Origin of the sequence: Pseudomonas sp. GM25 (assembly GCF_000282255.1) — a bacterium.
Lineage (GTDB): Bacteria > Pseudomonadota > Gammaproteobacteria > Pseudomonadales > Pseudomonadaceae > Aquipseudomonas > Aquipseudomonas aphyarum.
Map to the genome: position 1 here is coordinate 115,344 of NZ_AKJQ01000047.1, position 51,674 is coordinate 167,017.

44 protein-coding genes, 1 other RNA gene and 1 riboswitch (1 of these 46 only partly in view) are annotated in these 51,674 nt (G+C 60.9%); of the genes, 12 read left to right on the forward strand and 33 right to left on the reverse strand.

Annotated features, from left to right (window positions below; genetic code table 11):
• The 13 genes from murC to rsmI form a co-directional block, all read right to left on the reverse strand.
• Positions 1 to 967 carry the 5' portion of a UDP-N-acetylmuramate--L-alanine ligase gene (murC, locus tag PMI24_RS19250; RefSeq protein WP_007956760.1) on the reverse strand. 494 nt of this gene lie to the left of the window's left edge, so the window shows 967 of its 1,461 coding nt (coding positions 1-967); the start codon lies at positions 965 to 967; the stop codon falls past the left edge of the window.
• A complete protein-coding gene (gene murG, locus PMI24_RS19255; RefSeq protein WP_007956763.1) occupies positions 960 to 2,030 on the reverse strand; it encodes an undecaprenyldiphospho-muramoylpentapeptide beta-N-acetylglucosaminyltransferase in 1,071 nt (356 codons plus the stop codon). The genes murC and murG overlap by 8 nt, the downstream gene beginning before the upstream one ends.
• The gene (ftsW, locus tag PMI24_RS19260) at positions 2,020 to 3,237 is read right to left on the reverse strand and encodes a putative lipid II flippase FtsW (protein ID WP_007956765.1); all 1,218 of its coding nucleotides are present in this window, start codon (positions 3,235 to 3,237) and stop codon (positions 2,020 to 2,022) included. Before ftsW ends, murG begins: the two co-directional genes overlap by 11 nt.
• Positions 3,234 to 4,580 carry a UDP-N-acetylmuramoyl-L-alanine--D-glutamate ligase gene (gene murD, locus PMI24_RS19265; protein WP_007956766.1) on the reverse strand — a complete coding sequence of 449 codons (1,347 nt, stop codon included), beginning with the start codon at positions 4,578 to 4,580 and terminating at the stop codon, positions 3,234 to 3,236. The genes ftsW and murD overlap by 4 nt, the downstream gene beginning before the upstream one ends.
• Positions 4,581 to 4,585: 5 nt before the next feature.
• Positions 4,586 to 5,668: a phospho-N-acetylmuramoyl-pentapeptide-transferase gene (gene mraY, locus PMI24_RS19270; protein ID WP_007956769.1), complete on the reverse strand. Its 1,083-nt coding sequence runs from the start codon at positions 5,666 to 5,668 to the stop codon at positions 4,586 to 4,588.
• Positions 5,668 to 7,035 carry a UDP-N-acetylmuramoyl-tripeptide--D-alanyl-D-alanine ligase gene (locus PMI24_RS19275; protein ID WP_007956771.1) on the reverse strand — a complete coding sequence of 456 codons (1,368 nt, stop codon included), beginning with the start codon at positions 7,033 to 7,035 and terminating at the stop codon, positions 5,668 to 5,670. The genes mraY and PMI24_RS19275 overlap by 1 nt, the downstream gene beginning before the upstream one ends.
• Positions 7,028 to 8,491, reverse strand: coding sequence for a UDP-N-acetylmuramoyl-L-alanyl-D-glutamate--2,6-diaminopimelate ligase (locus tag PMI24_RS19280; RefSeq protein ID WP_007956774.1), 1,464 nt, complete (start codon positions 8,489 to 8,491; stop codon positions 7,028 to 7,030). Before PMI24_RS19280 ends, PMI24_RS19275 begins: the two co-directional genes overlap by 8 nt.
• Positions 8,491 to 10,230, reverse strand: coding sequence for a peptidoglycan D,D-transpeptidase FtsI family protein (locus PMI24_RS19285; protein ID WP_170929382.1), 1,740 nt, complete (start codon positions 10,228 to 10,230; stop codon positions 8,491 to 8,493). The genes PMI24_RS19280 and PMI24_RS19285 overlap by 1 nt, the downstream gene beginning before the upstream one ends.
• Entirely contained in the window at positions 10,230 to 10,523 is a 294-nt protein-coding gene (ftsL, locus tag PMI24_RS19290; RefSeq protein WP_007956777.1) for a cell division protein FtsL, read from the reverse strand. The genes PMI24_RS19285 and ftsL overlap by 1 nt, the downstream gene beginning before the upstream one ends.
• Entirely contained in the window at positions 10,520 to 11,467 is a 948-nt protein-coding gene (rsmH, locus tag PMI24_RS19295) for a 16S rRNA (cytosine(1402)-N(4))-methyltransferase RsmH (protein WP_007956779.1), read from the reverse strand. The genes ftsL and rsmH overlap by 4 nt, the downstream gene beginning before the upstream one ends.
• Entirely contained in the window at positions 11,464 to 11,919 is a 456-nt protein-coding gene (mraZ, locus tag PMI24_RS19300) for a division/cell wall cluster transcriptional repressor MraZ (protein WP_007917012.1), read from the reverse strand. The genes rsmH and mraZ overlap by 4 nt, the downstream gene beginning before the upstream one ends.
• A 403-nt stretch (positions 11,920 to 12,322) precedes the next feature.
• Positions 12,323 to 12,676: RNase P RNA component class A (gene rnpB, locus PMI24_RS28590), an RNA gene on the reverse strand.
• Positions 12,677 to 12,749: 73 nt separating this feature from the next.
• A complete protein-coding gene (rsmI, locus tag PMI24_RS19305; protein ID WP_081493576.1) occupies positions 12,750 to 13,655 on the reverse strand; it encodes a 16S rRNA (cytidine(1402)-2'-O)-methyltransferase in 906 nt (301 codons plus the stop codon).
• Positions 13,656 to 13,832: 177 nt separating this feature from the next.
• Here rsmI and PMI24_RS19310 point away from each other — a divergent pair, with 177 nt between their 5' ends.
• The 4 genes from PMI24_RS19310 to PMI24_RS19325 all read left to right on the forward strand — a co-directional run bounded on the left by PMI24_RS19310 (position 13,833) and on the right by PMI24_RS19325 (position 17,277).
• Entirely contained in the window at positions 13,833 to 15,644 is a 1,812-nt protein-coding gene (locus PMI24_RS19310; protein WP_007956781.1) for a penicillin-binding protein activator, read from the forward strand.
• Complete coding sequence (locus PMI24_RS19315; protein ID WP_007956783.1) at positions 15,644 to 16,006, forward strand: YraN family protein; 363 nt, start codon at positions 15,644 to 15,646, stop codon at positions 16,004 to 16,006. Before PMI24_RS19310 ends, PMI24_RS19315 begins: the two co-directional genes overlap by 1 nt.
• 102 nt (positions 16,007 to 16,108) lie before the next feature.
• Positions 16,109 to 16,702, forward strand: coding sequence for a phosphoheptose isomerase (locus tag PMI24_RS19320; protein ID WP_007928463.1), 594 nt, complete (start codon positions 16,109 to 16,111; stop codon positions 16,700 to 16,702).
• Positions 16,699 to 17,277: a BON domain-containing protein gene (locus PMI24_RS19325; RefSeq protein ID WP_007956785.1), complete on the forward strand. Its 579-nt coding sequence runs from the start codon at positions 16,699 to 16,701 to the stop codon at positions 17,275 to 17,277. The genes PMI24_RS19320 and PMI24_RS19325 overlap by 4 nt, the downstream gene beginning before the upstream one ends.
• 51 nt (positions 17,278 to 17,328) lie before the next feature.
• Here PMI24_RS19325 and PMI24_RS19330 read toward each other — a convergent pair whose 3' ends face one another.
• From PMI24_RS19330 to rplM, 7 genes are all read right to left on the reverse strand, one after another.
• Positions 17,329 to 17,742 (reverse strand): ClpXP protease specificity-enhancing factor, encoded by a 414-nt coding sequence (locus PMI24_RS19330; protein WP_007956787.1) that lies wholly within the window; start codon positions 17,740 to 17,742, stop codon positions 17,329 to 17,331.
• A gap of 16 nt (positions 17,743 to 17,758) precedes the next feature.
• Complete coding sequence (locus PMI24_RS19335) at positions 17,759 to 18,376, reverse strand: glutathione S-transferase N-terminal domain-containing protein (protein WP_007956788.1); 618 nt, start codon at positions 18,374 to 18,376, stop codon at positions 17,759 to 17,761.
• A 148-nt stretch (positions 18,377 to 18,524) separates the two neighbouring features.
• Complete coding sequence (locus PMI24_RS19340) at positions 18,525 to 19,307, reverse strand: cytochrome c1 (RefSeq protein ID WP_007956790.1); 783 nt, start codon at positions 19,305 to 19,307, stop codon at positions 18,525 to 18,527.
• Positions 19,307 to 20,518: a cytochrome b gene (locus tag PMI24_RS19345; protein WP_007956792.1), complete on the reverse strand. Its 1,212-nt coding sequence runs from the start codon at positions 20,516 to 20,518 to the stop codon at positions 19,307 to 19,309. The genes PMI24_RS19340 and PMI24_RS19345 overlap by 1 nt, the downstream gene beginning before the upstream one ends.
• Entirely contained in the window at positions 20,518 to 21,111 is a 594-nt protein-coding gene (petA, locus tag PMI24_RS19350) for a ubiquinol-cytochrome c reductase iron-sulfur subunit (protein ID WP_007917031.1), read from the reverse strand. The genes PMI24_RS19345 and petA overlap by 1 nt, the downstream gene beginning before the upstream one ends.
• 268 nt (positions 21,112 to 21,379) lie before the next feature.
• Positions 21,380 to 21,772, reverse strand: a complete 393-nt coding sequence (gene rpsI / locus PMI24_RS19355; RefSeq protein ID WP_007956794.1) for a 30S ribosomal protein S9 — start codon at positions 21,770 to 21,772, stop codon at positions 21,380 to 21,382.
• Positions 21,773 to 21,786: 14 nt separating this feature from the next.
• Entirely contained in the window at positions 21,787 to 22,215 is a 429-nt protein-coding gene (rplM, locus tag PMI24_RS19360; RefSeq protein WP_003228062.1) for a 50S ribosomal protein L13, read from the reverse strand.
• A 244-nt stretch (positions 22,216 to 22,459) separates the two neighbouring features.
• Between rplM and PMI24_RS19365 the strand changes: the two genes are divergently transcribed.
• The gene (locus PMI24_RS19365; RefSeq protein ID WP_007956796.1) at positions 22,460 to 23,500 is read left to right on the forward strand and encodes an NADP(H)-dependent aldo-keto reductase; all 1,041 of its coding nucleotides are present in this window, start codon (positions 22,460 to 22,462) and stop codon (positions 23,498 to 23,500) included.
• Positions 23,501 to 23,604: 104 nt separating this feature from the next.
• Here the strand turns inward: PMI24_RS19365 and PMI24_RS19370 are convergent, their stop codons facing one another.
• Complete coding sequence (locus PMI24_RS19370; protein ID WP_007956797.1) at positions 23,605 to 24,741, reverse strand: acyl-CoA dehydrogenase family protein; 1,137 nt, start codon at positions 24,739 to 24,741, stop codon at positions 23,605 to 23,607.
• A gap of 246 nt (positions 24,742 to 24,987) precedes the next feature.
• On the opposite strand from PMI24_RS19370, the gene PMI24_RS19375 reads away from it, so the two are divergent.
• Entirely contained in the window at positions 24,988 to 25,884 is an 897-nt protein-coding gene (locus PMI24_RS19375; protein WP_170929381.1) for a GlxA family transcriptional regulator, read from the forward strand.
• 62 nt (positions 25,885 to 25,946) lie between these two features.
• Here PMI24_RS19375 and zapE read toward each other — a convergent pair whose 3' ends face one another.
• The 3 genes from zapE to PMI24_RS19390 all read right to left on the reverse strand — a co-directional run bounded on the left by zapE (position 25,947) and on the right by PMI24_RS19390 (position 29,141).
• Positions 25,947 to 27,041 (reverse strand): cell division protein ZapE, encoded by a 1,095-nt coding sequence (zapE, locus tag PMI24_RS19380; RefSeq protein WP_045121816.1) that lies wholly within the window; start codon positions 27,039 to 27,041, stop codon positions 25,947 to 25,949.
• A 90-nt stretch (positions 27,042 to 27,131) separates the two neighbouring features.
• Positions 27,132 to 28,487, reverse strand: coding sequence for a tryptophan--tRNA ligase (locus PMI24_RS19385; protein WP_007956800.1), 1,356 nt, complete (start codon positions 28,485 to 28,487; stop codon positions 27,132 to 27,134).
• 24 nt (positions 28,488 to 28,511) lie between these two features.
• Positions 28,512 to 29,141, reverse strand: a complete 630-nt coding sequence (locus PMI24_RS19390; RefSeq protein WP_045121822.1) for an alpha/beta hydrolase — start codon at positions 29,139 to 29,141, stop codon at positions 28,512 to 28,514.
• Positions 29,142 to 29,285: 144 nt separating this feature from the next.
• Between PMI24_RS19390 and PMI24_RS19395 the strand changes: the two genes are divergently transcribed.
• Entirely contained in the window at positions 29,286 to 29,720 is a 435-nt protein-coding gene (locus PMI24_RS19395) for a YhcB family protein (protein WP_007956803.1), read from the forward strand.
• Between the two features lie 67 nt (positions 29,721 to 29,787).
• Here the strand turns inward: PMI24_RS19395 and PMI24_RS19400 are convergent, their stop codons facing one another.
• Both PMI24_RS19400 and PMI24_RS19405 read right to left on the reverse strand, forming a co-directional pair.
• Complete coding sequence (locus tag PMI24_RS19400; protein WP_007956806.1) at positions 29,788 to 30,519, reverse strand: OmpA family lipoprotein; 732 nt, start codon at positions 30,517 to 30,519, stop codon at positions 29,788 to 29,790.
• Between the two features lie 114 nt (positions 30,520 to 30,633).
• Positions 30,634 to 31,278 (reverse strand): MBL fold metallo-hydrolase, encoded by a 645-nt coding sequence (locus tag PMI24_RS19405; protein ID WP_007956808.1) that lies wholly within the window; start codon positions 31,276 to 31,278, stop codon positions 30,634 to 30,636.
• 213 nt (positions 31,279 to 31,491) lie between these two features.
• On the opposite strand from PMI24_RS19405, the gene PMI24_RS19410 reads away from it, so the two are divergent.
• Positions 31,492 to 36,474, forward strand: a complete 4,983-nt coding sequence (locus tag PMI24_RS19410) for a M10 family metallopeptidase (RefSeq protein ID WP_007956810.1) — start codon at positions 31,492 to 31,494, stop codon at positions 36,472 to 36,474.
• A gap of 105 nt (positions 36,475 to 36,579) precedes the next feature.
• On the opposite strand, the gene PMI24_RS19415 is transcribed toward PMI24_RS19410, so the two are convergent.
• The 5 genes from PMI24_RS19415 to PMI24_RS19435 form a co-directional block, all read right to left on the reverse strand.
• Positions 36,580 to 39,315, reverse strand: coding sequence for a LuxR C-terminal-related transcriptional regulator (locus PMI24_RS19415; RefSeq protein ID WP_007956812.1), 2,736 nt, complete (start codon positions 39,313 to 39,315; stop codon positions 36,580 to 36,582).
• Between the two features lie 187 nt (positions 39,316 to 39,502).
• A complete protein-coding gene (locus tag PMI24_RS19420; protein WP_007956814.1) occupies positions 39,503 to 40,867 on the reverse strand; it encodes a DUF1329 domain-containing protein in 1,365 nt (454 codons plus the stop codon).
• 28 nt (positions 40,868 to 40,895) lie between these two features.
• The gene (locus tag PMI24_RS19425; protein WP_007956816.1) at positions 40,896 to 42,785 is read right to left on the reverse strand and encodes a DUF1302 domain-containing protein; all 1,890 of its coding nucleotides are present in this window, start codon (positions 42,783 to 42,785) and stop codon (positions 40,896 to 40,898) included.
• A 336-nt stretch (positions 42,786 to 43,121) separates the two neighbouring features.
• On the reverse strand, positions 43,122 to 44,804 hold the full coding sequence (locus tag PMI24_RS19430; RefSeq protein ID WP_007956819.1) for a fatty acid--CoA ligase: 1,683 nt from the start codon (positions 44,802 to 44,804) through the stop codon (positions 43,122 to 43,124).
• A gap of 147 nt (positions 44,805 to 44,951) precedes the next feature.
• Entirely contained in the window at positions 44,952 to 46,136 is a 1,185-nt protein-coding gene (locus PMI24_RS19435) for an MFS transporter (RefSeq protein ID WP_045121823.1), read from the reverse strand.
• An 84-nt stretch (positions 46,137 to 46,220) separates the two neighbouring features.
• On the opposite strand from PMI24_RS19435, the gene PMI24_RS19440 reads away from it, so the two are divergent.
• Positions 46,221 to 46,994, forward strand: coding sequence for an AraC family transcriptional regulator (locus tag PMI24_RS19440; protein WP_007956829.1), 774 nt, complete (start codon positions 46,221 to 46,223; stop codon positions 46,992 to 46,994).
• On the opposite strand, the gene PMI24_RS19445 is transcribed toward PMI24_RS19440, so the two are convergent.
• Positions 46,978 to 47,607 (reverse strand): LysE family translocator, encoded by a 630-nt coding sequence (locus tag PMI24_RS19445; RefSeq protein WP_007956831.1) that lies wholly within the window; start codon positions 47,605 to 47,607, stop codon positions 46,978 to 46,980. The genes PMI24_RS19440 and PMI24_RS19445 overlap by 17 nt on opposite strands.
• Before the next feature lie 91 nt (positions 47,608 to 47,698).
• On the opposite strand from PMI24_RS19445, the gene PMI24_RS19450 reads away from it, so the two are divergent.
• The 3 genes from PMI24_RS19450 (at position 47,699) to PMI24_RS19460 (ending at position 50,532) form a co-directional block, all read left to right on the forward strand.
• Positions 47,699 to 48,664 (forward strand): 2-hydroxyacid dehydrogenase, encoded by a 966-nt coding sequence (locus PMI24_RS19450; protein ID WP_007956833.1) that lies wholly within the window; start codon positions 47,699 to 47,701, stop codon positions 48,662 to 48,664.
• Between the two features lie 33 nt (positions 48,665 to 48,697).
• On the forward strand, positions 48,698 to 49,696 hold the full coding sequence (locus PMI24_RS19455) for a class I SAM-dependent methyltransferase (protein ID WP_007956835.1): 999 nt from the start codon (positions 48,698 to 48,700) through the stop codon (positions 49,694 to 49,696).
• A 39-nt stretch (positions 49,697 to 49,735) separates the two neighbouring features.
• Positions 49,736 to 49,860, forward strand: a riboswitch (yybP-ykoY riboswitch).
• An 87-nt stretch (positions 49,861 to 49,947) separates the two neighbouring features.
• Entirely contained in the window at positions 49,948 to 50,532 is a 585-nt protein-coding gene (locus PMI24_RS19460; RefSeq protein ID WP_007956837.1) for a TMEM165/GDT1 family protein, read from the forward strand.
• Positions 50,533 to 50,576: 44 nt separating this feature from the next.
• Here the strand turns inward: PMI24_RS19460 and PMI24_RS19465 are convergent, their stop codons facing one another.
• Positions 50,577 to 51,395 carry a M48 family metallopeptidase gene (locus tag PMI24_RS19465; protein ID WP_007956847.1) on the reverse strand — a complete coding sequence of 273 codons (819 nt, stop codon included), beginning with the start codon at positions 51,393 to 51,395 and terminating at the stop codon, positions 50,577 to 50,579.
• Between the last annotated feature and the right edge of the window lie 279 nt (positions 51,396 to 51,674).

Sequence of the window (51,674 nt, forward strand, 5' to 3'; positions counted from 1 at the left end):
GGCCGACACCCTGGAACCCGGACAGGCCCTGGACGATGGCTTCATCGCTGACCCCTTCGTCGGTGGCGATGCAGATGGTGGCCAGCGCGTTGAGCACGTTGTGGTTGCCCGGCATGTTCACGGACACATCCAGCGGCTCGCGATCAGGGCGCAGCACGGTGAAGAAGGTCTGCATGCCTTGCTGGCGAACATTGATCGCACGCACGTCGGCTTCTTCGCTGAAGCCGTAGGTGACGACCGGACGTTTGACTTGCGGCAGGATTTCACGCACTACCGGGTCGTCCAGGCACACCACTGCCAGACCGTAGAACGGCAGGTTGTGCAGGAACTCGACGAAGGTTTTCTTCAGTTTGTTGAAGTCACCGTCGTAGGTCGCCATGTGGTCGGCGTCGATGTTGGTGACCACGGCCACCAGCGGTTGCAGGTGCAGGAAGCTGGCGTCGCTTTCATCGGCTTCGGCAATCAGATAACGGCTGGTGCCGAGCTGGGCATTGGTACCCGCGGCGTTCAGACGGCCACCGATGACGAAGGTCGGATCCAGGCCACCGGCCGCGAACACCGAAGCGATCAGGCTGGTAGTGGTGGTCTTGCCGTGAGTACCGGCGACGGCGATGCCGTGACGGTAGCGCATCAGTTCGGCGAGCATCTCGGCACGCGGCACCACCGGGATGCGGCGTTCAAGGGCAGTCGCCACTTCCGGGTTGGAGGTGTTGACGGCGCTCGACACCACCAGCACATCGGCGGCAGCGGCGTTCTCGGCACGGTGGCCGATGAAGATCTGCGCACCGAAGGATTCCAGGCGCTCGGTCACCGGCGAAGCTTTCAGGTCGGAACCGGACACTTCATAGCCCAGGTTCAGCAGCACTTCGGCAATACCGCACATGCCCACGCCGCCGATCCCGACGAAGTGGATGCGACGGATGCGGCGCATTTCCGGTTGCGGCATGGCTTTCTGATTCTCAACCATGGGCCACCTCCAGACAGGTATCGACCACGCTACGGGTGGCTTCGGGTTTCGCCAGACGGCGGGCCGCTTGGGCCATTTCTTCGAGTCGTTGCGGTTGCATCAAGACCTCTGTCAGGCGCGCGGCAAGGTCCGCGGCGCCAGTCGTTCTTTGCGGCATCAGGAAGGCAGCGCCTTCGCGGGCCAAATAATCGGCGTTGCGGGTCTGGTGATCGTCGATCGCGTGGGGCAAGGGCACCAGCATCGAGGGCAGACCGGCGGCGGCCAGTTCGCTGATGGTCAATGCGCCGGCGCGGCACACCACCAGGTCAGCCCAGCCATAGGCCTGGGCCATGTCTTTGATGAACGGCTGCACCTGCGCATCCACGCCGGCGGCGCGGTAGCGCTCTGCAGTCACTTCATCGTGGTTTCTGCCAGCCTGATGGAACACTTCCGGACGCAAGTCGGCAGCGACTTGTGCCAGGGCTTCAGGCAGCAACTTGTTCAACGGCTCTGCGCCCAGGCTTCCGCCCAGGATCAGCAAACGCGCCTTGCGTCCGGCCAGGGCCGGGCGCGGTGTTTCGAGGAACAGCTCGCTGCGCACCGGGTTACCGGTGGTACGGCGGCTGTCCGACAGGGTAAAGGTGTCGGGGAAGGCTTCACACACCCGGGCGGCGAACGGCACCAGCAACCGATTGGCGGTGCCGGCCACGGCGTTCTGCTCATGAACGATCACCGGCACGCCGGCCAGTTTGGCGGCAAGACCACCGGGGCCGGTCACATAGCCGCCGAATCCGACCACGCACACCGGACGCAAGCGGCGAATGATCGCCCGCGCCTGCCACACCGATTTCAGCAGCATGAACGGCGCCTTGAGCAGCGACAGCTTGCCCTTGCCGCGCAGGCCAGTGGCGTTGATGCGGTGCAATTCAAGACCCGCCGCCGGCACCAGATCGTTCTCGATCCCGCGCGGCGTGCCGAGCCAGTGCACGGTGTAGCCGCGCGCCTGGAATTCGCGGGCACAGGCCAGCGCCGGGAACACGTGGCCACCGGTGCCGCCGGCCATGATCAATACGTTAGCGCCCATGGTTCGGCTCCTCGGCGAAGTCGCTCTCATGGAATTCCATCTCTTCACTGCCCAGGTGGGTCCGGCTCTCCCACTCGATCCTCAGCAACAGGCCAAGGCAGGCGCAGCAGATCACCAGGGAACTGCCGCCATAACTGAGGAACGGCAAGGTCAGGCCCTTGGTCGGCAGCAGGCCGACGTTCACGCCGATGTTGATCAGGAACTGGCCGATCCACAGGAACGACAGACCGTAGGCAACATAAGCGGCAAAAAACTGTTTGGCTTTCTCGGCCCACAGACCGATGTACATCCCGCGAATACACACGAACACGAACAGCGCCACGGTGCACAGCGAGCCCACCGCGCCGAGCTCTTCGGCCAGGACCGAGAACACGAAGTCGGTGTGCGCTTCCGGCAGGTAGAACTGCTTCTGCACGCTGTTGCCCAGGCCAACGCCCAGCCATTCACCGCGACCGAACGCGATCAAGGCTTGCGACAATTGATAACCGGCGCCGAACTGGTCGGCCCACGGGTCGGCGAAGTTGGTCAGACGCGCCATCCGGTACGGCTGCATTTGAATCAGCAACACCACCGCACCGACGGCCAGCACCACCATCAGCGAGAACCGGAACAGCCCGACCCCGCCGAGGAACAGCATCGCCGCCGCAGCGCCCATCATCACGACGGTGGCACCGAAGTCCGGCTCCATCAGCAGCAGGCCCGCCATCGGCAGCAGCACGATGAACGGCTTGAAGAAGCCCATCCAGCTCTCGCGCACTTCTTTCTGGCGACGCACCAGATAACCGGCGAGGTAGATCACCACGAACACCTTGGCGATCTCGGACGGCTGAACGTTGAAGAAGCTGAAACCGATCCAGCGCATCGAACCGTTCACCTCACGGCCGATCCCCGGGATGATCACCATCACCAGCAAGCCGAACGCGCCGATCAGCATCAGCCAGCCCAGCCGCTGCCAGGTGGCGATCGGAATCATCATGGTGACGACGCACGCGCCCAGGCCCAGCACCACGTAGATCAGGTGACGGGTCATGTAATACAGAGCACTGCCCGACTGCGCCGCGCCGACTTCCGTCGATGCAGAAGCGATCATGATCAGGCCCAGACCGAGCAACGCCAGGCAACCGGCGAGCATCGGGAAGTCGAGGTCGATCCCGCGTCCGGTGATCAGCGGCGACGGGTATGGCTTGATGATGTTTCTCAAGCTCATGCCAGATCCTCCACGGCGCGGACGAACTGGTGACCACGGTCTTCGTAGTTCTTGAACATATCGAAACTGGCGCAGGCCGGCGACAGCAGCACCACGTCACCCGGTTGGGCGGCGGCACGGCACTGGACGACCGCATCGACCAGCGTGGTCGCGCGAATCAGCGGCACGGCATCGCCGATCGCTTCGCCGATCTTGTCGGAGTCGCGGCCCATCAGGATCACGGCGCGGCAATGGGCCGCCACCGGATCGCGCAGGTCCTTGAATTCGGCACCCTTGCCGTCGCCACCGGCGATCAGCACGACCTTGCCGTCGATGTCCGCGCCCAGGCCTTCGATGGCGGCTAGCGCAGCGCCGACGTTGGTGGCCTTGGAATCGTTGTAGTAACCGACGCCGTCCAGATCACGCACCCACTGGCAACGGTGTTCGAGACCGGCGAAGGTGCGCAGCGCTGCCAGCATGGCGTCGAACGGCAGCCCGACCGCGTGGCCGAGCGCCAGCGCCGCTAGGGCGTTGGACTGGTTGTGGGCGCCGCGAATCTTCAATTCGCGCACCGGCATCAGGTTCTGGAATTCAAAGGCCAGGTATTTCTCGCCATTCTCTTCGCGCAGGCCAAATGCCTTGAAATCGGGTTTGGTCAAGCCGAAGGTCCAGCACGGCTGGCCCTCGCCCATCAGCGGACGGGTCAGGGCATCCTGACGGTTGACCACGAACTGCTTCGCACCACGGAAGATCCGGTGCTTGGCCAGGTGATAGGCCGGCAGACCGCTGTAACGGTCCATGTGGTCTTCGCTGATGTTGAGCACGGTCGCCACTTCGGCGTTGAGCTGGTCGGTGGTTTCCAGCTGGAAGCTCGACAGCTCCATCACGTACAGCTCGACGTCATCGCTGAGCAGATCCAGCGCCGGCGTACCGAGGTTGCCGCCCACGGCCACGCGTTTGCCGGCCGCAGCCGCCATCTCGCCGACCAGGGTGGTGACGGTGCTTTTCGCGTTGGAACCGCTGATGGCCACGATCGGCGCCTTCGCGTTACGCGCGAACAGCTCGATGTCGCCGGACAGCTTCACGCCACGGGCCGCGGCGGCTTGCAGGGCCGGGGTCGCCAGCGCCAGGCCGGGGCTCACGTAGAGCTCGTCGGCACGGCACAGGAATTCGACGTCCAGCTCGCCACAACGCACTTCCACGTGCGGATAGTCACGCTGGAGCGTGGCCAGTTCCGGTGGATTCTCCCGCGTGTCGGCCACGGCAAACGCCACGCCCCGGTTCGCCAGGAAGCGAACCAGGGACATGCCGCTCTTGCCGAGGCCGACAACGATGCGGAAGTGGTCAGAAGCGATCAGAGACACTCGTTCTACCTCAGCTTCAGGGTGGCAAGGCCGATCAGCACGAGAATCACGGTGATGATCCAGAAACGGACGATCACGCGCGGCTCGGGCCAGCCCTTGAGTTCAAAGTGGTGGTGAATCGGTGCCATGCGGAACACACGGCGACCGGTCAGCTTAAAGGACGCAACCTGAATGACGACTGACAGGGTTTCCATCACGAACACGCCGCCCATGATGAACAGGACGATTTCCTGACGGACGATCACCGCGATGGTGCCCAGGGCCGCGCCCAGCGCCAGTGCGCCGACGTCGCCCATGAAGACTTGCGCAGGGTAGGTGTTGAACCACAGGAAGCCCAGGCCGGCACCGATCAGCGCGCCGCAGAACACAATCAGCTCGCCTGCGCCCGGTACGTAAGGGATCAGCAGATACTCAGCGAATTTCACGTTACCCGACAGGTAGCAGAAAATGCCCAGGCCACCGCCGACCATCACTGTCGGCATGATCGCCAGACCGTCGAGGCCGTCGGTGAGGTTGACCGCGTTGCTCGAACCGACGATCACAAAGTAAGTCAGCACGATGAAGCCTGCGCCCAACGGAATGCTGTAGTCCTTGAGCATCGGCAGGATCAGGGTGGTTTCCACCGGAGTGCTGGCAGTCATATAAAGGAAGATCGCCGCACCGAGGCCGAACACCGATTGCCAGAAATATTTCCAGCGACTCGGCAGACCACGGGAGTTCTTCTCGATCACCTTGCGGTAGTCGTCGACCCAGCCGATGGCGCCGAACAGCAGGGTCACCAGCAACACGACCCACACGTAGCGATTGCTCAGGTCAGCCCACAGCAAAGTGCTGACACCGATCGAAGACAGAATCAGCGCGCCACCCATGGTCGGCGTACCGGATTTGGACAGGTGCGATTGCGGACCGTCATTGCGAACGGACTGGCCGATCTGACGGTTCTGCAGGGTGCGGATCATCCACGGGCCGTAGCACAGCGACAAGACCAGCGCGGTCAGCACACCGAGGATCCCGCGCAGGGTCAGGTACTGGAAGACCGCGAAGCCTTTGTAGAACTGTTGCAGATACTCCGCTAGCAGCAGCAGCATTAATGTTTCTCCAGACTGGACCCGCACAGGGCCGCAACGATGTTTTCCATCGCTGCGCTGCGCGAACCCTTGATCAAAATGGTGGTGTTTGTGTCCTGCTCGGCGCCGAGGGCCTGGATCAGTTCGGCCTGTGTGCCGAAGTGATGCGCCTCGTTACCGAATGCGTTCACGGCGTGGACCATGTTCGGCCCGACGGCGTAAAGCGCCGAAACCTTGCCCCGGGCGTATTCGCCCACGTCGCGGTGCCCCTGCTCCGCCCAGTCGCCCAACTCGCCGATATCCCCGAGCACCAGGACGGTGCGGCCGGAAAAGCCGGCGAGTATATCAACGGCCGCGCACATCGAGGTGGGGTTCGCGTTGTAAGTGTCATCGATCACGCGCATGCCGTTTTTCGCCAGTTGCGCGACGGTGCGACCCTTGACCGGTTGTACCGCGCCAAGCCCGGTGGCAATGCCGAACAGCGACACGCCCAAGGCGTGAGCGGCAGCGGCGGCGGCCATGGCGTTGGCGACGTTGTGGGTGCCGAGCAGGTTCAGTTGAACCCGTTCCACACCTTCAGGACTGTGCAGGTTGAACGCCGGGCAGCCACGGGCATCGGTGGCCAGGTCGCTGGCGTAAAAATCCGCCTGAGTGTTGCTCAGGGCAAACGTCAGCACCTTGCGCGCGCCGGCGCGGGTTTTCCAGATGCCAAACGCCTTGTCATCGAGGTTCAGCACGGCGACGCCGTCGGCCGCCAGCCCCTCGATGATTTCGCCTTTGGCTTCGACGATTTTCTCCGGCCCGCCGAACTCACCGACGTGGGCGGTCCCGGCGTTGTTGAGGATCGCTACGTGCGGCTTGGTCAGCCCTACGGTGTAAGCGATTTCACCCAGGCGCGAGGCACCCAGTTCGATCACTGCCGCGCTGTGTTCCGGGGCGAGTTCGAGCAGAGTCAGCGGTACGCCGAGGTCGTTGTTCAGGTTGCCACGGGTCGCGTGCACCGAACCGCGCGTGCGCAGGATGCTCGCGAGCATTTCCTTGACCGTGGTCTTGCCGCTGGAACCGGTAACGGCCGCGACCGGTTTGGTGAACGCGGCCCGGTTCAACGCACCCAGCTGGCCCAGGGCCTGGCGGGTGTCCTTGACCAGCAATTGCGGCAGCGTACTGTCGGCGACTTCGCGCTCGACCAATGCCGCAACGGCGCCTTTGGCGGCGACTTCATTCAGATAGTCATGACCGTCGAAACGCGGGCCGGTCAGGGCGATAAACAGTTGGCCAGCCTTGATCGCGCGGCTGTCGATGCTCACGCCGTCAAAACTGGCGTCGGCGCTGATCAGACGGGCGTCGAGCGCGTTGGTCAGTTCGCTGAGTTTCAGGGCCTTAAGCATGGGCCACCTCCCACGCGGTCAGGGCGTGATCCGCCTCGACCAGATCGGAAAACGCATGGCGCTCGCCGTTGATTTCCTGATAGTCCTCATGACCTTTGCCGGCCAGGACAATCACGTCGTCGGCCGAAGCGCCGGCAATCAGTTGCGCGATAGCCTGGCCACGGCCGGCCACGAACGTCACCTTGTCCACAGCCGTGAAGCCGGCGCGGATGTCATCGAAAATCACCGCCGGGTCTTCGGTGCGCGGATTGTCATCGGTGACCAGCACGCGGTCGGCCAGACGCTCAACCACTTCGGCCATCAGCGGACGCTTGCCGCGATCGCGATCACCGCCGCAGCCGAACAGGCACAGCAGTTGACCTTTGACGTGCGGACGCAACGCGGTCAGGACTTTTTCCAGCGCGTCCGGGGTGTGGGCGTAATCGACCACCACCAGCGGCTGGGTGCCACCGCCGAGACGCTGCATGCGTCCGGCCGGGCCTTCGAGTTTCGGCAGCACCTTGAGAATTTCGTCGAGCGCGTAGTCGAGACCGAGCAAGGCGCCGACGGCGGCGAGTACGTTGCTCAGGTTGAAACGGCCCAGCAATGTGCTGCGCAGATGGTGCTCGCCCTGTGGCGTGACCAGTGTGGCGCGCACGCCATGGTCGTCGAACTGCGCCTCACGCACATAGAGATAGGCGCTGCTGTCGAGCAGGCTGTAAGTAATCAGCCGCGACTCGCGTTTTTCAGCGGCCAGTTGCCGGCCGAAATCGTCGTCGAGGTTGACCACGCGGCACTTCAGGTCATTCCAGGCGAACAGCCGGGCCTTGGCCTCGGCGTACGCTTCCATGGTGCCGTGGTAATCCAGGTGATCGCGGGACAGGTTGGTCATCACAGCGACGTCGAACGCCAGCGCGGTAACCCGGCCCTGATCCAGACCGTGGGACGAGACTTCCATGGCCACGGCTTTGGCGCCGGCCTTTTTCAGGTCGCCCAGGGTCGCTTGCATGGCGATCGGATTCGGTGTGGTGTGCAAGCCGCTTTGCAGCGAGCCGTGGAAACCGGAGCCGAGGGTGCCGACGATGCCGCAATGCTGACCGAGCAGGTCCAGCGCCTGCGCTACCAGTTGGGTCACGCTGGTCTTGCCGTTGGTGCCGGTCACGCCGACCAGATTCAGGTGATGACTCGGCTCACCGTAAAAACGCCCGGCGATGTCCGACAGCTGCGCCGCCAGGCCCTTGACCGGAATCAGCGGTACTTCGGTGATCGGCAGCACGGTGGCGCCTTCCACTTCATAAGCCACGGCAGCAGCACCGCGCTGCAAGGCGTCGGCGATGTGCGCACGCCCGTCGAACTTGCCGCCCGGCACCGCGAGGAACAGGTCACCCGCGCGTACATTGCGACTATCGAGCGCCAGTTCACGGATCAACAGATCGTGGCCGGCGTGGGGGAAAATCTTGTTCAGACTCAGAGACATCAGCCGCGCCCTCCATTGGCTTTCAGCGGAACGGCCGGGGTGGCGTTGGCCTGTTGTGTGGTCGGCAGGTTGTCCGGGGTGACGTTCATCAGGCGCAGGGTGCCCGACATCACGCGGCTGAACACCGGCGCCGAGACCAGACCACCGAAGTAACCGGCCTTGGTCGGTTCATCGATCACCACGACGATTGCATAACGTGGATCGCTCATCGGGCCGAAGCCGGCGAACAGCGAGCGGTAAGAGTTTTCGGCGTAGCCCTTGGTGCCGACCGACGTTTTACGCGCGGTACCGGACTTGCCGCCCACGTGATACGCCGGCACCTGCGCACGGAACACGCCGCGCGGGGCTTCGATCACTTGTTGCAGCATGCCTTGCATGGTTTTGGCGACAGCTTCCGGCAGCACCTGGGTGGTCTGCGGCGCCTTGTCGGTTTTGATCAGAGTCAGCGGTGCGAGGCGCCCGTTGTTGGCCAGCGCCGAGAACGCGTGCACCAGCTGGATCGCAGTCACCGAAATACCGTAGCCGTACGACAGCGTCGCGGTCTCTGCCTTGCGCCATTCGCGGTAGTTCGGCAGGTTGCCGACACGTTCGCCCGGGAAGCCGAGGCCGGTATCCTGGCCGAGGCCGACTTTCTGTGCGAGGCGGAAAATGGTTTCGCCGCCAATGTCGAACGCGACCTTACTCATGCCGACGTTACTGGAATTGATCAGAATACCGGTCAGGTCGAGTACCGGACCTTCGGTCTTCGATACGTCCTTGATCGTGTATTTGCCGATCTGCAGGGAGCCCGGATACACCTCGACGGTGTCGCTCGGTTTCCAGCGGCCGGTTTCGATCGCGGCGCTCATCGAGATCGCCTTCATGGTCGAACCGGGTTCGAACACGTCGATCATCGCGCGGTTACGCATCATCGCCGGCTGCAGGTTGCGACGGTTGTTCGGGTTGTAGGTCGGCTGGTTGACCATCGCGAGAATCTCGCCGGTCTTCACGTCCATGATCACCAGACTGCCGGCCTTGGCGCCGTTCTCGATGATCGCGTTGCGCAGTTCACGGTTGGCCAGATATTGCAGGCGCAGGTCAATCGACAACGCCAAGGGCTTGCCGGCCTTGGCGTTTTTGGTGACCTGGACATCCTTGATCAGCCGTCCGCGCCGATCCTTGATGACTTGCCGCTTGCCGGGCACGCCGGCCAGCCATTCATCGTAGGCCAGTTCGACGCCTTCACGACCGTGGTCATCGATGTCGGTGAACCCGACCATGTGTGCGGTGACTTCACCGGCCGGGTAGAACCGGCGGAATTCTTCGATGCCGTAGACGCCCGGCACTTTCAGGTCGAGCACGGCCTGGCCCTGCTCGGGGGTCAACCCGCGCACCAGATAAATGAATTCTTTGTTGGCCTGGGCTTCGAGACGTTCGGCCAGGGCTTTCGGATCCTGCCCCAGCGCGGCAGCCAGTGCCGGCCACTTCTCTTTGGCGGTCTGCATTTCCTTGGCGTTCGCCCAGAGCGTGGTCACCGGGGTACTCACGGCCAGCGGCTCGCCGTTACGGTCGGTGATCAGACCCCGGTGAGCCGGAATCGGAATATGCCGAAGGCTGCGCGCGTCGCCCTGACCTTTGAGGAAGTCACGGTCAACCACTTGCAAGTCAATGATGCGCCAGCAGATCGCCGCGACCATCACGCCGAGCAGTGCCACCATCAGACGGAAACGCCACGGGAAGAGAGCCCCCTCGAGTTTCATCATGGCGCCACCATCTTCACGTCAGCCGCGCCAGGGATGTGCATCTTCAGTTGTTCGGTGGCCAGCACTTCGATCCGGCTGTGGGCGGTCCAGGTGCTTTGCTCCAGAATCAGGCGCCCCCACTCGGCCTGCGCCTTGTCGCGCACGCTCAATTCGTTGTACAGGGTGTTGAGCAACTGCCGGTTCCAGTGGGCGCTGTAAGACACGCCGATGGCCGACACGAGCACGCCGATGAACAGCAGCAGCATGAAAAAGCTGCCGCCGGGGAGTGGCTTGGCGAAAAGCTTGCTCACCGCAGCTTCTCCGCGACGCGCATGACGGCGCTACGGGAACGTGGGTTGGCTTTGAGTTCGGCGTCGGAGGCCGTCTGCGCTTTGCCATGGACTTTGATTTTCGGTTCGAACGCAACGTGGCGAACCGGCAGGTTGCGCGGCAGGTTGTCGGCTTCGCCTTTCACCAGCTTGCGCATGAACAGTTTGACGATACGGTCTTCCAGCGAGTGGAAGCTGATCACGACCAGACGGCCGCCCACTTCCAGGCATTCGAGCGCGGCTTCAAGACCCGCTTCCAGATCGCCCAGTTCGTTGTTGACGTGAATCCGCAGGCCCTGGAAAGCGCGGGTTGCAGGGTTCTTGCCCTTTTCCCACGCCGGGTTGGCGACTTTCAGGACTTCGGCCAGATCGGCGGTGCGCTCGAACGGCGTGATGTCACGACGCTCGGTCACGGCACGGGCCATGCGACCGGAGAATCGCTCTTCGCCGTATTCCTTGAAAACACGGGCGATTTCTTCCACCGGCGCGGTATTGACGAACTCGGCTGCGCTGATGCCACGAGACGGATCCATGCGCATGTCCAGCGGGCCGTCGTTGAGAAAACTGAAGCCACGCTCGGCATCATCGAGCTGCGGCGAAGACACGCCCAGATCCAGCAGAATGCCGCTGACCTTGCCGGCCAGACCCTGTTCGGCAACCACCGAACCGAGCTCGGCAAAGCTGCGCTGCACAACGACAAAGCGGCCGTCTTCGGCCGCTAGCGTTTGCCCGGTGGCAATCGCTTGAGGATCCTTGTCGAATCCGATGAGCCGACCATCCGGCCCGAGCTTGCTCAGGATCAACCGGCTGTGCCCGCCGCGCCCGAACGTGCCGTCCAGATAGCAGCCATCAGGACGTACGGCGAGAGCCTCGACGGCTTCGTCAAGCAGTACGGTGATGTGGTTAAAGCCGCTATCAATAGTCACAGGATCAGATCACGCAGTTCGTCAGGCATGGCGCCCGGTTGTTGTATGGCAGCCAGGTCAGCGGCAGAAACCGCGTTCCAGGCATCTTCGTCCCACAGTTGGAACTTGTTCAGTTGGCCTACCAGCATCGCGCGCTTGTCGAGCTTCGCGTATTCGCGCAGGCGCGGCGGCACCAGGAAACGACCACTGCCGTCGAGCTCGAGGTCAACGGCATTACCAATCAATAAACGTTGCAGACGACGGTTCTCTTCGCGAAGCGAAGGAAGCGCGCGCAACTTGGTTTCAATAATTTCCCACTCATCGAGCGGGTAGACACACAAACATGGATCAACGGCATCAATGGTCACGATCAACTGGCCGGAACTGCGCGAATCGAGCTCGTCACGGTACCGGCTCGGCATGGCGAGACGGCCCTTTGCGTCGAGACTGATAGCGTTAGCTCCGCGAAACACGTCTGCGTTTCTCCAATTTTTATCGTTTTGAGCTCAAAAAACCCACTTCATGCCACTTTCCGCCACTTGCGCACACTATAGGAATGCGCCCACCACACCGTCAAGGCGCGGATTAAAGGAAAACCCTTACAGAACGGAGATTTAGGAGCATAAAAGGAGGAGCAACGAGAATCTGGCGGATGCTTTTATCCAATAACTTGAAGCAGCACTGAAAGCTGCGCTCGAAAGTTAAAGTAATTTGTTAAGAGTAAGATTTTTTCGGTATTACAAAAGCGCTTCTGCTGTTGATTGAAGCAAGGTGGGAAATGGCTATTACTGCGTCTGCCGCTACCGGATTTCCAGCGCAGGCCTGCTGATAATAAACAGCCCTGTCGCCTTTAATTCAAGCAGGGAAAAGAAAAAGGTGGAGAGTCGATCTGTAAGCCGGGTTCTGTCTTGAACAGTCATTCGTCTACGATGGCCATCACTGGACATCTTTAGCAACCTACCCGGTCCCAGCGCGGGCCACGCCTTGGGACCCTATTTGGTCTTGCTCCAAGTGGGGTTTACCTAGCCACGAACTGTTGCCAGACGTGCGGTGCGCTCTTACCGCACCTTTTCACCCTTACCGGCGCCGAAGCGCTTAGGCGGTTATTTTCTGTGGCACTTTCCGTAGGCTCACGCCTCCCAGGCATTACCTGGCACTTCGCCCTATGGAGCCCGGACTTTCCTCCCCCCCCTAATTTTCATAGAGGGCAGCGACTGTCCGATCGACTCTCCGCCGCGCAGGTTAACGGCAGAGCGGCCGAAGAACAAGCGCTAATAGCCCGCAAACCGGTCTGCGCGACGGGTTACGCGTCTTTTTGCTGATCCAGCGCCACCTGATACAGCACGTTTTTGCGCTCACCGGTGATTTGCGCTGCCAGAGCCGCCGCGCGCTTGAGCGGCATCTCTTCGAGCAACAGATTGAGGATGCGCATCGCCTCGCTGCTGACGGCGTCTTCGGATTCCGGCGCGGTCCAACCTGCCACCACCACGACGCATTCGCCGCGCTGCTGATTGCTGTCGGCCTCGACGAATGCTCGCAACTCGCTCAACGGCAATCCCTTGAGCGTTTCGAAGGTCTTGGTGATTTCACGAGCGAGCAATGCAGGACGATCAGCACCGAACACCGCCTCCATATCCTGCAGGCATTCCAGAATGCGGTGCGGTGCCTCGTAGAAGATCAGCGTGCGCGGTTCTTCCTTAATGGCTTCCAGGCGTGCCTTGCGCCCCACGGCCTTGGCCGGCAGAAAGCCTTCGAAGATAAAACGGTCGGACGGCAGACCGGCAGCCGACAGCGCCGCGATCAACGCGCACGCACCCGGCACCGGCACCACATTGACCCCGGCGGCACGAGCCTGACGCACGAGGTGATAACCCGGGTCTGAAATCAGCGGCGTACCGGCATCGGAAATCAGTGCGACGTTGTCGCCCGCCAACAGACGGGTAATGAAGCGACTGCCTTCATCCCGCTCGTTGTGTTCGTGACAGGCGGCCAGCGGCGTGGAGATGCCGAAGTGCTGCATCAGGCGCTGGGAGTGGCGCGTATCTTCGGCGGCGATCAGCGCCACCTCGCGCAGGATCTTCAACGCTCGGGCGCTGATGTCATCCAGGTTGCCGATGGGCGTCGCCACCACATAAAGCGAGCCCGCAGCGGAATTCAAAGGACCTGGAGCAGTCAAAGCGCACACCTCATGATCGGTAAAAACCGCCATTGTAGCGCGTCGCGCGCCGGTCGATGCGACCGGGTCGGACACGGTTTGTCGCACCATTGTGAGGCTGCGCACTCTTTGTATCAGCTAAATTGACGGTTTCACGCCAGTAACATCGCGCCCCGGCCAGTGCTTGGGTACAATTCGACGCTAATTTGATCGAGTATCAGGAACACTTACATGATCGCTTGCCTGCGGCTGTTCACTGCCCTCTGCCTCGCTGCCTTGCTGGCGGCTTGCGCCAGCTCCCCTTCCTCCAGCCTTGGCGAACTTCCACGGACCCCGGATGCCACCATCGAGCAACTGCTCGAACAGGCTGCCCAGGCCAAATCGCCGGACAAGGCTGCGCTGCTGCGCCTGAGTGCGGCAGACATGGCGTACCGCCAGGGCAATGCCGGACAGTCCGCGCAAATCCTGCAGCAAGTGCCGATGGAACAACTCCAGCCGGGCCAGCAGGCATTTGCCAGCACCCTGTCTGCTGAACTGGCCATGACCCGCAATCAGCCGAAAGCCGCGCTTACCGCCTTGAGCCATCCAAGCCTGCAACGCCTGAGCGAAATGTCGGTACCGCTGCAAGTTCGCGCCGGCACCGTTCACGCCCGTGCCCTTGAAGCCGACGGCCAGACCCTGGCCGCCGCCCGCGAGCGCATCTTCATCGCGCCGATGCTGGAAGGCGAAGCCGCCAGCAAGAACCATGAAGCGATCTGGACCCTGATTGCATCGCTGCCGGCCGACCAACTGCAAGCAAACACCACCGATGACCTCGGCGGCTGGATGAGCCTGGCCCTGGCAGTGAAAACCGCCGGCACTCTGGAGCAACAGCAAGCCGCCATCGACAACTGGCGCAATCAGCATCCGAAACACCCAGCTGCGATCAATCTGCCGCTGCCCCTGACCAAACTCAAGGAGCTGGCCAGCCAGCCCCTGAGCAAGATCGCCCTGCTGTTGCCACAGGAAGGCCAACTGGCCTCGGTCGGCAAGGCCCTGCGTGACGGCTTCATGGCCGCGCACTATCAGGCTCAGCAAGCCGGTCAGAAACCACCGGCCATCGAGTTCTACGACAGCTCGAAACTGACCAACCTCGACGAGTTCTACCGCAAGGCCCAGGCCGATGGCGTGCAACTGGTCGTCGGCCCGCTGGAGAAGCCACTGGTCAAACAGCTGAGCACTCGCCCGCAATTGCCGATCACCACCCTCGCCCTGAACTACAGCGAAGGCGATCAAGGCCCGGCGCAGCTGTTCCAGTTCGGTCTGGCCGCTGAAGACGAAGCCCGCGAAGTCTCCCGCCGCGCCCGTGCCGACGGCCTGCATCGCGCCGCCATCATGGTGCCGAAAGGCGAATGGGGCGACCGCGTCCTGCGCGCCTTCAGCCAGGACTGGCAAGCCAACGGCGGCAGCATTGTCGCCACCGAGCGCGTCGACCAGCCGGTGCAACTGGCCCAGCAGATCGCCGACATGTTCCAACTGCGTCAGAGCGAAGCTCGCGCCAAGAGCCTGCAGAATGCTGCCGGCACCAACGTTGCCGCCCAGCCGTCGCGTCGCCAGGACATCGAGTTCATCTTCCTCGCCGCCACCCCGCAGCAGGCGCAGCAGATCAAGCCGACCCTGAACTTCCAGTACGCTGGTGACGTGCCGGTCTATGCGACCTCCCACGTGTTCAGCGCCAGCGGCGACGTGAACCAGTACAACGATATGAACGGCGTGCGCTTCTGCGAAACCCCATGGCTGCTGGAAACCAGCGATCCGCTGCGTCAGCAGGTCACCGCGCAATGGCCACAAGCCGCCGGCAGCCTCGGCCGCCTGTACGCGATGGGCGTCGATGCCTACCGCCTGGCGCCACGCCTGGATCAGCTCAAGGCACTGCCGGACAGCCGCATCGAAGGTCAGTCGGGCAGCCTGGGCATGACCCAGTCCCAACGTGTCGTCCGTCAGTTGCCATGGGCGCAGTTCGTCAGCGGTCAGATCCAGCGCCTGCCGGACACTCCACGCTGATGCCCGACAGGTCACACCTGCAAAGCGGCAAGGATGCCGAGCGCCAGGCGCTCGAGCATCTGCAACACCAGGGTCTGCGCCTGCTGGCGCAGAACTGGTTATGCAAACGCGGTGAGCTTGATCTGGTCATGCTTGATGGCGATACAGTAGTATTCGTCGAAGTCCGTTACCGAAAGAACACTCAATGGGGTGGCGCACTCGACAGCATCGATGGGCGCAAACGGCAGAAACTGATTTTCGCCGCACAGTATTTTCTTCAGCGCGAGTCGCGTTGGGCCAATTCCCCCTGCCGCTTCGACGTGGTGGCCATCGACAGCCACCAGGGTCAGCTGAACTGGTTGCAGAATGCGTTCGACAGTTGACCGCCTGCTCCGACCCGGACACTTTCACTCAACACTTTTGCTCTTTGCTTTGCGGGCTGCACATTCACGTGCCGGACAGCCGCGCTAATTAAGGTCACACAGATGGACATGCAATCCCGAATTCGCCAGCTTTTCCAGGCCAGCATCGACACCAAGCAACAGGCGATGGACGTACTTGCACCGCACATCGAGCAAGCCAGCCAGGTGATGGTCAACGCCCTGCTCAACGAGGGCAAAATGCTCTCGTGCGGTAACGGCGGCTCGGCCGGCGATGCCCAGCACTTCTCCTCGGAACTGCTCAACCGTTTCGAGCGTGAGCGCCCTAGCCTGCCGGCGATCGCGCTGACCACCGACAGCTCGACCATCACCTCGATCGCCAACGACTACAGCTACAACGAAGTGTTCTCCAAGCAGATCCGCGCACTCGGCCAGCCGGGTGACGTATTGCTGGCGATTTCGACCAGCGGCAACTCGGCGAACATTATTCAGGCGATCCAGGCCGCACATGATCGCGAAATGATTGTCGTAGCATTGACCGGACGCGATGGCGGCGGCATGGCTTCGCTGCTGCTGCCCGAAGACGTCGAGATTCGCGTACCGGCCAACGTCACCGCACGTATTCAGGAAGTCCACTTGCTGGCGATCCATTGCCTTTGCGATCTGATCGACAGCCAACTGTTCGGGAGTGAAGAATGACCCCTAATCGCCTTGGCCTTCTGGCCTTGACCCTGTGCCTCGGCATCAGCGGCTGCACCTCGGTGGTGAATGCCAGCCGTGAAGCGCCGATCGAAGACGACCGCGGTACCCGCACTTTCGGCAGCAAGATCGATGACTCGCTGATCGAAACCAAAGTCGGCGTTAACGTGGCCAAGGCCGATCCGGCCCTGGACAACGATTCGCACATTGTCGTCACCAGCTTCAACGGCGTCGTACTGCTGGCCGGCCAGACCCCGCGCGCAGACCTCAAGGAGAAGGCCGAACAGGCCGCCGCCAACGTTCAGCGCGTGAAAAAGGTTCACAACGAACTGCAAGTGATCGCACCTTCAGGCTTCGTCGCCCGTCAGAACGACTCCTGGCTGACCACCAAGATCAAGACCCAGATGCTCGCCGATGCCAGCATTCCCGGCTCGCGCATCAAGGTCGTGACCGAGAACGGCATCGTTTACCTGCTGGGCCTGCTGACCAAACAGGAAGCCGCCCAGGCGACCAACCTGGTTCAGGGCGTCTCCGGCGTGCAGAAGATTGTGAAGCTGTTCGAATACATCGACTGACCCGCAAAACGCAGGCACAAAAAAGGCGATCCAACCGGATCGCCTTTTTTATTACTTCACCACTTTCAGGCTTGGCCGGCCGCTTGGGCGCGGCGGCTCGCTGTCCGGTGGCGGAACATCGTCATCCTGCTCGATCTCGTCTTCGTCATCCATCGGCGACTCCAGATCGAACACCATGCCTTGACCGTTCTCCCGGGCATAGATCCCCAGAATTGCAGCAATCGGCACGTACAGACTGTGCGGGACGCCACCGAAGCGACCTTCGAAGGTCACAACGTCGTTGTCCATGTGCAAGTGCCGCACGGCACTTGGCGAAATGTTCAGGACAATCTGCCCGTCACTGGCAAATCCCTGTGGCACCTGCACCGCCGGGTACTCGGAATTGACCAGCATGTGCGGGGTGCAATCGTTATCCACAATCCACTCGTAGAGCGCGCGGACCAGATAAGGTCGACTGGAGTTCATAGCGGCTCCTTAAGCCTTAGCGCATGTCGCGTTCGACACCAGACAGACTCGCCTGGAAAGCCTCACGCGCAAACTGACGCTCCATATAATCAAGCAGCGGCTTGGCCGGCCGCGGCAGTTCTATACCCAGAATCGGCAAACGCCAGAGTATTGGCAATAGGCAGCAATCCACCAGACTTTGTTCCTCACTGAGGAAAAACGGCTTGTCGGCAAACAGCGGCGACACGCCCGTCAGGCTTTCGCGCAATTCCTTGCGCGCCACGACCCGGGCCGCTTCCTTGGTACGCGAATCCAGAATCAGATCCACCAGACCACACCAGTCGCGCTGAATGCGGTGAATCAGCAGACGGCTGTTGGCACGCGCCACCGGGTACACAGGCATCAATGGCGGATGCGGGTAACGCTCATCCAGGTATTCCATCACCACGGTCGACTCCCACAACGCCAGGTCACGATCGACCAGCGTGGGCAGACTGCCGTAAGGGTTCACTTCAATCAGTTTAGGCGGCTGACGACCAGCCTCCACAAAAATGATTTCGGCGCTGACACCCTTCTCTGCAAGCACGATGCGCACTCGGTGGGAATAGTGGTCGGCGGGGTCGGAGTAACAGGCCAACCGATTGGTCACGCCCATGGCGATCCTCCTCGCTTGTTGAAATAGTCGGAGCCGGAAAAACGCGCGCGCCCAGAGGGCGCCTCCCGCAACGGCTGGCGAACCAGGCGTTGCGTTTTCAGAGGCGCCCTTGGGCGCGCGCGATTAACAGCAATTGCTTGAAGCGTTATCAGTGCACGTCTTTCCAGTATTCACGCTTGAGCAGGTAGGCGAACACAAAGAAGAACGCCAGGTACAGCAAGACGTAAGTACCGATGCGCTGATGTTGCAGCTTAACCGGGTTAGCCGAGTAAGCCAGGAAGGTTACCAGATTCTTGACCTTCTCATCGAACTGCTCTTCGTTGAGGGTTCCGGTTTTCGGCACGATGGTCAGCTGATCGCACGCTTCATGAGTCAGCGGCGTACCGGTCAGCGGGTCATATTGCTTCTTGCCGTCTTCGACGATCTGTACCTGTTTGCAACCCACGACCTGACGACCTTGCAGGCCGACCAGCACGTTAGGCATGCCGACGTTCGGGAAAACCTTGTTGTTCACGCCCCATGGACGTGCAGGATCTTCGTAGAACGACTTGAGGTAACCGTAAAGCCAGTCGGTGCCGCGAACACGAGCCACCAGCGTCAGGTCCGGCGGCGCTGCGCCAAACCAGGTCTTGGCGTCGGCCGGCTGCATGCCGATGTTCATGTGATCGCCGATCTTGGCGCCGGTGAACACCAGTTTTTCCAGCATCAGTTCGTGCGGAACGCCGAGGTCATCGGCCACACGCTCGTAACGCTGAAACTTGGCACTGTGGCAACCCATGCAATAGTTGGCGAAAGTACGCGCACCATCCTGCAAGGCAGCCTTGTCGGAAACGTCGATGTCGACCTTTTCCAGTTCCGGACCACCGTGTTCGGCCGCGAAAGACAGCACTGGCAGAGCAGCAAAAATCAGAGCAAAAAATAACTTTTTCATCAGCCAGTCACCCTTTCCGGAACCGGTTTGGTCTTCTCGAGCCTGGTGTAGAACGGCATCAGAATGAAGTAGGCGAAGTACAGGAAGGTGCAGACCTGCGACAGCAGCGTACGGCCTGGCGTCGGGGCCAGAACGCCCAGAATGCCGAGGATCACGAACGAAATGCAGAACACCACCAGCCAGATCTTGCTCATCCAGCCTTTGTAGCGCATCGACTTGACCGGGCTGCGGTCGAGCCACGGCAGGACGAACAGCACCGCAATCGCTGCACCCATGGCGATAACGCCCATGAGCTTGTCAGGGACCGCACGCAAGATTGCGTAGAACGGTGTGAAGTACCAGACCGGTGCAATGTGCTCAGGGGTCTTGAAAGGGTTGGCTTGCTCGAAGTTAGGCTTTTCGAGGAAGTAACCGCCCATTTCCGGGAAGAAGAACACAATGAAGCAGAAGATGAACAGGAACACCACGACGCCGACGATATCTTTCACGGTGTAGTACGGGTGGAAGGCAATGCCGTCCAGCGGGATACCGTTTTCATCTTTGTGCTTCTTGATGTCCACGCCGTCCGGGTTGTTCGAACCGACTTCGTGCAACGCCAGGATGTGCAGCACCACCAGACCCAGAATCACGATCGGCAACGCAACCACGTGCAGGGCGAAGAAGCGGTTCAGGGTGATCCCGGAAATCAGGTAGTCACCACGGATCCACTGGGTCAGGTCGTTGCCGATGACCGGGATCGCACCGAACAGCGAGATGATCACCTGGGCACCCCAGTAGGACATCTGGCCCCACGGCAGCAGGTAACCCATGAAGGCTTCGGCCATCAGCGCCAGGTAGATCAGCATGCCGAAGACCCACACCAGCTCCCGCGGTTTCTGGTACGAACCGTAGAGCAGGCCACGGAACATGTGCAGATAGACCACGATGAAGAACGCCGAAGCGCCGGTGGAGTGCAGCAGGCGCAGGATCGAACCGTACTCGACGTCGCGCATGATGTATTCGACGGAAGCGAACGCTTCTTCCGCCGACGGGGTGTAGCTCATGGTCAGCCAGACACCGGTGACGATCTGGTTGACCAGAACGAGCAGCGCCAGCGAGCCGAAGAAGTAGAAGAAGTTGAAGTTTTTTGGAGCGTAATACTTGCTGAGATGGTCTTCCCACATCTTGGTGGCGGGGAAGCGTGCATCAACCCAATCCATGAACTTGCTCATCACGCTTTCTCCGTATCGACGCCAATGACAATCAGGTCATCGGTCTCATAGGAATGCGGGGGTACTGGCAGGTTCAAAGGCGCAGGTTGCGACTTGTAGACGCGGCCAGCCAGATCGTAGTGGGAACCGTGGCAAGGGCAGAAATAGCCGCCTACCCAGTCTTTGCCCAGATCCGCGGGTGCCACTTCGGGACGGAAGGTCGGTGAGCAACCCAGGTGAGTGCAGATCCCGATCAACAGGAGGATTTCCGGCTTGATCGAACGCACTTCAGGGTCGACATAAGTGGGTTGCGTGGAGTTTTTGGAGGTCGGATCGGAGAGCTGGCCCTCGATCTTCTTGAGATTCCCCAGGATTTCCTCGGTACGGCGGACAATGAACACCGGCTGGCCGCGCCATTCAGCAATCATCTGCTGCCCTGGCTCGATTTTGCTGACATTCACTTTCACCGGTGCTCCGGCAGCCTTCGCCTTGGCACTGGGAAACCATGACCCCACGAACGGGACCGCAGCCCCCACCGCTCCTGCAGCACCCACCACGGATGTGGCTGCTACCAAGAAGCGACGCCGGCCTGCATTCACGCCGTCATTGCTCATTCAGTCCTCTCCCATCAGCTTTGTGGCCTGTTAAATCAGGCGTCTACTAAATTGAAACTATGTACTTATAAAAATTTTGCCGAATGGTAATGAAAACCCCCAATTCTGACAAGGTAATTACCCGGAGGGCTGGCCCTCAAGCCTTGTAGTATAGGGGGTCTACGAATGTGGCAAGTTGTCACAGCGCAATTATTCAAGAAATCGCACGCATAAAAAAACGCCCGGTTCCGTGAGGAATCGGGCGTTCTTTTTGAACGTGGAAGCGAAATTAACGCTTCGAGTACTGCGGACGCTTACGCGCTTTACGCAGACCAACTTTCTTACGTTCAACTTCACGGGCGTCGCGAGTAACGAAGCCAGCTTTGCGCAGAGCGCTACGCAGGGTTTCGTCGTAGTCCATCAGAGCGCGAGTGATGCCGTGGCGGATTGCGCCAGCCTGACCACTTACACCACCACCGATGACGGTGACGTAGATGTCGAACTTCTCGACAGTCTCAGTCAGTTCCAGCGGCTGACGAACTACCATGCGGGCAGTTTCGCGACCGAAGAACGTGTCCAGGGAGCGGTTGTTGATGGAGATGTTACCAGTACCCGGACGCAGGAAAACGCGTGCGGTTGCGGTCTTGCGACGGCCAGTGCCGTAATTTTGAGTCGCCGACATAATGAACTATTCCGTTAAATCTTCAGTTCTTGGGGCTGCTGAGCAGTATGAGGGTGTGCAGCGCCCGCATAGACTTTCAGCTTACGGTACATGTCGCGACCCAGTGGGTTTTTAGGCAGCATGCCTTTAACCGCGGTCTCGATCACGCGCTCAGGGGCCTTGGCGATCAGCTTTTCAAAGTTGATCGACTTGATGCCGCCCGGGAAACCGGAGTGGGAGTAGTACATTTTGTCAGTGGTTTTAGCACCGGTAACACGGATCTGCTCAGCGTTGATTACGACGATGTAGTCGCCGGTGTCAACGTGAGGAGTGTACTCAGGCTTGTGCTTGCCACGCAGACGGCTCGCGATTTCGGTGGCCAGACGACCCAGGGTCTGACCAGCAGCGTCGACGACAAACCAGTCGCGCTTTACTGTTTCCGGTTTAGCAGTAAAAGTTTTCATTCTTTATAGCCTCAGGGGCCGCCTGTAAATAAGACGGCGGATCTTACTGAATAGTGCGTACTTTGACAAGTCAAAGGCAGCCGGATACAGACGCTTTCGGGGGCTCGGGTCGGCGCGTCCGTTCAACGGCAAGATTCTTCGGCGGCGGCGCATCACTTCCACTGCAGAAAGAGGTCGGCAATTATGCAGATTGCGAAAAAAATTTCAACCTGCTTTTATGCTTGTTTTGCCCAAGGAGCACCCGATGGACTATCGCCAGCTAGGCCGTACCGACCTGAACGTGAGTGCAATCTGCCTCGGCACCATGACCTGGGGCGAGCAAAACACTGAAGCTGAAGCCTTCGCCCAGATCGAGCGGGCAAAAGAGGCCGGGATCAATTTCCTCGACACCGCCGAGATGTACCCGGTGCCGCCGAAAGCCGAAACCTACGCCACCACCGAGCGCTACATCGGCAATTACTTCAAGAGCCGTGGCGACCGCGCCGACTGGATCCTCGCCAGCAAGATCGCCGGCCCCGGCAACACCATCGACTACATCCGCGACAAAAACCTGCGCCACAACCGCCACCACATCACCGAAGCCGTGGACGCCAGCCTCAAGCGCCTGCAGACCGACTACATCGATCTGTATCAATTGCACTGGCCGGAGCGCAGCACCAACTTTTTCGGACAGCTGGGCTACAAGCATCAGACCGAAGCCAACCTGACGCCGCTCGAAGACACCCTTGAAGCGCTCGATGAGCAAGTGAAGGCCGGCAAGATCCGTCACATCGGCCTGTCCAACGAGACCCCGTGGGGCACCATGCGTTTTCTAGCCCTGGCCGAAGCCCGTGGCTGGCCGCGCGCCGTCTCGATCCAGAACCCGTACAACCTGCTCAACCGCAGCTTCGAGATCGGCCTGGCGGAAATCGCCATCCGTGAACAATGCGGTCTGCTCGCCTATTCGCCGCTCGCGTTCGGTTTCCTGTCGGGCAAGTACGAGTGTGGGGCGCGCCCGCCAAAAGGCCGCCTGAGCCTCTACAGCCGCTTCAGCCGCTATTTCAACCCGCAATCGGAAGCGGCATGCAGCCGTTATGTGGCACTGGCCCGTGAACACGGCCTGGATCCGGCACAAATGGCCCTGGCCTTTGTGAACCAGCAACCGTTCGTCACCAGCAACATCATCGGGGCGACGACGCTGGAGCAACTGGACAGCAACATCGCCAGCTACGAGCTGAAACTGTCGAGGGAAGTGCTGGAAGGGATCGAAGCGATTCACAAGGATCATCCGAACCCGGCGCCGTGATCAGCCGCTAAAAGCGTCGCGAGCAGGCTCGCTCCCACAGGTACAGCGTGATCCTTGTGGGAGCGAGCCTGCTCGCGAAGGGGCCGGTCAACTCACTGCAAAACTCAAAGCGACCGCGCAATGATCTCCTTCATGATTTCATTGGTGCCGGCATAGATCCGCTGCACCCGCGCATCCGCCCAGGCCCGGGCCACCGGGTATTCCCACATGAAACCGTAGCCGCCATGCAGTTGCACGCACTCGTCGAGTACCTTGCATTGCAGGTCGGTGCCCCAATACTTGGCCATCGCTGCCGTCGGCACATCGAGTTTGCCTTGCAGATGCAGCTCCAGGCAGCGGTCGACGAACACCCGGCCGATCTGAATCTCGGTGGCCATTTCCGCCAGTTTGAAGCGGGTATTCTGGAAGTCGGCAATCGACTTGCCGAACGCCTTGCGCTCACGGGTGTAATCCAGCGTCCACTGAAGCGCCGCCTCGGCTGAAGCCAGACCGCCAATCGCCACGGTCAGACGTTCCTGCGGCAGCTCCTGCATCAGATAGGCAAACCCCGCCCCGGCCTGACCCAGCAGGTTTTCTTTCGGCACTCGCACGTCCTGGAAGAACAATTCCGACGTGTCCTGAGCCTTCATTCCGACCTTCTCCAGGCGCTTGCCCTTGTCGAAGCCCGGCGTGTTCGCCTCCACCAGAAACAGGCTGGTGCCCTTGGCGCCAGCCTTGGGATCGGTCTTGGCGACGACGATCACCAGATCCGCCAGAAAGCCATTGGTGATAAAGGTTTTCGAACCGTTGATCACATATTCGTCGCCATCCAGCACCGCCGTGGTCTTGACCCCTTGCAGGTCGGAACCGGCGCCCGGCTCGGTCATGGCGATCGCGGTGACCATCTCGCCGGAGACCAGCTTCGGCAGGTATTTCTGCTTCAGCGCCTCGCTGCCGTAATGCAGGATGTACGGCGCGACGATGTCCGAATGCAGTGAAAAACCGATACCGGTCAGACCCAGCCGCCCTACTTCTTCGATCACGACCGCGCTGTAAAGAAAGTCCGCCCCCAGCCCGCCGTATTCCTCCGGCAGGTGCGAGCAGAGCATCCCCGCCTCCCCCGCCTTGTTCCACAGTTTGCGGTCGATGTAGCCTTGTTTTTCCCATTGCCCATGGAACGGCACGGCCTCTTTTTCGAGGAATGTTCGTACGCTGTCGCGGAACAATTCGTGCTCGGAGCTGAACAAGGTTCTGGGAATCATGCGGCACCTTTTCTTTATTGTTGGAGGGATCAGACCTTCAGAGACTAAGCCGCGCTTCCGATACAGGACACTGGACACATCCGACAAAAAATAAGACGATCCAGCCGTCTGGTGACCACTTTCCCTTATAAAAACAAAAGTTGAATTATGTCCAAGCAAGTCTCCACGCCCTTGCGGCGCGTCAGCATCCTGGCGATCGACCGGGTTTTCGCTTCCACCCTCATGCAAGCCAAGGATTTCTTCCATCTGGCCAGCCTGCGTTACGGCAAACAACTGGGCCACGGCCTGACTCCGGCGTTCGAAACCCGCCTGGTCAGCCCCGACGGCAAACCGGTGAACAGCTTCAGTGACGTGGTCATGCCGGTGGACGGCGGCCTGGAAAACGCCGACGTCATCATCCTCCCGGCGTTCTGGGACGATTTCGATACGCTGTGCCAACGTTATCCACAGATCCTGCCGTGGCTGCGCGAACAGCATGCCCGGGGTGCCGTGCTCTGCGGCGAGGCTACCGGGGTGTTCTGGCTGGCCGAGGCCGGTTTGCTCAACGGCAAGGAAGCGACCACCTACTGGCGCTTCTTCAATGCCTTCGCCGAGCGCTTTCCGCAGGTCTATCTCAATCAGGACAAACACCTGACCGACGCCGACAACCTGTATTGCGCCGGCGGCACCACCTCAGCCTGCGATCTCTACATTTATCTGATCGAGCGCTTCTGCGGCGCCAATGTGGCCCAGGCAGTGGCCCGCGACATTCTCTACGAAGTGCAGCGCAGCTACGCACCGGGACGCATCGGTTTCGGCGGCCAGAAGCTGCACCAGGACGTGATCATTCTGCAGATCCAGCACTGGCTCGAAGAGCATTTCGCCGACAAGTTCCGCTTTGAGGACGTGGCCCGCGAACACGGCATGAGCATCCGCAACTTCATGCGCCGCTTCCAGACCGCCACCGGTGACAAGCCGCTGCACTACCTGCAACGGCTGCGCATCGAGACCGCCAAGGGCTTGCTCTCCGGCAGTCGCAAGAGCATCAAGACCATCAGCTACGAAGTCGGCTACGACGATGCGAGCTTCTTCGCACGGCTGTTCCGCCAGCACACCGAACTGTCGCCGAACCAGTACCGGCAGCAGTTCCAGCAAGCTGCCTGAAGATTCGACCAGACACAAAAAAGGGCCTGCATCTGCAGGCCCTTTTTGTTTGCCGAATCCGCTTAAGGCTTGTGTGCCCGGGACAGGAATTCGTGGGATTGCATCTCCAGCAGACGGCTGAGGGTACGCTGGAACTCGAACGTCAGACGTCCGCCGGTGTACAGGTCTTTCAACTCGACTTCGGCAGAAATGATCAGTTTGACGTTACGGTCGTAGAACTCGTCGACCATGTTGATGAAGCGTCGGGCGATGTCGTCGGTAGCAACGCTCATCTGCTCCACACCACTGAGCAACACGGCGTGGAAAATCTTGCCCAGTTCGATGTAGTCGTTCTGGCTGCGCGGGCCGTCGCAAAGTTCGCGGAAGTCGAACCAGGCCACGTCGTCGCAAGTGCGCAGGGCACGGATTTCGCGGTTTTCGATGATCAGCACATCGTTTTCCACCGCCGCCGTGCACTCAGGCGTCAGTGCGCGGAAGCTCTTGCGCAGGCTTTCGTGAGCGGCTTCGTCGAGCGGAAAGTGAAACAGCTCCGCTTGTTCGAGGTGGCGCAGACGGTAGTCGACGCCGCTGTCGACGTTGACGATCTCGGTGTTCTGCTTGATCAGTGCGATGGCCGGCAGGAAGCGCGCGCGTTGCAGGCCATCCTTGTACAAGCCGTCCGGCACGATGTTCGACGTGGCGACCAGGGTCACACCATTCTTGAACAACTCTTCCATCAGCGTGCCGAGGATCATGGCGTCGGTGATGTCGGAAACGAAGAATTCATCGAAGCAGATGACCCGCGATTCCGTCGCGAAGCGCTTGGCGATGATGGTCAGCGGGTTTTTCTCGCCGCCGAGGGTTTTCATCTCTTCGTGCACGCGCTTCATGAAGCGGTGGAAGTGGGTGCGGGTCTTTTCCTTGAATGGCAGCGCTTCGAAGAAGGTGTCCACCAGGTAAGTCTTGCCGCGACCCACGCCGCCCCAGAAATACAGGCCCTTGACCGGCGTCTGATCCTTTTTGCCAAACAGCTTGCCCAGCAAACCCGGCTTGTTCTGCTCGGCCGCGATCAGATCGTCGTACAGGCGTTGCAGATGACGCACGGCAGTTTCCTGCGCCGCATCATGGAAGAAGTCCGGGCGTTTCAGATCAGCTTGATATCGTTCTAGGGGCGTCATAATTCGTTAGCAAGGCAACAAAAACGGGCCGTCACTGTAGCGATGGCCCGTGGGAATGGCAATCGGCCCTTGGTCGGGCCGGCCCGTTGATTATTCCTGAACCGGTGTCAGAGCGATCCGCAAGGCCTCGACAGCCGCATCCCGCGCAGCCACGTCGGCGAACGCCGGGCTGTCGCCGACACACTCGCCTTCCAGCCAGACGCTGAAGCTCAGGTCTTCGCTGCGTACATCCAGCGCCTGACCCGATTGCAGTTGCTTGGTCACCTGACCGGCGGTTTTACCGTCGGCGAAGTTGCGCGACAGCAGCAATTGCTCGCCGTCGGCCGCCAGCAGACGGAAACGGAAGCTGCCGTCGTCTTCACGGAAACTGACGAAGCGCGCGGCTTTCGCGGCTTTCTTCTTGGTGGTCGCGGCCACCTGAACCTGATTGACGAACGAACGCAGGCCAACCGCTTCGCGCAACTCGTTGAGGAACGGCGTCGCCACCGCACGGGCCTTTTTGGCGCCGTGTTGCAGGATGTCTTCCAGATCTGCCGGGCGTTCGATCAACTGGTGATAACGCTCGCGGGACTCGCCCAGCTCGTTGTCGAGCAACTGGAACAGACGGTTCTTCGCCTCGCCCCAACCCAGACCGCCCAGCAGTTCGCTGCGGAACTCGTCGGCCTGCGCCGGCGTGGAGAAAGCCTGGAACAGGGTGAACAGGTGCGAGTTGTCCGGATCTTTCGCTTCGCCCGGCGCGCGGGAGTCGGTAACGATGCGCGAAATCGCGTCCTTCATTTCCTTGGCGCTGGAGAACAGCGGAATGGTGTTGTCGTAGCTCTTGGACATCTTGCGACCGTCCAGGCCCGGCAACGTGGCCACGCTTTCCTCGATCAGCGCTTCGGGCATGGTGAAGAACTCCTTGCCCTGGCCGAACAGGTGGTTGAAACGCTGGCCGATGTCACGGGCCATTTCCACGTGCTGGATCTGGTCGCGACCGACCGGCACCTTGTGCGCGTTGAACATCAGAATGTCCGCCGCCATCAGCACCGGATAGCTGTACAAGCCCATGGTGATGCCGGCATCCGGGTCTTCGCCGGTCTCGACGTTCTTGTCCACCGAAGCCTTGTAGGCGTGGGCGCGGTTGAGCAGGCCCTTGGCGGCGACGCAAGTCAGCAACCAGGTCAGCTCGGGGATTTCCGGGATGTCGGACTGACGATAAAAGGTCACGCGATCCACATCCAGGCCACCGGCCAGCCAGGTCGCGGCGATTTCCAGACGCGAGCGCTGGATGCGCAGCGGGTCATCGCACTTGATCAGGGCGTGATAGTCGGCCAGGAAGTAGAACGAATCGGCATTGCTGTCGCGGCTGGCGAGAATCGCCGGGCGGATGGCGCCGGCGTAGTTGCCCAGGTGCGGGGTGCCGGTGGTGGTGATGCCGGTGAGGATGCGGGTACGGTTCGTCATGGGTAATCGCTTGTCAGACTGCAATCAATTCGAGAGACGCGGCAGGATCAGATCCTTGAGATCGGTCAGCTTGCCATGAAAAAAGTGTCCGCATTCTGCCACTTTCAGCAGCTCATGGGGGCGCTGGAGTTTGTCAGACCAGTCGTAGACCAGCTGCGGATCGATCACTTCGTCGGTTTCCGGCTGGATCACCGTCAACTCGCCCTGTTGCGGCAACTGATCCTGATCGCCCAGACGCATCACCGCCGGCGCGACCATGAACAGGTGCTTGAGCTGCACGCCTTGGGCTTCGAGACGCCCGCCGAGACTTGCGGCAACAAATCCACCGAAGGAGAAACCGAACAGGGTCAGCGGCAGATCCGGGTGTTTTTCCAGCAGCCATGCGGCAGCGGCCTGGGCGTCGTCGACTTCACCGGTGCCCATGTCATGGGAGCCTTCGCTGGCACCGACGCCGCGATAGTTGAAGCGCAAGGTGATCAGGCCCGCGTCGCGCGCGGTGCGCTGCAGGGTCGAGACGACCTTGTTGAGCATGGTGCCGCCCTGCACCGGGTTGGGATGGCAGATCAGCGCGATGCCGCGTGGCTGCTCATTGTCCAGATACAAAGACTCAAGTTGCCCCACCGGGCCATCAATCACTACAGGGGTTTCACGCATCAGCAAGGAAGGAACTCCGTGACCTCGAATCGGGTCGACTCGTCTAGCAAATTGTCTGTGCCAGTCTATTGCGAGTGAATCGCGGTATACAGCGCAGGTTCGAGCCGTTAACGTAAAGCAAAGCCGTTTATAGAGGAAGGACTCGTGGAACACTCGCTCTTAGTTTGGTTGTTACCGACTCTTGCCCTGGTTGTGGGTGTCGCCATTGGTTTCCTGATCGCTCGCGTTGCGCCGAACGCCGCGCCCAGCCGCACGCAGCGTCAACTGGATGATATTCAGGAACGTTTCGACAGTTATCAGAACGAAGTGGTGACCCACTTCAACAGCACCGCCAATCTGGTCAAGAAACTGACCCAGAGCTATCAGGAAGTGCAGGATCACCTCGCCGAGGGCGCCAACCGCCTGGCCCTGGACGAGCAGACCCGTCAACGCTTGCTCGCCTCGCTGCACGCCGACGCGGCACAGGCCCCACGGGAGCGCCTGACGCCACCACGGGATCAGGAACCGCCGCGTGACTACGCGCCGAAGACCCCGAACTCGCCGGGCATGCTCGACGAGCATTACGGCCTGAAGAAGTAATCAGCCTTCGCGCCAACAAAAAGCCCCCGGACAATCACTTGTCCGGGGGCTTTTTTGTAGCTGACGGTTACGGGTACTGCTGAACCGTGCCCGGCTGTTGCTGGCCACCGTATTGCTGGCCAGGGATGGCCTTGAGGTTAACCTCGACACGGCGGTTCTGCGCGCGGCCATTGACGTCGCCATTGCTGGCAATCGGATTATCCGGACCGGCACCGCGAGCACTCAGGTTGGCACCGCTGACGCCTTGCGAAGTCAGGTAGGTCGCCACACTCTGCGCACGACGCTGGGACAGGTCCATGTTGTGCTGACGGCTGCCGGTGCTGTCGGTGTAGCCGACGATTTCGATCTGGTTCTGGTTGAACTCTTTGAGCGAGTTGGCCAGGTTGTTCAGCGGCTGATAGAAGCTGGAAGCGATGTTCGCCGAATCGGTGGCGAAAGTGATGTTGCCCGGCATGATCAGCTTGATCTGGTCGCCCTGACGCTGCACTTCAACCCCGGTGTTCGCCATGCTGGCGCGCAGTTTTTTCTCCTGCTGGTCGGCGTAGTAGCCGTAACCGGCGGCCGAGGCACCGACGACGGCGGCGCCGATCAGCGCACCCTTGCCGCGGTTGTTGTGGTCGATCGCGGCACCGGCCAGCGCGCCGGCCAAAGCACCGAGGCCACCGTACTTGGCGGTTTTGCTCATGCCCTGGGAGCCACCGTCGGCCTGACCCTGATTGTCATACGGGTTAGGCGAGGCGCAGCCGGACAAGACGGCCACGGCAGTAGCGACAATAATCAAACGACGCGTGGTGAACATGGAGTGCTCCTACATTTTGCATTCTGTGGTGCAGCGGCCATTGGCAACTGGCCCGTGCGGGCGTTGGATCATGACAATGCACAAAAATTCCGCTGGGCACCCGTGACAAAATGTTTAGGCACGCACAAACGGGTTCTCGCGCATTTCATCCCCCAGACGCGTATCCGGACCATGCCCGGCCACAACGGTCGCGTCTTCATCCAGGGTGTACAGCCGCTGCTTGATCGATCGCACGATGGTCGCCTGATCGCCGCCCCACAAATCCGTGCGCCCTACTCCGCGACGAAACAGCGTGTCGCCGGCAATCAACAGCTTAGCCTCGGAAAACCAGAAACTCATGGAACCTGGCGTATGCCCCGGTGTGTGCAAGGCCACGCCGCAGCCGCAGGCCAGTTCTTCATCGTCGCTCAACCAGCGATCGGGAGACGGCACCGGGGTGTACGGCACGCCGAACATCTGGCATTGCATTTCGAGGTTGTCCCACAGGAATTGATCCTCTTTGTGCAAATGCAAGGTCGCGCCGGTTTTTTCCTTCATCTGCCCCGAGGCCAGAAAGTGGTCAAGGTGTGCGTGGGTATGAATGATGCTGACCACTTTCAGGCCCAGTGCATCCACGCGGGCCATGATCAGATCCGGATTGCCGCCCGGGTCGACGACGATAGCCTTTTTCGTGATCGGATCGCCGATAATCGTGCAATTGCACTGCAAAGGGCCGACGGGGAAGGTTTCGCGGATCAGCGCTGGCGTGGCGGCGTGCATGGGAGTTCCTGCAGAGCAATGAATGTCGCGCAGCATACGACTGCCGACCTCAGGATTCTACGTCTTCAGCCGACACATGGTGCCTGGACGCCACGCGTCGGCCAGTCAAAAAAATAGTGTCAATATGATGTCACGCGTATCAGTTTTGATGCAAAATCGCCCTTTGTAGCGGCCACATTCAGGATAGGCCGCGGCCCATCCAGGAATATCCGCATGCCACGCCCGAATGAATCGACCGACAGTACTTCCTCTTCATTGACCGCTAACAGTCTCGTTAACAGCCTGATTTCCGGTACCCAATGGGAAAGCACCAAGTGGTATGACAAAAGTGCACCGACGGAGCTGACTTACAGCTTCATCAATCCGGTCTCCTCGTACTTCGCCACCAATTACAGTGCAGACAACGAATACAAGGCGGTGTTTGCCCTGACCGCCAATCAACAGGTCGCGGTCGCCAGTGCCCTGAGTGCCTGGAGCTCGGTTGCCAACATCAAGTTCAGCCAGACCACCGACACCCTCGCGAATGTCGGCGATCTGCGCTTTGGCGGCTATTCCCTGATGGAAAGCGGAACCGTGGCCTGGGCCTATTTGCCAGGTAGCACGCCCAAGTCCGGCGACGTCTGGATCGGCCCGGAGACCAATCAAGCGGACCCGAGCAAAGGCTCCTACGATTACCTGACATTCGTTCACGAAATCGGCCACGCCATCGGCCTCAAGCACCCGTTCGCCACCAGCCAGACCAACAGCACCGTGCTGGACGCATCACTGGACGATGTGCGCTTCACTGTAATGAGCTACAACGACAATTACTCGTACCAGCCCACCACGCCGATGCTCCTGGATATCCTTGCAATCCAGAGTCTGTATGGCGCCAATACTGCCTGGCAGGCCGGTAACACGACTTACACCTGGGCCAACAATCAGTCGATTTTCGAAACCATCTGGGATGGCGGCGGCATCGACACGATCGATGCCAGCAATCAGTTGAATGCAGTGCGTATCGACTTGAATGAAGGGGCCTTCAGCCAGATCGGCAAGGCGTTCCTCGATCTCAAGACCCTGACCGCCTTCAATGAAGGTCTGGCGATTGCTTACGGCGCAAAAATCGAAAACGCCGTGGGCACGGTCAATGACGACAGCCTGATCGGTAACGCCCTGGACAACATCCTCAATGGCCAGGCCGGCGCCGACACCATGAATGGTGGCACCGGGAACGACACCTACTTCGTCGACAACGTCGGCGATACGGTGATCGAGACCAGCACCCTGCCGAGTGAAATCGACACCGTGCTGAGCTACATCAATTACACCCTCGGCGCGAATGTCGAAAACCTCACCTTGCTGGGCACCGCCAACCTGAGCGGCACCGGTAACGCACTGAACAACGTCATCACGGGCAACTGGGGGCAGAACACGCTCGACGGCGGCGCCGGTGCCGACACCTTGATTGGCGGTGGCGGCAACGACATCTATGTGGTCGACAATGCCGGTGACATCGTCATCGAAAACAGCGAAGTCGGCGGCGGGACAGATACCGTCAAGACATCCATCAGCTACAGCCTGGTCGCGAATGTCGAAAACATCGAACTCACCGGTTCGGGCAATCTGAACGCCAACGGCAACGCCCTGAACAACGTGATGACCGGCAACAGCGGCAACAACGTGCTCAACGGCGGTGCCGGCCTGGATACCATGATCGGTGGCGACGGTGACGATACTTATTATCTCGACCAGGCCGGTGAACTGGCGCTGATCCAGGAAAACGCCAGCGAAGGCAATGACACCCTGCGCGTTTACTACAATGCTGGCGCACTGACCAACACCATCGATCTGAACCAAGGCAATCTCACCAACGTCGAAAATGTCTGGCTGATGGGCACCGGTGGCTACACCGTTCAAGGCAACAGCCTGGACAACTACCTGCTCGGCAGCGCATCGGCCGATACCCTGCGTGGCGGTGAAGGCAATGACCGTCTGGATGGCGCAGCGGGTGCCGACACGCTGGTCGGCGGCAACGGTGACGACACCTACGTCATCGACAATGCCGGCGACGTCATCATCGAAGCACTCGGTGAAGGTCGTGATCGGGTGCTGTCCAACATCGGCTACACCCTGAGCGCCAACGTCGAGGACGGCCAGTTGCTCGGCAGCGCCGACCTGTATCTCGTCGGCAACGGTGAGAACAACGTGCTCACCGGCAACAGCGGCAACAACATCCTCAACGGCCAGGAAGGCGCCGACACCATGGACGGCGGTGCCGGCAACGACACCTACTTCGTCGACAACGTCGGCGATGTGATCATCGAAAACGGCACCTCGCTGACCGAGATCGACACCGTGCTGTCCTCGTTGGCCGACTACACCCTGGGTGCCAACCTGGAAAACCTGACCCTGCGTTTCTCCGACAACATCAACGGCACTGGCAACGCGCTGAACAACGTTCTGACTGGCAACAGCGGCGACAACATCCTCGACGGCGGTGCGGGTGCCGACACCATGATCGGTGGTCTGGGCAACGACACCTATGTGGTCGACAACGTCGGTGACGTGATTCGCGAAACCAGTACCCTGATGACCGAGATCGACACCGTCCGTTCCTCGATCAACTACAGCCTTGGCGCAAACGTCGAAAACATCGTGCTCACCGGCTCTGCCAACCTGAACGCCAATGGCAACGCCCTGAACAACGTCATGACCGGCAACAGCGGCAACAACGTGCTCAACGGCGGCGGCGGTCTGGACACCATGATCGGTGGCGACGGTGACGACACTTACTACCTTGATCAGGCCGGCGAATTGTCGCTGATCCAGGAGAACGCCAGCGAAGGCACCGACACGCTGAGGGCTTACTACAACGCCACCCCGATGACCAATGTCATCAATATGAACCTGAGCAACCTGGCCAACGTCGAAAACGTCTGGCTGATGGGCACCGGCGGCTACATGGTACAGGGCAACAACCTGGACAATTATCTGCTCGGTAGCGCCTCGGCGGATACCTTGCAGGGCGGTGCCGGCAATGATCGCCTCGACGGCGCGGCCGGTGCGGACACCCTGATCGGTGGCAGCGGTGACGACACTTACGTCATCGACAATGCCGGCGACGTGGTGATCGAACTGGGCGGCGAAGGCCGCGACCGGGTGCTGTCCAACATCGGCTACACCCTGACCGCCAACGTCGAGGACGGCCAACTGCTCGGCAACGCCGATCTGTACCTGGTCGGCAACGGCCTCGACAACGTGCTTACCGGCAACAGCGGCAACAACATCATCAATGGTCAGGAAGGCGCCGACACCATGGACGGCGGCGCAGGCAACGACACCTACTTCGTCGACAACGTCGGCGACGTGATCATCGAAAACGGCACTTCGCTGAGCGAGATCGACACCGTGCTGTCCTCGTTGGCCGACTACACCCTGGGCGCCAACCTGGAAAACCTGACCCTGCGCTTTGCCACCAACATCAACGGTACCGGTAACGCGCTCAACAACGTCATCACCGGCAATGCCGGCAACAACATCCTCGACGGCGGTGCCGGTGCCGACACCATGATCGGCGGCCTGGGCAACGATACTTATGTAGTGGACAACGTCGGCGACATCGTCAGCGAGACCAGCACCCTGACCAACGAAATCGACACGGTACGCTCGTCGATCAACTACAGCCTTGGCGCAAACGTCGAAAACATCGTGCTCACCGGCTCTGCCAACCTGAACGCCAATGGCAACACCCTGAACAACGTCATGACCGGCAACAGCGGCAACAACGTGCTCAACGGCGGTGCCGGCCTCGACACCATGATCGGCGGCGACGGTGACGACACGTACTACCTCGACCAGAGCGGTGAACTGGCACTGATCCAGGAGAGCGCCAGCGAAGGCACCGACACGCTGCGTATTTACTACAACGCCACTGCCACCACCAAAGTCGTCAACCTGAACCTGAGCAATCTGGCCAACGTCGAAAACGTCTGGCTGATGGGTACCGGTGGCTATACCGTGCAAGGCAACAGCCTGGATAACTACCTGCTCGGCAGCGCTTCGGCCGATACCTTGCAGGGCGGTGCCGGCAATGACCGCCTCGACGGTGCGGCCGGCGCCGACACCCTGGCCGGTGGTACCGGCGATGACACCTACGTCATCGACAACGCGGGCGACCTGATAGTGGAAAATGTTGGCGAAGGCCACGACCGCGTCATCACCAGCATCAGCTACACCCTCGCCGCCAACCTCGAAGATGCGCAATTGCTCGGCAACAGCGACCTGTATCTGGTCGGCAACGGCCTGGACAACGTGCTCACCGGCAACGGCGGCAACAACATCATCAATGGCCAGGAAGGTGCCGACACCATGGACGGCGGTGCCGGCAACGACACCTACTTCGTCGACAACATTGGCGATGTGATTATCGAAAACGGCACCTCGTTGACCGAGATCGATACCGTGCTGTCCTCCCTGGCCAACTACACCCTGGGTGCCAACCTGGAAAACCTGACCCTGCGCTTCGCCGACAACATCAACGGCACCGGCAACGCGCTGAGCAACGTCATCACCGGCAACGCCGGCAACAACGTCCTCGACGGCGGTGCAGGTGCCGACACCATGATCGGTGGTCTGGGCAACGACACTTACGTGGTCGACAACGCTGGCGACATCGTCACCGAGACCAGCACCCTGGCCAACGAGATCGACACCGTGCGCTCGTCGATCAACTACACCCTGGGTGCCAACGTAGAGAACCTGCAACTGACCGGCAGCGCCAATTTGATGGGCTACGGCAACGCCCTGAACAACGTGCTGACCGGCAACGACGGCAACAACGTGCTCAACGGCGGCGCCGGCAACGACACGCTGATCGGCGGACTCGGCGTGGACATGCTGACCGGCGGCACCGGTGCCGACACCTTCGTGTTCAACAACCTGAACGAAGTGGGCACGGGCTCGCAGCGTGATGTCATTTATGACTTCAGCAGCCTGCAGGGCGACAAGATCGACCTGTCCGCGTTCGATGCCAATCTGGGTGTGGCCGGCCTCGACGCCTTCACCTTCATTGGTTCCGGCGACTTCACGGGCGCCGGCCAACTGCGGTTTGCCGATCAGGTGTTGTCCGGCAACGTCAGCGGTAACGCGGGCGCGGACTTCGAGATCCATCTGGTGGGCGTGAACGCATTCAGTGCCCAGGATCTCGTGGCCTGAGTTCAGCGTGCCGCACCCTGGCTGTTGCGCCCGGACGCAACGGCCAATGTAAAACGCCCCGACTGGTTCGGGGCGTTTTGCATTCACGGGTCGCGCACAACCCGACTACACCAACAACCCCAGTTCCTTGGCCCGCGCCACGGCCTGGGTGCGCCGCTCCACCCCCAGTTTGCTGTTGATATGACTGGCATGGGTTTTCACGGTGTGCAGCGAGATGAACAGTTGATCGCTGATTTCCTGATTCGAGCAACCCTGAGCGATCAGACGCAGCACCGCCAGTTCGCGGCTGCTGAGCTGTTCGGTAGCGGCGGATTCCGCAGTGGGGCGAGCCTGGGCCTGAGGGAATTGCTCGAGCAATTGCTGACCGACGGCTGTCGGTGCGGTCAGTGACAGTTGCCCGCGCAACCAGTCCGCATGTTCCTTGACCAGCACATCGAAAGGTTGCAGGACGCCGCCGGCCGCCGCTTCCAGCGCCTGATTCAACGCCTTGCGGGCTTCAGGCTCGCGCCCACCCGCCAACAGCAGCGCCACTTTTTGCGTCAGTGCCATCACGCTGAGCAGTTGCCGCCCGGTTTGCTGGCCGTTCTCCAGCAACACGTTCAGCCGCCCTTCGGCGAGCATCGGCTGCCCCTGAATGACGTCCAGCAACGCCTGTTGCAGTTCGACGTGCAACGGCAGTTGCGGATGAAACTCCGGCGGTGCCGCCGCGCGTTCACCGGTGTAGGTCTGGCCCAGTCGAGCCAGCCAGGCTTCGGCCAGATCGATACGCCCCTGAGCCAGCCACAGCTCACATTTGACCAGAGTAATCATCGCCAGATAGTAGATCGGCGGAACGTCCCAGATATGCATCAGGCGTTCGGCTTCGGCCAGCTCGGCGAAGGCCTTGGCGAAATCGCCGCTGCTGCCGTCGAGTCGTGCAATCACACAGTGGCCGATCAACACACTGATGTCACGACAGGCCCGCGCTTCCGTCAAGCCTGCCTGCAATCGCACCCTTGCCGCCTGCGGCTGCAATCGCATGGCCAGCAGAAAACCCTCATACAGCGTCAGGCGCGCACGCACGGCGTACAAACGCTGTGCGGACAATCCGCGCAAGCGCTCCAGCCCTTGGCGCACCTCATCGAGCGCACGCAGGATTTCGCCGCGCGCCTGCAGGACGCGGGCACGATCGTAATGCGCCAGCGCCTCGAACAAGGGATTGCCGACCCGCTGCGCCAGTTCAAGCGACTCGCGGTTCAAGCCCCGTGCGCGCCACAGATCGCCGTCGGCGATCGCCAGGTTGGACAAGGTCGACAGGCACATCAGGCGCTGGCCGTAGCGCTTGGCCGGCAGGCTTTCCAGTGCCTCGCTGCAATACTCGATGGTCTGCTCGCGATGGCCCCTCCCGCGGGCGATGATGCCCTTGAGCGCCAGCCATTGGGCCAACATCGATTTCTGTGCGGTGGCCGATGGTGCCGGCAGAAACCGACTCAGATGACTGGCGAGTTCCTCTGCCGCATCGAGCTGACAGGCCAGGCCCAGCGCCCAGCTGTACAACACGATCAGGCGCGGAGTGCTGATCAGCAGGCTGTCGGGCAAGTCCATCTTCCAGCGCAGCAGCATGCCGACGTTCTGCTCGGCCAGCAGTTGTTCCTCGGACAGGTTCTGTACCAGATTGGCCGCGACGTCCAGATGCCCTGCGCGCAGTGCCTGCTCGACAGCTTCATCCAGAAGACCCTGGGCATTGAACCAGCGACAGGCGCGCAGATGCAGCGTCGCGGCCGGCACCAGTGCCCGGGTGATAGGCCGGCTGCGCAACAGGTCGGAAAACAGGTGGTGATAACGATACCAGTGCCCGTGCTCGTCCAGCGGCACCAGGAACACCTGATGCGCCAGCAGGAAACGCAGGATTTCCGCGCTGTCATGGGCTTCGCGCACCGCGTCGCACAGTTCGCTGCAAAAGCGCTCCTGCGGTGCGGTGTCATAAAGAAACGCCTGAACCTCGGCGGGCAGACAATCGATGACTTCTTCCAGCAGATATTCGCGGATCAGCCCTTCCCCGCCGTTCAACGCTTGCGGCAGGGCCGATTCGGTGCCGGCTTCGGCAATCGCCAGCAGCCAGAAACGCAGCCCGGCCACCCAGCCTTCGCTGCGCTGGATCAGGTTTTCCAGCGCTTCACCGCGCAGGGAACTGCTGTGACGATCAAGCAGTGCCAGGGCTTCGTCATGGGTCAGACGCAGATCCTGTTCGTGCAGTTCCAGCAACTGGCGCGAAAGGCGCAGACGCGCCAGGTGCCAGTCCGGGCGCTGCCGACTGGTGACCATGACCACCAGGCCATCCGGTAAGTGATTGAGGAAAAATTGCAGGCAACGGTCGAGCACCGGCCCTTGAGCGAGGTGGTAATCATCCAGTACCAACAGCAGCGGGGCCGTCGGTTGCAGATGCAGCGCCAACTCATCCAGCAGGCCATCGAGCCATTCTTCGAAGGCAAACGGCTGGTGACGCTGACGCATTTTCAGCAGCCCCAATGCCCGGCTGCCCAATTGCGGAAAGTAATCCTGCAAACCTTCGAGAAGACGTTCGAGAAACCGCCCCGGATCGTTGTCCCGCGGGCTCAGCCCCAGCCACAGACTTTGCCAGTGTGCCGGCAGACTCTGGCAGAACTCCACCGCCAGCGAACTCTTGCCGAACCCGGCCGGGGCGCTGACCAGCAACAGGCGCCCTCCGAGCCCGGCGCTCAGGCGCTCGCACAAACGGGGTCGCAGCACGTAGCCGTCGGGTAGCGGCGGACGGAAAAAACGTCCGTCCAGTGCCGCGACGGCAACGCTTGCAGGGCCCGGAAGTGGGGACAGATCAGTCATGGCCGGCTCTTGTTTGTAGGGCTGTTGGCGGCGTAGCAGATGCCCGCAGACTAGCCTTAAACGGAGCGGTTATGAAGGTCGTTGCTACAAATGGCTACAAAAAGGCTACGGAAAAAGCGACAGGCAAAAAAACGCCCCGAACCTCTCGGGGCGTTTTCACGAGGATGCGGCCTCGGTTTACAGGAGCTTAGCGAATACCGTCCTGGCGCAGGGCGGCCGGCGAGAAGTCGCTGATGGTGGCGGTGAAGCCAAAGTCATAAGCCCGGCTTTCTTCGTTCTTCATGCCCAGTGCCAGATAACGACCGGACTGCAGATCGTAGAGCGTTTCCAGGGTGTACCAAGGCACCTGCACGTTGTAGTAGTCCTGGGCGTGAGCTTCCGCCACGCGCCACAGTTGGTTGCGACCGTCGTAGTGATCGATCACGGCCGCTTGCCAGGTGTCTTCGTCGATGAAGAAGTCACGCTTGGCGTAGATGTGACGCTGGCCTTCCTTCAGGGTCGCAGTCACGTGCCAGACGCGACGCAGTTCATAACGCGCCAGATCCTGATTGATGTGACCTGCCTTGATGATGTCAGCGTACTTGAGCTTCGGATCGTCGAGCTTGTAGCTGTCGGAGGCGATGTACATCTCTTGCTTGCCAACCAGTTTCCAGTCATAGCGATCCGGTGCACCGTTGAACATGTCCAGGTTGTCGGAAGTACGCAGACCATCCGCCGCGGTACCCGGGCCGTCATAGGACACTTGCGGTGCGCGACGTACACGACGCTGACCGGCGTTGTAGACCCATGCCGAACGCGGCTCTTTCACCTGATCGAGCGTCTCGTGTACCAGCAGCACGCCACCGGCCAGACGTGCCGGCGCGGTCACTTTCTGCTTGAAGTAGAACAGGATGTTGCCCGGGTTCGCCGGATCGTAATCCTTCATCCGGTCACGGAACACGAACTGATCCTGGAAGTACACCAGGCTGAACGAGCCGTTCGGTTGCGGCGTGGCCTGGGTTACCAGACGGGTCACGCTGCCGCCGCGATAGCGGGTGATGTGGTTCCAGATCACTTCCACACCGGTTTTCGGAATCGGGAACGGCACGGCGGTATCGAAGTTTTCCAGGCCGTTTCCGCCTTGCACCAGATTCGTGGTGGTGGCGTTTTTCTTGATGGCGGCAAATACCGAGTCCGGCACGGTGGCACCGCGATGGGACGGATAGACCGGCATCTTGAAGGTGTCAGGGTAGCGCTGGAACATCGCGTACTGACCCGGCGCGAGCTTGGCTTTGTACTGATCGACGTTCTGTTTGGTGATGGTGAACAGCGGTTTTTCACTGGCGTACGGGTCGGACAGGAAGCCTTTGCTGTCGGCGGTGCCGGCATTTTTCGGCATCGGTTTCCAGGCCGGGATCGAGCCATCGGCGTTACCGGCCATTTCGGCGCCCATCGGGGTCAGGCTCTTGCCCAGCTTGTCCGCTTCGGCGGCAGGCACCGCCGCCATGACACCGGTCGCCAGCAGCGACAGGCCCAGAACACCGGCGTGGAACAGACTTTTTGTTATTTTCATAAATTCGTTCGTCCTGAAAATGCAGTGCTTAGAAGTTCACGCCGAAGCTGAGCGCCACGAAGTCGCGGTCATCCACGGTGGTGTACTTGCCGTCGAAGAAGTTGGTGTACGCCAGGCTCGCGGTGTAGGTGTTCTGGTACTCGGCATCGACACCCAGGCTCACCGCCTTGCGACCTTCCTCGAAGTTGCCGCCAGGGCCTGGCGAGTAACCGCTGACGTCGTGGGACCAAGCCACGTTCGGCTTGAGGTTCACGCCGGCGAACACGTCGTTGTATTCCCAGATGGCGCGACCGCGATAACCCCACGAAGTCGAGGTGGTGAAGCCTTCGTCGGTGCAGTTGCGGCTGCGGTTGTTCTGCGGCGAACCGGGACCCGCACCGTTGATGGTGCTGGCGTTGAGGATGTTGGCGCAGGTGTTGGCACCGCCTGTGGCCGGCAATTCGCCCGGACCGTAGACCGGGTCACGGCCGTAACGGACGTCGGAGGAGCTTTCCAGGCCGCCGACGTGGGTCACGCCCACTTCGCCCACCAGGGTCAGACGGCTGGCGCCCATGACCTGATCGAAGAAGTGCGTCAGGGTGGTCTGGAACTGGGTGATTTCCTTGCGACGGTAGCCGTGCAGGTCCTGACCCGGAACACCGGTCAGCAGCGAGGCATTGCTCAATGCGCCGCCCAGCGGACGCACACCGGCAAACAGAATGTCGGTGGAGTTCAGTTGCACCGGCGCGTTCGGACGGTAGCTGATTTCACCGCTCCACGCCGTACCCGTAGGCAGGGTGGTGGAGAAGCTCAGGCCATACAGGCGAATGTCTTCAGGGTATTCAACGAAGTACTGCGAATTGCCGGCCACCAGCAGTGGTGCAAGCGCAGCGAACGGCCCCGGCAATCCCCTGGCGGTGTTGTAGACCGACTGTGGCGCCCCCGTAGCGCTGAAGATCGGCGCACGGCTGTGGTAGTTCATGAAGTACGCACCGAACTCGGTGTCGAGTGGATCGAACATGTATTTGAAGGACGCGCCCCACTGGCCGCTGTCCCGTGCATCGCGATCGCCGCCGCGACGCACCAGTACGCCTTCCTCGTTGACGTCCACACCGTTGGCAGCGAGTGGACCGAGGGCCACGGCTGGAATGGTCGAACGCTTGTTCAGCACGCGCAGGTTGCTGTCGCAACCGTCGGCAATGATGTCCGGCTGGGAGAAGAAGGTGCCGCAGTTGTCGACGACGGTCTGGTCCCACTCGAGCTGATAGAAGGCTTCGGCGGACAGGTTTTCGGTCAGGCTCTGGGACACGTAGAACATGTTGACCGGGATCAGGCCCTCCTTGATCTCGGCGCCTGGACGACGGAACGCGGACACGTCGATCGGGTTGATCGAGTTGATGCCGCCGCCGATGAAGGTACTTTCACCCCAGCTCACCACCTGTTTGCCCAGACGCACGGAGCCTGGCTGATCGGCGATCGAGTAGTTGTGGTAGACGAAGGCGTCGAGGATCTGACCGCCGGCGGACTTGGCGCCTTCCTTGCGGTTGTTGTCGCTGATGTCCTTGAACTCGCGGCTCTCGTCCTTCAGTTCGAAGTCGTACCAGTATTTGCCACGGACGAACACGCCGGTGTCGCCGTATTTCAGTTCAAGGTCATGGATGCCCTTGAAGATCTTCGAGAAGGTTTCGCCGCTCTTGAAGTTGGCATGGCCGTCGTCGGATGTCTGGGACAGACCGTGACCGCCGTTGTTGACGCCGATGAGGTTCTTGTTCGGGCTCTGGGTGGACCAGCTGGCACCGATCGACAGGGAGGAGTCGAACTGGCCTTCGATTTCACCGACGTTGAAACTGACGCCGAATGCGGGCCCGGCGAGCGAAGAAGCAAGACTGACGGCCAGAGGCAGCTTTGCCCGGCGCCAGAACTGGTTTACTGAGGTCATCGACGCTACTCCATGTGCATTATTGTTATGGCAGTGAGTACTTTTAAAAACGCCTGAAGGACCGGGCGCCAGAGGCTTCCCGAAATCGCTTCAATGTTGCATCGCCCCGTTTGTGCGTGTGCCCCGTTCTTAAAAATCCTTGAGCGGACTATAGCCAGCAGGTGGTACTGCTTGATCCCTCTAAAGTGTGATTTGCAGCTGCCAACCACTCTGGAACAGTCCTTTCGCCAGTCCGACGCATGTCGGCACGGCAAGGATGGCTGAAAATTCGGATTTCACAAGCCAAGCGCTTGCTTGGTGGGTCTGGCGCGCCGTTTTCGGCGCGCCAGAGGACGCTCAGAGCGTCGAGAGGAAGGTGCTGTTGTTGGCCTGCCATTCGGTGATGTCGAGGCGGATGCGCTTCTTGTCGAGCTTGCCGACACTGGTCTTGGGAATTTCAGTAACAAGCGCGATCTGGCTCGGAATCGCCCACTTGCTCAAGTGCCCCAGTTCAACGAACGGCTTGAGATGTTCCTTGAGCTCGCGCGCCCCGATGGCGTGCCCTTCGCGGACCACCAGCAAGGCAAACGGGCGCTCGCCCCACTGTGGATCGGCGATGCCCACCACTGCTACTTCACGTACCGCGACGTGACGGCTGATCAGGTCTTCGAGGTCCAGCGAAGAGATCCACTCGCCACCGGTCTTGATCACGTCCTTGATCCGGTCGCGGATGTCGATCACGCCCATGTTGTCCAGCGTGGCGACGTCGCCGGTGTGCAGCCAGCCACCGGCCCACAACTCGGCGCCCTTCTGCGGCTCGTTGAAGTACCCCTCGGTCAGCCATGGAGCGCGCAGCACCAGTTCGCCCTGGGTTTCACCGTCGGCCGGGAGGAAATTGCCCTCGGTATCGACGATGGCCGCTTCGACCAGTGGCCCCGGCACGCCGGCCTTGATCCGGTAGGTGGTGCGCTCGTCTTCGGTGCCCGCCATCAATTCATCGTTCAGATGCGCGCACGAAACCAGTGGCCCGGTTTCCGACATGCCATACGCGGCCGTCAGTTGAATGCCCTTGCTCTTGGCCGTTTCATACAGCGTGCGATTGAGCGCACTGCCGCCGATGACGATTTTCCAGCCGCCGAAATCGGTGCCTTGCGCGCCCTTGGCGTTGAGCACCATCTGCAGGATGGTCGGCACACAGTGGGAGAACGTGACCTTCTCCTTGCGCCACAGCTCGACCAGGAACTCCGGGTCGTAACGCCCAGGATAAACCTGCTTGAGCCCAAGCATGGTCGCCACATACGGCAGGCCCCACGCATGCACGTGGAACATCGGGGTGATCGGCATGTACACGTCGTTGGTGCCCAGCAGCCGCACGCTGTCGATGGCGCCCATGATGGTCGACACGCCCATGGTGTGCAGCACCAGTTGCCGATGGGTGAAGTACACGCCTTTCGGGTTGCCAGTGGTGCCCGTGGTGTAGAACGTGGTGGCGACCGAGTTTTCGTCGAAATCCTGGAAGTCGTATTGCGGACTCGCGGCCGCCAGCAGTTGCTCGTACTCACCGACCAGGTTCGGCAGATCGGCGGTTTTTTCCGGCAGATCGGTCAGCAGCAGGGTTTTCTCCACCGTGGTCAGGTGCGGCGCGATGGCCTGGTACAGCCCGACAAACTCGCTGTTGACCAGCACGAAGCGGTCCTCGGCGTGGTTCATGGTGTAGAGGATCTGCTCCGGCGACAGGCGCACGTTGATCGTGTGAATCACCGCGCCGATCATCGGAATCGCAAACATGCACTCCAGGTAGCGATGGCTGTCCCAGTCCATCACCGCCACGGTGTCACCGGCCTTGACGCCAGCCGCCGTCAGCACGTTGGCCAGCCGCGCGACACGTTCGATCAGCGTCGGGTAGCTGTAGCGCAGCTGGTCACGGTAGATGATCTCGCGGGTTTTCTCGTAACGGGCGCCCGACATCAGCAGCCGTTTAATCAGCAGTGGATACTGGTACGCCCCTTCGGCGGGCGGAATAACGCGAGTCTGCAACATAAGAATCCCTTTTCTGACTGCACGGTGTTGGCTTTGGAGTTTCGTACTCTAGAACCCTTATACGTCAGCCAAATCAGCCAAAGGAATGATTTGCAGAGCCGTACAAATGCTAGCTTTGCGCCAGCATTTGCCGGTATTCGTCACCGATCAGGCCGTTTGCCCTACAGCCGCTTCGGAAGGCGTACGTGGGAAAACCACCGCAGCGAGGAAAGTCAAAGCGCCAAAACCCGCGAGAATCAGGTAAAGCCCCACAAAACCATGGCGCGGTTCGACATAAGAAATCAGCGGAATCGCCGTCGCACTGGCACCGAACGATAAACAGTAACGCAAGGCAAACACCCGCGACTGCCATTGCGGCGCAACGAAGTTGGCGACCATCGAATCGTTCACCGTCACCTGGCCAAACACCACGAACATGAACGCCGCCCCGACGGCGATCACCGCCCAGCCATCGACATAAGCCAGGGCGAGCAGCAACGGCGCCTGGCACAACGTCAGCGCGATAAACGGCCACTTCAGGCTGACGCGATGCAACACCCGGCCGATGCTCAACTGGGCAATCGCACCAAAGGCGTAAGCCAGACTGACCACCACACCGAGGGTTTGCGGCGAGGCGAACAGATCATGCAAGCGGTCCTGAAACAGTTTTGGGTAGGTCATGGTGGTGGCGTTGAACACCACCCCGCCGGTGGCCGTGGCCAGGGCCAGCACACCAAACACCATGAACATCGAAATGCGCTGGCCGCCGGCGCCTTTGAGCGCGGTGTGCGGGCGCTTGGGAATCGGCTCCTCGCGCACCTGCAAGGCAAAACCGATCCCCAGCACGATCGCCACCGCCCCCGGGATCAGAAACGCCGAGCGCCAGCCGAACTGCGCCACCAGCAGCCCGGTGATCAATGCCGAGAACGCCACGCCGAGGTTGCCCCACATGCCGTTGATACCGATCTCGCGCCCGCGATTCTGCGCATAGGCCACCAGCATCGCCGTGCCGACCGGGTGATAGATCGCAGCGAAAATGCCGATCAGGGTCAGGCCGATGACCAGCATCGTCGGACTATTACTGAAGCCGGTGAAAATCGCCGAGGCACCGATGCCGAAGAAAAACACCAGCATCATCTGCCGTCGGCTCCAGTGATCGCCCAGCCAGCCGGCCGGTAGCGAACACGCGCCGAACGCGATAAAGCCACCCAGTGACAGGCCGATCAGCGCGGCGTAGTCGAGGGCGAAGGCCTGGGTCATGCCGAGCACGGCTGCAGGGAAAATCAGCATGAACATGTGATCGATCACATGGGCGGCGTTGATGTAGCGAATGACGTTTCTGGACTGGTTCATGACGGCACGCTTTACGTTGTAGTGAGCGCTCATGCTAAGTTGGCCGGAAAGCGCATTCCTGCCATCCAAGTCATCGAATCCGACATGTTGATCAGCCATTTCGAACACGGACCGGTCAGTGCCTATCCACGGGACTATCTGGACGGCTCGCACCAGCCGCTGCACATGCACCGCGAGGCGCAATTGCTTTATGCAGTGAGCGGGGTGATGCGGGTGGTGACGGCGCAAGGTGCCTGGGTGCTTCCGCCGAGTCGGGCGGTGTGGATTCCGCCCGAAGTCGCTCACGAGATCTTCATGTCCGGCGATGTGCAGATGCGTTCATTGTTCATCGCCCCCGAACTGGCGCCGGCCAGCCTGCGCAACTGTTGTGTGCTGGCGGTGACGCCATTGCTGCGCGAACTGATCCTGCGTGCGGTGCAGGGCCCGCCGCATGCCGACAATCCGCTGATCCAGCAACTGATGCTGGAAGAGCTCGCCAGTCTCGAAAACCTGCCACTGCATATTCCGATGCCCACTGACCGGCGCCTGCAAGGCATTTGCCTGGCGCTGTTGCGCACGCCGGATCATCGCAACACCCTGGAAGACTGGGCGCAGCAGGTCGGCGCCAGCTCACGCACGTTGGCGCGGCTGTTCCAGCAACAACTGAAGATGAATTTCAATGCCTGGCGCCAGCAATTGCGCCTGATGGAAGCCCTGCCCCGCCTGCTCGCCGGGGACAGCGTGCAGAGCGTGGCGCGGGATCTGGGTTACGGCAGCGCGCGGGCGTTCAGCGCGATGTTTCGCCGTTTGCTCGGGGACAATCCCCGGGAGTACCTCAACGCCCTGAATCAGCTTCGCTCGATCAATGCATCTCGGTGAACGCGAGTTTCACGCCGATGGCGATCAGCACCGCGCCCATGGTGCGGTCGAACCAGTGGCCCATGCGGGCGAAACCGGCGCGCACGCGCTGCTGGCTGAACAGCATGGCCACCAGGCAGAACCAGGTGGCGGTCGCAACGGCGAGATAAATGCCGTAACCGGCCTGTACTGTCAGCGGGGTGTGCGGGTTGATCACCACGGTGAACAGCGACAAGAAAAACAACGTGGCTTTCGGGTTCAGGCCGTTGGTCACGAAACCCGAGGTGAAGGCGCCACGGGCGGTGCGTTCGCCGGCTTCTTTGTGCAGATCATCGGTCACGGTTTTCGCCGGTTGCGCACGCAGGGCCTTGAAGCCGATGTACAGCAGGTACGCGGCGGCCGCCCATTTCAGGGCGTTGAACAGCACAATCGATTGGGAAACGATCAGGCCGATCCCCAGCAGCGAATAACCGACGTGCAGGAAAATCGCCGTGCCCACGCCCAACGCCGTCCAGGTCCCGGCGCGTCGCCCATGGGTCACGCTTTCGCGCACCACCACGGCGAAATCAGGACCGGGGCTGGCGACGGCCAGCAGGTGGATCAGGGCAACGGTCAAGAATTCGGTCCAGTACATGGGGGCTCCTTTCGGCCAAGCGTAACGAGTTGTTTCATCTGGTAGGCTCGGCAGATTACGCCTTCCCTTCAAAGCACAACAGGTACAGTTGATGACGAACGCCCACCGCGCCGTATTCCTCGATCACCCGTCGCTGGATCTTGGCGATCTCGATCTGAGCCCTTTGCGTGACTGCTTCAGCGATCTGCAACTGTTCGCCCAGACGTTGCCTGCGCAAGTGAGCGAACGCCTGCAAGGGGCAACCGTGGCGATCAGCAACAAGATCCTGATCGACGCCGCCGCCATGGCCGCCAACCCTCAGTTGAAACTGATCCTGATCACCGCCACCGGCACCAACAACGTCGATCTGGCCGCCGCCCGCGCCCACGGCATCACGGTGTGCAACTGCCAGGGTTACGGCACGCCGTCGGTGGCGCAGCACACGATCATGCTGCTGCTCAACCTCGCCACGCGTCTGGCCGATTATCAAAAAGCCGTCGGCGAAGGCCGCTGGCAGCAGGCGAAACAGTTCTGCCTGCTGGACTACCCGATCGTTGAGCTGGAAGGCAAAACCCTCGGCTTGCTTGGACACGGCGAACTCGGCGGCGCGGTCGCGCGTCTGGCCGAAGCCTTTGGCATGCGCGTGTTGCTGGGGCAGATTCCGGGGCGCCCGGCCCGTCCGGATCGTCTGCCGCTGGAGGATCTGTTGCCGCAGATCGACGCCCTCACCCTGCACTGCCCGCTCAACGAACACACCCGGCATTTCATCGGCGCCCGCGAACTCGCCTCGATGAAACGCGGCGCGTTCGTGGTCAACACCGCCCGGGGCGGGCTGATCGATGAACAGGCACTGGCCGACGCCTTGCGCAGCGGTCATCTGGGCGGCGCGGCCACCGATGTGCTGAGCGTCGAGCCGCCGACCAACGGCAATCCGCTGCTGGCCGCCGACATCCCGCGCCTGATCGTCACCCCGCACAACGCCTGGGGCAGCCGCGAAGCGCGGCAGCGGATCGTCGGCCAACTGGTGGAAAACACTCAGGCGTTCTACAGCGGTAAGGCGCTGCGGGTCGTCAGTTGATAAACTGCGGCACTTTTTTTCACAGGAGCAGTTATGGATCCGCGCAGTGAAGTACTGCTTCGTCAGGCCGAGTTATTCCAGGGTTCGGTGTTGCTGGCCGGTTTGCCTGCCGATGATCTGCTGGGGCGCCTGCCCGATGCGTTTGGCTGGTGCTGGCACGCCGGCGATCAGGCCGCGCTCGATGCGCGTTTCGAAGGGCGTAGCCATTTTGGCGTGAACGTGCCGGAACGCGAATTCACCAACGCCGTGGTGTTCCTGCCCAAGGCCAAGGACCTGACCGATTACATCCTCAATGCCGTGGCTTCGCGCCTGGCCGGGCGTGAGGTGTATCTGGTCGGGGAAAAACGCAGCGGTATCGAAGGCGCGTCCAAACAGCTCAACCCGTTCGGCAAGCCGCGCAAGCTCGACAGCGCGCGCCATTGCCAGCTGTGGCAAGTGACCGTGGCCAACGCTCCCGAAGCCAAACCGCTGGAAAGCCTGGCTCAGACCTACGAACTGCCGCTGGCCGAAGGCCCGTTGAAAGTCATCAGCCTGCCGGGCGTGTTCAGCCATGGCCGACTGGACCGTGGCAGCGCCCTGCTGCTGGAACACCTGGACAAACTGCCGAGCGGTCATTTGCTGGACTTCGGTTGCGGCGCCGGCGTGCTCGGCGCGGCGGTCAAGCGTCGTTACCCGCACAATCAGGTCACGTTGCTCGACGTTGATGCCTTCGCTGCCGCCAGCAGCCGTTTGACCCTGGCGGCCAACGGTCTGGAAGCCGAGGTGCTGACCGGCGACGGAATCGATGCGGCGCCGATGGGTTTGAATGCGATTCTGAGCAACCCGCCGTTCCATGTCGGCGTGCACACCGATTATTTCGCCACCGAGAACTTGCTGCGAAAAGCAGCCAAACATCTGAAAAACGGCGGCGAACTTCGCCTGGTTGCCAACAGTTTCCTCAAGTATCAACCGCTGATCGAAGAGCATCTCGGGGTCTGCGCGATCAAGGCCGAAGGCAATGGTTTCCGGATTTACCGGGCCAAGCGCGGCTGAAAATTAGCACTTGCCGAATGGATTCTGCCTAGGCAGAATCCGCTCCGTCCTAGGGGAGTAGTCTCCCACGAGCGCCAAGCTCGTCCGGCATACGTCAACATACTTGATCCTCAGATCATGGCGTATGCGACCCAAGCGTCCGCACCAGACGGATCGCAGGGTTTGACAAGACCTATGACACGCACACCTTACCCGGGGCGGGAAGGCTGTACGTGTCATAGCCGTGTCGACCCGCCCCTTAGGAAATCCTGATGCTGGACTCGTTACTCGTTCCCACCGCAATCGTTGCCTTGGCCGAAATCGGCGACAAGACGCAACTGCTCGCGCTGATTCTCGCCGCTCGCTTTCGCAAACCCTGGCCAATCATCGCCGGTATCGTCGCTGCGACCCTGGCCAACCACGCGGCAGCCGGTGCGGTCGGCGCCTGGTTCGGCAGCTTCTTCTCCGATTCGGTCCTGCACTGGATTCTCGCCGCGAGCTTTGCCGCCACCGCCCTGTGGACGCTGGTGCCGGACAAGATGGACGACGATGAAGCCAGCACCGCCCGCAAGTTCGGGCCATTCCTGACCACGCTGATTGCGTTCTTCCTGGCGGAAATCGGCGACAAGACCCAAATCGCTACGGTGATGCTGGCAGCCCAATACCCGGAGCTGTGGCTGGTGATCATCGGTACGACGGCGGGCATGCTGATCGCCAACGTGCCGGTGGTACTGGCGGGTAATTTTGCAGCGGAGAAACTGCCGCTGACCCTGATCCGTCGACTGGCTGCCTCCGCGTTCCTGATCCTGGCAATCGTCGCGGTGTACAAGGCGATGCAGAGCAGCGGCTGGGTTTGATCCGGCAGATCGCTCCCGCATTGAGTGCGGGAGCGATCATGGTTTCAGGACTTGGGCGCTTTCTCGTAAAGCGGCATGACCTTCGGAATCGCCGCCTGCAAGGCAGCCGTGCGGCTGCTGGAAGACGGGTGAGTGCTCATGAACTCCGGCGGCGCGCCTTCAGAGGCCTTGCTCATCTTCTCCCACAGAGTGATGGCGGCGTTCGGGTTGTACCCGGCACGCGCGGCGAGTTCCAGACCGATCAGGTCGGCCTCGTTCTCGTTGGCGCGGCTGTTGGGCAGCGTCATGCCGTAGTTGGCCACGGTGTCGGCCAGCGCCAGGCTGTCCTGCCCCAGTCCGAGCAACGCACCGGCGCCCTGCTTGGCCATTTCGATGCCATAGGCCTTGGACATCGCTTCACGACCATGCTCGCGCAGGGCGTGGGCGATTTCATGGCCCATGACCGCGGCGATTTCATCGTCGGTGAGTTTCAGGCTGTCGATCAGCCCGGTGTAGAAAATGATCTTGCCGCCAGGACCGCAGTTGGCGTTGAGCTCGTCACTCTTGATCAGGTTCACTTCCCATTTCCACTGCGCCGAATCCGGACGGAAATTCGGTGCCTGGGCGATCAGCCGGTTGGCGATGGCCTGAATGCGTTTGGCATCGTTGCTGGTCTTGTCCAGCACGCCTTTGCTGGACGCCTCGCCCACGGTCTTCTGGTAGGACTGGGCATACATCTGGTCGACCTCTTGCGAGGACAGCATGCTGAACATGTACTGCTTGCGCTCCACGCCCACGGCACCGCCGCTGGTGGTGTTGACCGACTGACAACCGGCCAGCAACAGCGCCGCGCTCAGTGCACTTACAACCAATGTCTTGTTCATTCAAAAGCTCCCTGAAAACCTGCCGCGTATCCTAGGCGGGTAATTGTATCGACGCCAGATACAACGGACGTGTTGCATCTACTTTCAGAAAACTCCCGCCAGACCTGTAGGAAAAAATTCACATCCGCCACCAGGCCCGCTGCAACTGCGTCGCGCACTGATCCATTTGCGACATTGCGCTGCAATTACTCCCTCTTTACCTCATGGCGCAATAGATCGGAAGAACGTCGTGTAGGGAAAGAGTGTAGATCTCGGTGGTCGCCGTATCATTAAAAAAAA

Coding starts and splice junctions, on each gene's coding strand:
- PMI24_RS19465 (WP_007956847.1), bottom strand. CDS start 51,395: ATGAACAAGACATTGGTTGTAAGTGCACTGAGCGCGGCGCTGTTGCTG.
- rpsI (WP_007956794.1), bottom strand. CDS start 21,772: ATGTCGGCGACTCAAAATTACGGCACTGGCCGTCGCAAGACCGCAACC.
- PMI24_RS19340 (WP_007956790.1), bottom strand. CDS start 19,307: ATGAAAAAGTTATTTTTTGCTCTGATTTTTGCTGCTCTGCCAGTGCTG.
- PMI24_RS19315 (WP_007956783.1), top strand. CDS start 15,644: ATGCCCGACAGGTCACACCTGCAAAGCGGCAAGGATGCCGAGCGCCAG.
- PMI24_RS19325 (WP_007956785.1), top strand. CDS start 16,699: ATGACCCCTAATCGCCTTGGCCTTCTGGCCTTGACCCTGTGCCTCGGC.
- PMI24_RS19385 (WP_007956800.1), bottom strand. CDS start 28,487: ATGACGAACCGTACCCGCATCCTCACCGGCATCACCACCACCGGCACC.
- PMI24_RS19345 (WP_007956792.1), bottom strand. CDS start 20,518: ATGAGCAAGTTCATGGATTGGGTTGATGCACGCTTCCCCGCCACCAAG.
- murG (WP_007956763.1), bottom strand. CDS start 2,030: ATGGGCGCTAACGTATTGATCATGGCCGGCGGCACCGGTGGCCACGTG.
- zapE (WP_045121816.1), bottom strand. CDS start 27,041: ATGACGCCCCTAGAACGATATCAAGCTGATCTGAAACGCCCGGACTTC.
- PMI24_RS19310 (WP_007956781.1), top strand. CDS start 13,833: ATGATCGCTTGCCTGCGGCTGTTCACTGCCCTCTGCCTCGCTGCCTTG.
- PMI24_RS19460 (WP_007956837.1), top strand. CDS start 49,948: ATGCTGGACTCGTTACTCGTTCCCACCGCAATCGTTGCCTTGGCCGAA.
- PMI24_RS19435 (WP_045121823.1), bottom strand. CDS start 46,136: ATGAACCAGTCCAGAAACGTCATTCGCTACATCAACGCCGCCCATGTG.
- PMI24_RS19420 (WP_007956814.1), bottom strand. CDS start 40,867: ATGAAAATAACAAAAAGTCTGTTCCACGCCGGTGTTCTGGGCCTGTCG.
- PMI24_RS19320 (WP_007928463.1), top strand. CDS start 16,109: ATGGACATGCAATCCCGAATTCGCCAGCTTTTCCAGGCCAGCATCGAC.
- PMI24_RS19280 (WP_007956774.1), bottom strand. CDS start 8,491: ATGTCTCTGAGTCTGAACAAGATTTTCCCCCACGCCGGCCACGATCTG.
- PMI24_RS19275 (WP_007956771.1), bottom strand. CDS start 7,035: ATGCTTAAGGCCCTGAAACTCAGCGAACTGACCAACGCGCTCGACGCC.
- PMI24_RS19445 (WP_007956831.1), bottom strand. CDS start 47,607: ATGTACTGGACCGAATTCTTGACCGTTGCCCTGATCCACCTGCTGGCC.
- rsmI (WP_081493576.1), bottom strand. CDS start 13,655: ATGGCGGTTTTTACCGATCATGAGGTGTGCGCTTTGACTGCTCCAGGT.
- PMI24_RS19370 (WP_007956797.1), bottom strand. CDS start 24,741: ATGATTCCCAGAACCTTGTTCAGCTCCGAGCACGAATTGTTCCGCGAC.
- PMI24_RS19440 (WP_007956829.1), top strand. CDS start 46,221: ATGTTGATCAGCCATTTCGAACACGGACCGGTCAGTGCCTATCCACGG.
- PMI24_RS19400 (WP_007956806.1), bottom strand. CDS start 30,519: ATGTTCACCACGCGTCGTTTGATTATTGTCGCTACTGCCGTGGCCGTC.
- mraY (WP_007956769.1), bottom strand. CDS start 5,668: ATGCTGCTGCTGCTAGCGGAGTATCTGCAACAGTTCTACAAAGGCTTC.
- PMI24_RS19415 (WP_007956812.1), bottom strand. CDS start 39,315: ATGACTGATCTGTCCCCACTTCCGGGCCCTGCAAGCGTTGCCGTCGCG.
- PMI24_RS19450 (WP_007956833.1), top strand. CDS start 47,699: ATGACGAACGCCCACCGCGCCGTATTCCTCGATCACCCGTCGCTGGAT.
- PMI24_RS19425 (WP_007956816.1), bottom strand. CDS start 42,785: ATGACCTCAGTAAACCAGTTCTGGCGCCGGGCAAAGCTGCCTCTGGCC.
- ftsW (WP_007956765.1), bottom strand. CDS start 3,237: ATGAGCTTGAGAAACATCATCAAGCCATACCCGTCGCCGCTGATCACC.
- PMI24_RS19285 (WP_170929382.1), bottom strand. CDS start 10,230: ATGAAACTCGAGGGGGCTCTCTTCCCGTGGCGTTTCCGTCTGATGGTG.
- PMI24_RS19430 (WP_007956819.1), bottom strand. CDS start 44,804: ATGTTGCAGACTCGCGTTATTCCGCCCGCCGAAGGGGCGTACCAGTAT.
- PMI24_RS19330 (WP_007956787.1), bottom strand. CDS start 17,742: ATGAACTCCAGTCGACCTTATCTGGTCCGCGCGCTCTACGAGTGGATT.
- PMI24_RS19410 (WP_007956810.1), top strand. CDS start 31,492: ATGCCACGCCCGAATGAATCGACCGACAGTACTTCCTCTTCATTGACC.
- PMI24_RS19390 (WP_045121822.1), bottom strand. CDS start 29,141: ATGCGTGAAACCCCTGTAGTGATTGATGGCCCGGTGGGGCAACTTGAG.
- PMI24_RS19405 (WP_007956808.1), bottom strand. CDS start 31,278: ATGCACGCCGCCACGCCAGCGCTGATCCGCGAAACCTTCCCCGTCGGC.
- PMI24_RS19365 (WP_007956796.1), top strand. CDS start 22,460: ATGGACTATCGCCAGCTAGGCCGTACCGACCTGAACGTGAGTGCAATC.
- PMI24_RS19455 (WP_007956835.1), top strand. CDS start 48,698: ATGGATCCGCGCAGTGAAGTACTGCTTCGTCAGGCCGAGTTATTCCAG.
- PMI24_RS19335 (WP_007956788.1), bottom strand. CDS start 18,376: ATGGGCGTGACCAATCGGTTGGCCTGTTACTCCGACCCCGCCGACCAC.
- petA (WP_007917031.1), bottom strand. CDS start 21,111: ATGAGCAATGACGGCGTGAATGCAGGCCGGCGTCGCTTCTTGGTAGCA.
- rplM (WP_003228062.1), bottom strand. CDS start 22,215: ATGAAAACTTTTACTGCTAAACCGGAAACAGTAAAGCGCGACTGGTTT.